The sequence below is a fragment of the Pseudomonas sp. TWI929 genome (assembly GCF_039673335.1).
GTDB lineage: Bacteria > Pseudomonadota > Gammaproteobacteria > Pseudomonadales > Pseudomonadaceae > Aquipseudomonas.
The window spans coordinates 1-54,959 of record NZ_JBDJLK010000037.1 but is presented as its reverse complement, the minus strand read 5'-3'; the positions used below and the strand labels follow the sequence as shown (position 1 = coordinate 54,959).

Here is a 54,959-nt window from a genome sequence, read left to right as displayed (position 1 = left end):
TCCCACAGGTACACCACCGCCCTCAAGGCCTGCGTTGTACCTGTGGGAGCTGGCTTGCCGACGATAGGGCCGGAACGGGCAACACAAGGCAAATTTTTTTGACCCGCAAGTCCGGTTCCACCGCCCGGCAGCCGTGGCGTAGAGCGGGTGCCGAAACCCTTCGAATTAGGCTAGAATGCACGGCCTCTAAGCACACCCCTTCCTGAGGCTGTCCCGACGATGTTGATCCTGCGCGGCGCTCCTGCCCTTTCTGCCTTTCGCCACGGTAAATTACTCGAGCAACTGAGCCAGAAAGTCCCCGCTGTTACTGGTTTGTATGCCGAATTCGCCCACTTCGCCGATGTTGACGGCGAGCTGACCGCCGACCAGCAGCAGGTGCTGGGCCGTCTGCTCAAATACGGCCCAAGCGTGCCGGTACAGGAGCCGACCGGCCGCCTGTTCCTGGTCGTGCCGCGGCTGGGCACCATTTCGCCATGGGCCAGCAAGGCCAGCGACATCGCCCACAACTGCGGCCTGCAGTCGATCCAGCGCCTGGAGCGCGGCATCGCCTACTACGTTGCCGGCACCCTGAGCGACGCTGACGCCGAGCTGATCGCCGCCGAACTGCACGACCGCATGACCCAGCGCGTGCTCGGCCAGCTGGAACAGGCAGCCGACCTGTTCAGCCATGCCCAGCCCAAGCCGATGACCTCGGTAGACATCCTGGCCGGCGGCCGTGACGCCCTGGCCAAGGCCAACATCGACCTGGGCCTGGCCCTGGCCGAAGACGAGATCGACTACCTGGTCAACGCTTTCCAGGGCCTCAAGCGCAACCCGAACGACATCGAACTGATGATGTTCGCCCAGGCCAACTCCGAGCACTGCCGCCACAAGATCTTCAACGCCAGTTGGGACATCGACGGCCAGGCTCAGGAAAAGAGCCTGTTCGGCATGATCAAGAACACCTACCAGATGCACAACGAAGGTGTGCTGTCTGCGTACAAGGACAACGCCTCGGTAATCGTCGGCAACGTTGCCGGCCGTTTCTTCCCGAACCCTGAAACCCGCCAGTACGGCGCGGTGCAGGAGCCGGTGCACATCCTGATGAAGGTGGAAACGCACAACCACCCGACCGCCATCGCCCCGTTCTCCGGCGCCTCCACCGGCTCCGGCGGCGAAATCCGCGACGAAGGTGCTACCGGCCGTGGCGCCAAGCCCAAGGCTGGCCTGACCGGCTTCACCGTGTCCAACCTGCGTATCCCTGGCTTCGAACAGCCATGGGAGCAGGCCTACGGCAAGCCAGAGCGCATCGTCGACGCCCTCGACATCATGATCGAAGGCCCGCTGGGCGGCGCCGCGTTCAACAACGAATTCGGTCGCCCGGCCCTGACCGGTTACTTCCGTACCTTCGAGCAGGCCATCAACACCCCGCATGGCGAAGAAGTACGCGGCTACCACAAGCCGATCATGCTTGCCGGCGGCATGGGCAACATCCGTGAAGACCACGTGCAGAAGGGCGAAATCACCGTCGGCGCCAAGCTGATCGTGCTCGGCGGCCCGGCCATGCTGATCGGCCTGGGTGGCGGCGCCGCTTCGTCGGTAGCCACCGGTGCCAGCTCCGCAGACCTGGACTTCGCTTCGGTACAGCGCGAAAACCCGGAAATGGAGCGCCGTTGCCAGGAGGTCATCGACCGTTGCTGGCAGCTGGGCGACGCCAACCCGATCGCCTTCATCCACGACGTCGGCGCCGGTGGTATCTCCAACGCCTTCCCTGAACTGGTCAACGACGGTGGCCGTGGTGGCCGCTTCGAGCTGCGCAACGTGCCCAACGACGAGCCGGGCATGGCCCCGCACGAAATCTGGAGCAACGAATCGCAGGAACGTTACGTGCTGGCCGTCAGCGCCGTCGACTTCGAGCGCTTCCAGGCCATCTGCGAGCGCGAGCGCTGCCCGTTCGCCGTGGTGGGTGAGGCAACCGAAGAGAAACACCTGACCGTAAGCGACAGCCACTTCGACAACACCCCGGTGGACATGCCACTGGACGTGCTGCTGGGCAAACCGCCACGCATGCACCGTTCGGTGACCCGCGAAGCCGAGCTGGGCGATGACTTCGACCCGAGCCAGCTGGACCTGGACAACGCCGTGCAGCGCGTGCTGAACCACCCGGCGGTGGCCAGCAAGAGCTTCCTGATCACCATCGGCGACCGCACCATCACCGGCCTGGTTGCCCGCGACCAGATGGTCGGCCCGTGGCAGGTCCCGGTAGCCGACTGCGCCGTTACCGCCACCAGCTTCGACGTCTACACCGGTGAAGCCATGGCCATGGGCGAGCGTACCCCGCTGGCACTGCTGGATGCCCCGGCGTCCGGCCGTATGGCCATCGGCGAAACCCTGACCAACCTGGCGGCTGCGCGCATCGAGAAACTGTCCGACATCAAACTGTCGGCCAACTGGATGTCCGCTGCCGGCCACCCGGGTGAAGACGCGCGCCTGTACGACACCGTCAAGGCTGTCGGCATGGAGCTGTGCCCGGAGCTGGGTATTACCATTCCGGTCGGCAAAGACTCGATGTCGATGAAGACCAAGTGGAGCGACGAGGGCGTCGAGAAGAGCGTTACCTCGCCAATGTCGCTGATCATCACCGGCTTTGCCCCGGTCACCGACATTCGCCAGACCCTCACCCCGCAACTGCGCATGGACAAGGGCGAGACCGACCTGATCCTGATCGACCTGGGCCGCGGCAAGAACCGCATGGGCGCCTCGATCCTGGCGCAGACCTACGGCAAGATCGCTGCCCAGGCACCGGACGTCGACGATGCTGAAGACCTCAAGGCCTTCTTCGCCGTGATCCAGGGCCTGAACGCCGACGGCCACCTGCTGGCCTACCACGACCGCTCCGACGGCGGCCTGGTCACCACCGTGCTGGAAATGGCCTTCGCCGGCCACTGCGGCCTCGACCTGCACCTCGACCCGCTGACCGACAGCAAGGGCGACGTGCCGGCCATCCTGTTCAACGAAGAGCTGGGTGCCGTCATCCAGGTTCGCCAGGATGCCACCCCGGACGTGCTGGCACAGTTCAGCGCTGCTGGCCTGGGTGAAGGTTGCGTCGCGGTGATCGGCAAACCGGTCAACAACGGTGAAGTGTCCATCAGCCTGAACGGCGAAGTGCTGTTCGACGACGACCGCCGCATGCTGCAGCGCCAGTGGGCCGAGACCAGCTACCAGATCCAGCGCCTGCGCGACAACGCCGACTGCGCCGATCAGGAATTCGACCTGCTGCTCGAGGAAGACAACCCGGGCCTGTCGGTGAAACTGGGCTTCGACGTCAACGACGACATCGCCGCGCCTTACATCAAGAAGGGCGTGCGCCCGCAAGTGGCCATCCTGCGCGAGCAGGGCGTCAACGGCCAGGTCGAGATGGCTGCCGCCTTCGACCGCGCCGGCTTCGCCGCCATCGACGTGCACATGAGCGACATCCTCGCTGGCCGTGTCGACTTCGAAGCCTTCAAGGGCCTGGTCGCCTGCGGTGGTTTCTCCTACGGTGACGTGCTGGGTGCTGGTGAAGGCTGGGCCAAGTCGGCACTGTTCAACAGCCGCGCCCGCGATGCCTTCCAGGCCTTCTTCGAGCGTACCGACAGCTTCGCCCTGGGCGTGTGCAACGGTTGCCAGATGATGTCCAACCTGCACGAGCTGATCCCGGGCACCGAGCACTGGCCGCACTTTGTGCGTAACCGCTCGGAGCAGTTCGAGGCGCGCGTGGCCATGGTCGAAGTGCAGAAGTCCAACTCGATCTTCCTGCAGGGTATGGCCGGTTCGCGTATGCCAATCGCCATTGCCCACGGTGAAGGCCATGCCGAGTTCGCCAGCGAAGAAGCACTGTTGGCGGCCGACCTGTCCGGTTGCGTGGCCCTGCGCTACGTCGACAACCACGGCAAGGTCACCGAAGCCTACCCGGCCAACCCGAACGGCTCGCCGCGTGGTATCACCGGCCTGACCAGCCGCGACGGCCGCGTGACCATCATGATGCCGCACCCGGAGCGTATGTTCCGCGCCGTGCAGAACTCGTGGCGCCCGGATGAGTGGCAGGAAGATGCCGCGCTGATGCGTATGTTCCGCAACGCACGGGTGTGGGTGAACTAAGGCGTGTACAAGCTCGCCTTCTTCGCCCCCGCCAGCCACGTTGAAGTGGTCAAGGCCGCTGTGTTCGCCGCAGGTGGCGGGCGTATCGGTGACTATGACCACTGCGCCTGGCAAACCCTGGGCCAGGGCCAGTTCCGCCCGTTGGACGGCAGCCAGCCGTTCCTCGGGCAAGCGGGCCAGGTCGAGGTAGTGGAGGAGTGGAAGGTGGAGCTGGTGGTGGCTGACGAGCTGATTGTTCAGGTCGTCGCTGCGCTCAAGCATAGCCACCCGTACGAGACGCCAGCCTACGAGGTCTGGCGGCTCGCCGAGTTCTAGACCGCATCAAGGCCATTCGCGGCGGTTCGACGCCTCGATGAACCCGCTCCCACAGGTATTTCACAGGTCCTGAACCTTGTGATATCCCTGTGGGAGCGGGTTTACCCGCGAAGGGGCCCTACATCCAGCCACAATCTCCTTGCCTGGCTCAGACCGCTTGAGCAACCCACAAGCCAGCAACCCCACCTCGAACAGCACCCACATCGGCACCGCCAGCATCGTCTGTGAAAACACATCCGGCGGCGTCAATATCATCCCCACCACAAAGCACCCGACGATCACGTAGGGCCTGCTGCGCCGCAACGTGGCCACATCGGCCAACCCCACCCAAACCACGATGAACGTCGCCACCGGGATCTCGAACGCCAGCCCGAACGCCAAAAACAGCGCCAGGATGAAGTCCAGGTACTGGCTGATGTCGGTCATCATCGCCACGCCCTCCGGCGTCACACTGGCAAAAAAGCCGAACATCATCGGGAACACCAGGAAGAACGCGAAGGCCATGCCGGCATAGAACAGCACAATGCTCGACACCAGCAGCGGCAGGGCAATGCGCCGCTCACGGCGGTACAGCCCCGGCGCCAGAAAGCCCCACGCCTGGTGCAGCAACAGCGGCATGGCGACGAACAGCGCGCACATCGCGGTCAGCTTGAACGGCGTCAGGAACGGCGAAGTGACGCTGGTGGCGATCATGCTCGCGCCTTCCGGCAGAAAGCGCCGAAGTGGTTCGGAAACAAGCGTGTACAGCGTCTGGGCGAAAGGGAACAGGCCGGCGAATACCACTGCCACCAGCGCCAGGCAACGCACCAGGCGCTTGCGCAGGTCACGCAGGTGTTCGATCAGCGGCATGCGCGCAGCCGGGTCCATGGCAATACTCATGAGGCGTTTTCCTTGGGCAGCGCGACCGTGGCCGCATCATTGGCCGGCTCCGCATTCAGGCTGATGCCCTGGCGGATCTCCTGTTCCAGGCGCTGCAACGGCGCGCTGTCGAGGTTAGGCGACTCGATCTCGCGCTCCACCTGCGTGCGCAGGGTGTGCATGGCCCGGCGTGCCTGGCCCAGGCCGCGCCCGAGGGTGCGTGCCGCAAGCGGCAGGCGCTCTGGCCCCAGCACCAGCAACGCGACGATGCCGACCAGCAGCAACTCGCTGAAGCCTACCTCGAACATCAGGCCTGACGGTCCGCTTGTGGCTGTTGCGTAGCCTGGCCGGTCAGCGGTGCCTGTTGCTGCACCTGCGCCTGGCTGGGGGCGTTGGCGTCATTGTCGCCACCCATGGATTTGCGAAAGCCCTGGATTGCCTCGCCCACATCGCTACCCAGGCCCTTGAGGCGTTTGGTACCAAACAGCAGGAACACGATCATCAGTACGATCACCAGTTGCCAGATTCCAATGCCACCCATTGCGACCACTCCTGTAAGGTCATGAAAAGGAAGGGCAATCCTGCCTCGCCCAGATGACGTACACATGACGAACGGGCATTGCCATCTACCTGCAACACGCCGCGTGTTGACTGGCGTTTTTATTCCGCGAGCGAGGCACGGATGGCTGGCAGGCAACAGCAAGGCGCGGCCCTGCTGATGGTGATGGTGGTACTGGCGATGCTGGCGGCAGGCATGGCCTGGCTGGTGGAAGATGGCCGGCGCCAGGTTGATGAGGTGCGTCTGTTGCAGCAGCGGGTGCAGGCGCGGGCGATGGAACAGGCCGGCCTGGCCTATGCCGAGCAAGCCCTGCGTGACCCTGCCTGGCGGCTTAGCCCGCTGTTCTGGCAAGCCTTGCGCGGGCAGCCATTGAACTACGACTTTGGCGCCGGCCAGGCGCAGTTGCGGGTACGCGACCAGCACACCTGCTTTAACGTCAATGCGCTGCTTGGTGCCGATGGCGAACGCGCCGAGCACCAGTTGCGCTACCTGTTGGGCGACGACATGGCTGCCGAACGCCTGGTCGATACCCTGGCCGACTGGCTCGACGCCGACAGCGATGCCCGCTTGCAGGGCGCCGAGAGCGCCCAGTACCTGCGCCAGCAACCACCACGCCTGGCGGCCAACCAGCCGATGCTCGACACCAGCGAGCTGAACCTGCTGCTGGAGCAGGATGCTGGCCGCCAGGCACGTTACCCGATGCTGTGCGCATTGCCACAGACCACTGGCTGGCGGCTGAACGCCAATGCCCTGGGGCTGGAGCATCTGCCGCTGCTGGAGGCGCTGTACGAAGGGCGTTACCCGCGTTCGTTGCTCAGCCGCATCATCAGTGGCCGGCCTGCGTCGGGGTACGTGGATGCGGCCTCACTGCGGCAGGCGCTGGGGGCGGTGGATGACGAGACCTTCGAGCGATTGAGTGAAGGTTTGCTGCTCAACAGCGGGCATTTTCTGTTGCAGCTGTCGTTTGCGCAGGAGGGGCGGGTGATACGCAGCGAGTATCAGTTGGAGGCACTGGGGGTGGTGCAATGGCATGCCCGGGTGCCGGCTCAGCAAGTGCGGGTCAGGAGCCGGGAGCCGGTGGCCTGGTAAAGTTCACTGGCCTCTTCGCGGGTGAACCCGCTCCCACAGGGATCGCACCATTTCAGAAGTTTGTGCAGTACCTGTGGGAGCGGGTTTACCCGCGAAGAGGCCAGTACATCCGACACAAGGTTTGAGACAGCCGGGGCTGCTTTGCAGCCCAATCGCGACACAAGGCCGCTCCCACAGAGGCCGCGCTACCTGCAGGTATTGCGCTGTCTCTGTGGGAGCGGCCTTGCGTCGCGATGGGCCGCAAAGCGGCCCCCGTGCGCCGGTCTATCAGGCGGTCCCGATCTCCCCACCATCATCGCGCTGAATCACCACCGTCGAAGCTCGCGGCCGTACCGTGGCCCCCGCCGGGGTAGCATCGGTAGCCTTGTCGGTATACGGCCAGTTCCCCGGGTGCTGGATGTTGACGAACAGCGTCTTGTTATCCGGGGTAAAGGCAATCCCGGTCACTTCGCACTCATTCGGGCCAACGAAGAAGCGTCGCAGGTCTACCTGGTTCTGTGCATTCACGGGCACTTGCTTGCCGCTGGCATCCACCAGGTCGGTAGGGATTACCGCCAGCAACTGGTCGTTGGTGTAGTCGGTCAAGGTGGTCTCGCCGTTGTCGGTCTCGAACCACAGCACGCCACGGCTATCGAAGCTCATGCCGTCAGGGCTGGCGAACTGGTTCAGTTCGGTCAGACCGGAGCGGTTGATATCGGCAGTGCCGGCAGCGTTGGCGCCAAACACGAAGATGTCCCAGGTGAAGCTCAGCTGGTCGTCGCTGTCGTGCCAGCGAATGATGTGGCCATGGCGGTTCGGGCCGCGCGGGTTGGCGGCATCGACCTTTTCCGGGGTACGCGCACTGTTGTTGGTCAGGGTCAGGTACACGTCACCGTTCAGCGGGTTGACCGTGGTCCATTCCGGGCGGTCCATCGGCGTGGCGCCCACGGCATCGCCAGCACCGCGGGTGTTGAGGATGATGCCCGGCAGGTCGCCGTACAGCGCACCCAGGGTGCTGCCACCCGTGGTGGCGGTGGCCACGTCCAGCAGCAGCCATACGCCAGTGCCGTCGGCATTGAAGCGAGCCACGTAGAGCTTGCCTTGGTCCAGGTACTTGGAGCCGGTGGCCAGGCGGTCGGCCGGGGTGGCGTCGGCAGCGTCCCACACGGCGGTGGACACCCACTTGTACAGGTACTCGTTGTTCGAGTCGTCACCCATGTACCACACCAGCGGCTTGCCTGGCACTGGCAGGCCAGGGGCGCAGCCTTCGTGGCGGAAGCGGCCCAGTGCGGTGCGCTTGGTGGCCAGGGTGCTGCTGTTGTACGGGTCAATCTCGACGATGTAGCCGTAGGTGCTGGCTTCGTTGCGGTAGTCGTCGGTGGCACTGGCGCCTTTGACGGTGACGTCGAAACGGGCGAATTCATCGGCCACTTCGGTGCTGTCACCTGCAGCGCTTTCCCACTTGTACTGGCCGCTGGAGGTGCCCACGCCAATGCGGCGCTGGTCTTCGGGGCGGGTGCCCTTGTTGACGAAGATGCCTGGCCAGTTCTCTTCGCAGGTCAGGTAAGTGCCCCACGGGGTGTAGCCGTTGCCGCAGTTGTTGTTGGTGCCACGGCAATGGGTGCCGTCGCTGGAGTACTTGGTCTTGACGTGGTCGGTGCCACGCAGTGGGCCAGTGATTTCCATGCGCGAGGCGGTGGTGAAGCGGCGGTTCAGCGGGTCGTTGTCGACTACCTGCCAGCGGCCGTTGATTTTTTGCAAGCGCACCACGCCGGCACCGTGGGCGTTGATTTCCTTGCGTACTTCTTCGACCGGGCGCTTGCCGTTGACGTCAGTGGTCGGGCCGGCCGGGTGCAGGGCGGCGGTGTCGATGTATTCGAAGTTGATCGCCAGCAGGCCGTCTTCCGAGCTGCCGTTGATGGGGAAGAAGTGCATGCCGTCATGGTGCATGCCCATGGCGTTGGCCTGGTCGGTCGAGGTGTTGCTGCCGTCGGATTTCCACGGGTTACCGTTGCTGTTCAGCGGCGTACCCCAAGGCGCCAGCACATAGGCGCTGTAGCCGGCGGCCACCACGCAGGCGTCGGTGCGCGAGCCCGGGATGGACTGGAAGCCCAGCGCCAGTTTCGGCACTTCCGGCTCGGTAACTGGCGGCTCGGTCACCGGCGGCTGGGTGACCGGATCATCGTGATCGGAACCACCACCGTCGAAGCAGCCTGTCAGGCCGGTACCGGCAATCATGGCGATGGCGGCGCCCAGGCTGCCGCGCATCACGCTGCGGCGGCTCAGGTAGGCGTCCATGACATTGGCCATCGGCAAGTTGCCGCTTTGGTTCCGGTCCAGGTTGTCGCCGGTATCTCGACTCATCAGGGTGTCCTTATGTTGGCTGAGTTAGAGGAAACCGCGACTTTAAGGCGCAAGTATGATGATTCATTGGCAGAAATGTTAACGAGGTTTTAAAACTGCCGGTTCTTAGAGTTGTGCTCTACAGATCAATTTGGAATTTCTGTCGGATTTTTGCCATCAAACTGTAATGCCAACGCCGCAACATCCGGGGCCCTGAATGAGCATGGATAAGGACGGCGGGTTCGATGGCAAGCAGTGTGCACAGGCGCGAAGTGATCGGCTGGATGGGTGTCGGGGCCCTGGCACCGCTGCTCGGTGCCTGCTCCGCCTTCCCTGGGCAGCAGGGCGGCAATGCCAGCCTCGACCTGCTCTACGTGGCCGATACCCTCGATGCCCGCCAGCCCGGCCTGGCTGTGGTGCCAGCGACTCGCCTGGGGCCGGTCAGCCACCTGGGCCGCGCACCGTGGATGACTGGCGCCAGCGCCAGTGTTGCCTACCCGCAATTGGCACCATTGCTCGATGCCAGCCAGGCTGCATCAGCCCAACTGGGTGGTTATGCGGTGCTGGCGGCGTTGCTTGAGCAATTGCGCGGCGAAGCCGGGGCGGGTAACAGCCTGACCCTGGAAAACGGCCAAGGCTGGAACGGCAGTGGCCTGGCCTACCTGACCCAAGGCGAAAGCGGCGTGCAAGGCAGCCAGCTACTGGGTAGCGAAGCAAGGGTCAGCAGCGACGAGCGCGTACTGTGGCCAAAACGCAGTCTGGCGCTTTATCGCCAGGCTCCCTCTATTACCCTGGGCGCCGGGCTGGCGGACGAACAACGTCAGGCGTTGGGCCTGGAAGCCTTGCACATCTTCGAACGTGGCGGCGCACGTATTGCCGTGGTCGGCGTAACCGACCCCTACGCCCAGGACCAGAAAGCCTCCCTCAAACAGTGGTACCAGTCGCTGCAACCGGTGTTCGAACAGGCTCGGCGTGAGGCCGACCTGGTGGTGGCCATGGCCGATGTCGGCACCGGCCCAGGCCTGTGGCTGGCCGAAAGGCTGCCGCAGCTCGACGTGCTGCTGTGCGCCCGTGGCCAGGACCTGTGGCCAGCGCCGGTCGAGGTAAGCCAGGCCAGCGGCCGCCGCGTGCCGGTGTTGTTCGCCGGTTGCCGAGGCAGCGGTGCCTTCCGCCTGCGTTGCCAGCGGGTGGCCGGGTTGTGGCAGTTCGACGGGCGTTTTTTCCCGGCCTTTGAACAACAGCTGGCACCTGCCGCGCAGTTGCGTGTCGGGCCATTGCAGGCAGAGCTGCGCCAGCAGCGCGCTGGCCACGCGGCCTGGCTCGACCAACCGCTGGCCCGCGCGCCACAAGCACTGTGGCGCCGCGATACCCGTGGCGGTAGTTGGGACCGCCTGCTGCATCAGGCCCTGGCCGACGACAGCAGCATGCCCGTGCTGCTGCCGGGCCTGCGCTATGACTACCCGCTGCCTGCGGGGGCCCCCATCACCCGCGAACACCTGATCAGCCTTACCGGTGGTTACCCGGCGCCGGTGGTCGAAGCGCCGGCCCGGCAGGTGGAGCAAGTGCTGGAGAACGCCGCAGAGCAACTGTTCGGCGACCCGCTGCTGCTGGACAACAGCCAGGACCTGCCGCGCTGGCAGGACCAGGCCTGGCATGTCAGCTACAGCCCGCAAGGCAAGCGCATCACCGGCCTGGAACCGGTGCAGGGCCTGTGCCGCACCTTTGGCCTGCAATTCGAAAGCCAGGCCGGCGAGCCACTGTGGCAGCGGGTCGAAGCCTGGCTCGCCCGCCAAGGGGCTGCTTGGCAACTGGCGTCGCTGCAACTGCCCGAAGTGCGTTACGTGCAGGGGCATCCAGGCTGGCACCCTCGGCAGTTGGCCTCGTGACGTTCGCCTCGCGCCTGTTCACTGGCGCTGGCCTGACCCTGGCCGGCTGGCTGGCAGCCCAGTGCGTGCTGCAACTGGGCCGCCAGCCGCAACCGGCGATGGCGCCGGCGGCGGTCGACAGCCCGCTGCCTGGGCTGATGGCTGGCCACTGGCAAGCACCGGTCGACGATGGCGCGATTGCCATCACCCGTCTGCCGCTGCACTACCTCGGCGGCCTCAAGGCCCAGCCGCTGACCGCCAGTGTGGTGGTGCTGCGCTATGGCGAGCAGGTGCGCACCCTGGCCCGCGGCCAGCGCCTGGCGCCGGGGATCGTGCTGCAGGACATCGACAGTGATGGCCTGATTTTCAACAACCAGGGGCGGCGTGAGCGCTTGCCCTGGCCGCCACGCCCCGCCGTGACCGGCTTAAAGCGGCAAGGATGAACGATGCCTGTTAGATACTGCGTGGCGGCTGCGTTGAGCCTGGCCTTGTCCATGGCCTGCGCTGAAGAGCCGGTGTTCGATGACAACGGTACGCCGATGTACGAGGTGAACTTCGTCGACACCGAACTGGGCGAATTCATCGACAGTGTGTCACGCATCACCGGCACCACCTTCATCGTCGACCCGCGAGTCAAGGGCAAGGTCACCGTGCGCACTGTCGACCTGCACGACGCCGATGCCATCTACGACATCTTCCTGGCGCAGCTGCGCGCTCAGGGCTATGCCGCCGTCGACCTGCCCAACGGCAGCGTGAAGATCGTCCCCGACCAGGCCGCACGGCTGGAGCCGGTGCCGGTGGAAACGGCTGGCCAGCAGGGCGAGGGCAGCGACAGTGTGGCAACCCGGGTATTCAACGTGCGCAATGCTGCCAGCGAGCAGGTGCTGGGCATACTCAAGCCACTGATCGACCCGCGTGTCGGCGTAATCACGCCCTATCCAGCAGCGCACCAACTGGTCGTCACGGACTGGCGCAGCAACCTTGAGCGTATTGCCAGTCTGCTGCGTCAGTTGGACCGTCCTAGTGAAGCTGCTGGCAGCAGTACCCAAGTCATTTATTTACGCCATGCCAATGCTGGCGAAGTGGTGAAAGTGCTGCGTGGTCTCAGCCAAGAAGGCGCGGTGCCGAGCGAAGGCGTGACCAACGCGGAGGCTGAAGGGCAGGGTAAGGACCAGCCGCTGCCGCTCGCCAGTGACTCGGGCATCCGCCTGGAATACGAAGAAGGCACCAACGCCGTGGTCATGGTCGGCCCCGATAGCGAGCTGGCTGCCTACCGCGCCATTGTCGAGCAGCTGGATATTCGCCGTGCCCAGGTAGTGGTCGAGGCGATCATCGCCGAGGTGTCCGACAGCAGTGCCCAGGAGCTGGGCGTGCAATGGCTGTTCGCCGACGAAAAGTTTGGTGCCGGCATCGTCAACTTCGGCAGCAATGGGGTGAACATCGCCAACATCGCCGGGGCCGCTGCCAGTGGTGACAACGAGGCCTTGGGCAAGCTGCTGTCCACCACCAGTGGCGCCACGGCGGGCATCGGCCATTTCGGCGGTGGCTTCAACTTCGCCATGCTGGTCAACGCATTGAAGGGCAAAAGCGGCTTCAACCTGCTGTCTACGCCCACCCTGCTGACCCTGGACAACGCCGAGGCGTCGATCCTGGTCGGCCAGGAAGTACCCTTCGTCACCGGCTCGGTAACGCAGAACAACGCCAACCCGTACCAGACCATCGAGCGCAAGGAAGTCGGGGTGAAGCTGCGCATCAAGCCGCAGATCAACATCGACAACAGCGTGCGCCTGGACATCGTCCAGGAGGTGTCGTCGATCGCCGACTCCCGCGCCGCCAGCGACGTGATCACCAACAAGCGCGAGATCAAGACCAAGGTCATGGTCGAGGACAACGGCCTGGTGATCCTGGGGGGCTTGATCAGCGACGAACTGAGCACCAGCGACCAGCGCGTGCCGTTGCTTGGTGATATCCCTTACCTGGGCCGGCTGTTCCGCTCCGATGCCACCAAGAACACCAAGCAGAACCTGATGGTGTTCATCCGCCCGCGCATCCTGCGCGACGGGCCGAGCCTGGCCGGGCTCAGCGAAGACAAGTACCGCACCTTGCAACAGACCACGCCGCTGCAACTGCCGGACCTGGCAGAAGGTACTCCGCTGTTGCAGGTATTCCCCTCCAGCCGTGCACGCCTGGAAGGCGGTAACTGGTGATGCTGCCGTATCGCCAGGCACGCCAGAGCGGGGTGGCCATGGCCCCGGCGGAGCAGGGCTGGCAGCTATGGCTGCGGGCCGACGCCGACAGCGCCCAGTTGCAGGAGCTACTGCGCGTGCATGGCCAGCCGAGCGCGCTGGAATACCTGGAGCCTGCGCTGTTCGACGAACGCCTCGGCCAGCTGTACCAGGCCGGTGATGCCGCCACCGAAGCGTTGATCGAAGGCATTGGCGACCAGGTCGACCTGGACAGCCTGATGAGCGAGATGCCGCGCATCGAAGACCTGCTGGAAAGTGACGACGAAGCTCCGGTAATCCGCCTGATCAATGGCCTGTTCGGCCAGGCCTTGCGCCTGCGTGCCTCGGACATCCATATCGAAACCTTCGAGCAGAGCCTGGTGGTGCGCCTGCGGGTCGATGGCCACCTGCGCGAAGTACTGCGCCCGCCGCGGGCGCTGTCGGCCATGCTGGTGTCGCGGATCAAGGTCATGGCCCGCCTGGATATCGCCGAAAAGCGTCAACCGCAGGACGGGCGCATCACTTTGCGCGCGGCCGGGCGCGAAGTGGATGTGCGGGTTTCGACCTTGCCCGGCATCCATGGCGAACGGGTGGTCATGCGCGTGCTCGACAAGCAGGCCAGCCTGCTGGCGCTGGCTAACCTGGGCATGCCGGCGGCGGTGTTGCAGGGCTTGCGCAGTTGCCTGGCGCGGCCTAATGGCATCGTGCTGTCTACCGGCCCGACCGGTTCCGGCAAGACCACCACCCTGTACGCCAGCCTCAACAGCCTCAACGACGGCAGCCGCAACATCCTCACCGTCGAGGACCCGGTGGAATACGCCATTGCCGGCATCGGCCAGACCGCCATCAACCCGCGCGCCGGGCTGACCTTCGCCAGCGGCCTGCGCGCCATCCTGCGCCAGGACCCGGATGTGATCATGCTCGGCGAAATCCGCGACCAGGAAACCGCGCAGATCGCCGTGCAGGCCAGCCTAACCGGCCACCTGGTGCTGTCCACCCTGCACACCAACAGCGCGGTGGGTGCGGTAACCCGCCTGCGCGACATGGGTATCGAACCGTTCCTGATCGCGTCCTGCCTGCGTGGCGTACTGGCCCAGCGCCTGGTGCGACGCTTGTGCAGCTGCGCCGTGTCGCACCCATTGCAACCCGCCGAGCGTGAATTGTGGCCCGAGCTGGCGGCGCTGGGCAGCAGTTACCATGCGGTCGGTTGCGAGCAGTGCCAGGGCAGCGGTTTCATCGGGCGGTTGGGCCTGTACGAGTTCATCGAGCTGGACGCCGGGCTGATCGGCCTGCTGTACGACGGCGCCAGTGAGCTGGCCATGCAGGACTACCTGGCCGAGCGCCGGCAGAGTCTGGTGGCGATGGCCAGCGATTGCCTGGCCCGTGGCGAGACCAGCCTGGCCGAAGTATTGCGCGTGGTGCAGGGCTGAGCCATGCCGACGTATCGCTACCAGGCCGTCGACCTCGCCGGCAAACCGCACAAAGCCAGCCTGCAGGCCGACAGCGAACGGCATGCCCGCCAGTTGTTGCGCGAACAGGGCCTGTTTGCCAGGCAATTGCAGCGGCATGAGGCCGGCACCCGGCAACCCCGGCGCCAGCGCCTGAGCCGCGCCCAGTTGTGCGAACTGACCCGCCAACTGGCCACCTTGACCGGTGCCGGCATCCCCTTGGTCGATGCTCTGGCCACCCTTGAGCGGCAACTGCGTCAGCCAGCCCTGCACAGTGTGCTGGTGGCCCTGCGCGGCTCGCTGGCCGAAGGCCTGGGCCTGGCCCGTAGCCTGGCGCGCCAGGGTGCGCCGTTCACTGGCTTGTATTGCGCGCTGGTCGAGGCCGGTGAGCGCTCCGGGCGCCTGGCCCAGGTGCTGACCCGCCTGGCCGATCACCTGGAACAGGTGCAACGCCAGCAGCACAAAGCCCGTACTGCACTGATCTACCCCACGGTACTGATGGGTGTGTCACTTGCCGTGGTGGTCGGCCTGATGACCTTCGTCGTGCCCAAACTCACCGAACAATTCGCCCACGCCGGGCAAAGCCTGCCGCTGATCACCTCGTTGCTGAGCGGCCTGAGCCAAGGGCTGGTGCACGCCGGGCCTTGGCTGTTGGGGCTGGCGCTGTTGTTCGGCGTGCTGGGTGGCTGGTTGCTGCGCAAGCCGCACTGGTGCCTGCGGCGCGACCGGCTGCTGCTGCGCCTGCCGCGCATTGGCAGCTTGCTGCAGGTGCTGGAAAGCGCGCGCCTGGCGCGCAGCCTGGCGATTCTCAGCGGCAGTGGCGTGGCCTTGCTCGAAGCCTTGCAAGTGGCCACCGAAACCGTTGGCAACCGGCGCATCCGCCTGGCCATGGAGCAGGTACGCCAGCAAGTGCAGGGCGGCACCAGCCTGCACCGCGCGCTGGATGCCAGCCAGCAATTCCCGCCGCTGCTGGTGAACATGGTCGGCAGCGGCGAAGCCAGCGGCACCCTGGCCGACATGCTTGAGCGCGTGGCTGACGACCAGGAGCGTGGCTTTGCCCGCCAGGTCGATACCGCCATGGCGCTGTTCGAACCCCTGATGATCCTGGTGATGGGCGCCGTGGTGCTGTTCATCGTGCTGGCGGTGCTGCTACCGATCATGCAACTCAACCAGGGCCTGCAACTGTGACGACAAGGAGTATTGCCATGCAGCATCGACGTAACCGCCAGCGCGGGTTCACCCTCATGGAAATCATGGTGGTGATCTTCATCATCGGCCTGCTGATCGCCGTGGTCGCGCCCAGCGTGCTGGGCAACCAGGACAAGGCCATGAAGCAGAAGGTGATGGCCGACCTGGCCACCCTGGAGCAGGCGCTGGACATGTACCGGCTAGACAACCTGCGTTTCCCCAGCAGCGAGCAGGGCCTGGCCGCGCTGGTGAAAAAGCCGGCCCAGGAACCGCTGCCGCGGGCCTGGCGCAGTGACGGTTACGTGCGCCGCCTGCCGGAAGACCCTTGGGGCACCCCGTACCAGTACCGCATGCCTGGCGAGCATGGCCGGGTCGATGTTTACTCGCTGGGCGCTGACGGCATGCCGGGTGGTGAAGGCCAGGATGCCGACCTGGGTAACTGGGAACTGTAAAGGGTGCGTCGTCAGCGCGGTTTCAGCCTGATCGAGTTGCTGGTGGTACTGGCCATTGCCGGGCTGATGACCGGGCTGGCGGTGGCCGGGCTTGGCGGTGGCCAGGCCAGTGTCGACCAGGCCTTGCAGCGGCTGGCGGCCGAAACCCGCGGGCAGGCTGCGCTGGCCCGGCATGCCGGGCAATTGCGTGGGCTGCGCTGGAATGGCCAGCACCCGGAGTTCGTGCGTCACGAGGGCAATGGTTGGGTGGTCGAAGCGGTCGCACTTGGCGCCTGGCCCAAGGGCCTGCGGCCCGACTGGCCTGCCAGCCCGCAGCCGCGCCTGCTGTTCACGCCGCATGGCTGGGCACAGCCGGGCAAGGTACGCTGGCACTGGGCCGATGGCAGCCAGCAATGGGCGTGGGGCCGTGATGGCCGCTTGCAGGTGGCGCCATGAGGCAGGGTCAGCGTGGTTTCACCTTGCTGGAAGTGACCGTGGCACTGGCGATTGCCGCTGTTTTGGCGGTTATCACCAGCCAGGTCCTGCGTCAGCGGTTGGCGGTGCAGGAAAACCTGCAACAGCATCGCCTTGGCCTGCTGTGCGCGCGCGAACTGCAAACCCGCTTCGCCGTCGAGCAGTACTGGCCTGCCGAAAACCAGGTGGACGGTGAGCTGAGCCAGGGCGGCCAGCGGTGCCATTGGCAACTGCAGCTGCGTCGCACCGGCGTACGTGACCTGCGCCGTGGCGAACTGCAACTGTTCGCCGACCGCGACCAGCGTCTGCCATTGGGCCAGTACACCGTGTTTCTGGAGCGCCCATGACTCACACAAACCGAGACGCTCACACGGTCCCTGTGGGAGCGGGTTCACCCGCGAAGAAGACCCCGCGGTGGATGGCACCGGCTTTGCCGATGTTCGCGGGTAAACCCGCTCCCACAGCAGTCAGCTTGGAGCTCAAGCTGTGAAGCACCGCCAAGTCGGCCTCACCCTGATCGAACTGATGGTCGCCCTGGCCCTGACCGCCATCCTCGGCATCATGCTCGCCGCCCTGGTCAACGGCTGGCTCAAGGTGCGCGAACGCCTGCAAGTCACCACCCAGCAAACCTCGGTACTGGACTTCTGCCTGGCCCTGGAACGCCGCTTCGACAGCCCGGTGCTACGCCGCGTCTACGACCAGCGGCTGCCGCTGGCTAGCCGCTGGCTGGACTGGCAACCCGCCAGTAACCAGTTGCTATGGGTCGCCAGTACCGGCCTGCCGGAGGCCGAAGGCGGTTCGCGCCTGCAACGCCAGCGCCTGCGCTTCGAGGCCCGCGAGCAGCGCCTGCTGCTGGAAAGCTCGGCCGACCTGTACGCCGCTGCTGCCCCACGCTGGGTGCAGCGCGAACGGCTCGACCGGGTCAGCGCGATGAATGTCCTGTATTACCAGGGTGGCCGCTGGCTGGCCTGGCCTTCCGACCAACCAGCGCACCCCGGCCGTGGCGTGCGCCTGGAACTGCAGCGTGATGGAGCACCCTATGTCTGCACCTTCGCCCTCCCGTGGGGGCGCTCATGAAGTTTGAATGGCGGCGGCATACACCGGCCCAGCCGTGGCTGTTGCTGCGACCGGGGCCGGTCTGGCACTGGGCGCTGGTCGAGGGCGGTACCGTGCAATGTGAAGGGCAGGGCGAGCCACCGGCCAACCTGCAGGCCCGTGTTGCGCTGATCCTGCCTGCCGAGGCCTGCAGCCATTTCCGCGTGCCGGCGCCGCCCGGGCTCAAGCGCGAGGAGTGGCCGTTACTGCTTGAAGACCGCTTGTTGCAGGCCACCGACGAGGTGGCTTGCGCCTGCCTGGCCCGTGAGCCCGGGTACCTTCGCTTGTTAGTGGTGGCCCGTAAGCAGCTGGACGAGTGGCGTGAGCAGTGTGCCGTATGGGGCGTGCAGGTTGAGCGCTGCTGGGCGGAGCTGCAGTTGCTGCCGGTGCCCGAGGCCGGCAGTGCCTGGCACTGGCAGCGCCCCCCAGGCATGTCTTTGCACAAGGGGTTGGCCGAAGACGGGGCTGAACATTGGCTGGCTTGGCCAGATGCACTGGGTGACATGCCGAAGCAGCCGTGGGCGGCGTTGCAAAGCGTGTCATTGCGCGGCGATTGGCCAAGCACGTTTGCGCCGCTTGATGCACTGCCCGGCCTGTTTGAGCGGGCCCGCAGAGTGCGGTCGTTACCGGTGGTGTCCCGCCAGCATCAGCGTCTGCTTGCGGCTTGCCTGGTACTGGCTGCCGTATGGGGCGGCCTTTGGTTGAGCCAGCAATGGCGCCAGGCGCAACTCTGGCGCAGCCAGGTCATCGCCGTGACCGGCGAGCAAGCCAGCCCCCGCCATGCCGCACAGGCTCTCAAGCGCCTGCGCGAAAGCGAACTGCAACAGCAACTGCGCACGCGTCAGCTGGAGGACCTGCAAACCCGCTTGCAGGCTTGGCTGCGTGACAATCCCGGCTGGCAGCTGCGGGCGGTGCGTTTCGATGGTCAACGTTGGCATTTGCGCCTGGAAGGCGAGGGCATTGCGCCGCCATGGCAGGACATGGCGGCTGCCGCTGGCGCCACGGTGCAGGTTCAAGCTGGCCAAGTGATCTTCGACCTGGGGGCTGCCTCATGAACCGCGATTGGCTGCTGCGTCATCGCCTGAAGTTCGCCTGGGCACTGATTGCCCTGTTGCTGGCCTTCCTGATCCTGCGCGCCGGTGTTGCGCAGTGGCGCGAGCTCAGCCAGTGGCGCGGGCTGGCCGAACAGGCCGCCAGCCTGCAAGGCGGCCCGGGGTTGAACCTGGAGCGGCTACGCCAGTCGGCCCAGGCGCGGCAGATCGAACTGGCCGAGGTCGATGCGCAGGCAAAGGCCTGGCAATTGCGTGGGCAGGTGGCTGATGAGCGCGTGCTGCAAGGCTGGTTGCAGAGCTTGCGAGCAGAAGGCGCACAGCCGCTGCAATGGGGGCTGGAGCTGGATGGCAAGGGCCTGCGCTTTGACCTGGTGGTACAGCCGTGAGCCGCAGAGGGGTGGTGTGGGTTGTGCTGGTATTCGTGCTGACGCTCTTGGTCGAGCTTCCGGCCAGCTGGGTGCTGCGGGCATTCGGCCTACCTGCGCGTGATGTCCGGGGCAGCTTTTGGCACGGTCAGGCACAACAGCTGGGCCCGGTCGGGCCTTTGCGCTGGACGCTGCAGCCTTGGCGCCTGCAGGCGGACGCACAACTGGGCTTGCAGGGCCAGGCCTGGCAGTTGCGTGCCGAAGGCTGGCCATGGCGTTGGCGGGTCGAGGCCTCTGCGGTGGGCGCGCAGGCGACAGTAGCTACGGATTACCGGCTGGCAGGTCAGTGGCAGGGGGTATTGCGGATTCAGGGGGCAGGGCGGCAATGCCGTGCCAGCGAAGGTCGCATAACGGTAACCGACTTAGCCTTGAGCGAGCCTTGGTCACTGGGCTTGGGGCAGGGCTGGCTGGAAATGGCCTGCCACAGCGGCTGGCGCCTGCGCGGGCAATTGGCACAGCAGGGGCAGCATCAGCTCGCCGTGGACGCCGATTTGCTCGCGCGGCGGGCGCAGGTGGTGTTCGAGTTGCAGTCTGAGGCGGAGCTGACGCCATTGCTTCGCGGGGCACAGTGGCTTGGGCCGCAGGCGTTGGCGGGGCAGCGGGAGTTGCGCTGGTAGACACGTGCTACTACCAACAAGTTTGCTGTCACAGATACTGAATGTGTCTATCAGGGGCGGCAGCAATTCTGTTGAGGCTAGCCTTTTCCTACAGAACCTTCTGTTTTTGGTCTCGGGTGAATGAATTCACTCCAGTTGAGTGTATTTTCATCGGCCCGACCAGGTGGCTAGCCTGTGCAAAGCAAGCCTGTACTGCCTGCCACATGACAGGACAACTCATGAAAAGAGATGAGCGTGAATACATAGAGCTAGAAAGGCTCTCAGTAGAAATCCGCAAATTTATGGCGGAGACCCGAAAGCTGAAAACCGAAGAGGAAAAAATGCGGCGTGAGTCGATGCTCTATCCATTCGCGGTTAGTGCAGGACTGGTCACTGCACTCGTCGCGTTGTTTACCTTTCTGAGTCGTTAGCCATGCTCAGGTCCAACCGTGGTCTGTCGCGGTAGACTTGAATTCTTGCTCAGGTCCACTCAGAGTTTGATCCAGCGGGCTGCTGCTTTTATGCGCCCTGATATTTGCAATCGAGGATGATCCATGCCGACACGCCGTCCTGTCTCTCCTTTCGACCCCGCTACTGAGTTGGAGCAGTTGCACGCCGACGTAGCAGCTTTTCATGCAGAAATGCGCCAGACGGTGCGTGCTAACCCGATAAAGCTTTGGTTGCCGTTCACCCTTGGGGCCGGGTTGGCGCTGATGGTGTTTGCTTTGGTCACCCTCTTGCCACGCCTGAGCTAATTGCCCGTAACGCCTACGGGCAACTGGGCCTGCAATATCTTTCTGTTACACCCTCAGGGCCGAATCTCGATCAGCGTCCCATCCCGTACCAAATCCCACACTTCCTGCATATCGCGGTTACGCATGGCAATACAACCATCCGTCCAGTCCAGGGTATGGAAGTACCACTCCGGGTATTCATCGTTGATCGGCGTGCCGTGGATCATGATCATGCTGCCGGCACTCACCCCTTCACGGGTAGCGCGTGCAGCATCGCTGATGTTCGGGTAGTTGATGTGCATGGCCAGGTTGAAGCGGTCGCTCTGCTTGCGCCAGTCCAGCCAGTACAGACCCTCAGGGGTTTTCTTGTCGCCCTCGCGCTCCTTGGCGCCTTTGGGCTGCTTGCCCAGCGAGATGCGGTAGGTCTTCAGCGGCTCGCCGCGGCTGATCAGCTGCAGGCGGCGCTGGGACTTGATTACCAGCACCTTGTCGATCAGCGGCTGCATGGCCTGCTGCGAAGGCGACAGGGTTTGCGCTGCCGGTTGGGGCGTGCGGATGATGGTCTCGGTGAAGGCCGCCTGGGACACCGAGGTAACGCAAAGGCAGAAAAGGGCAAACAACCAGCGCATGTAACGGTATCCCTGAAAGCTTCTAAGTAGTGGTCGAGACGTTCATCGGCGGCAGGTATTCATGGCCTATGGGGTAGTGCTGCCCGATGCGGTCGCGATAGTAGCATTCTAGTGTGCGTGTGACGGTGCGGAAAGCCAGCTCGCCCCACGGTATCTCATGTTCTTCGAACAGCCGCACCTCCAGGCTTTCGACACCAACAGCAAAATCAAGGTCCGCCAGCTCGGCGCGGAAGAACACATGCACCTGGTTGATGTGTGGCAAATCGAACAGCTGGTACAGGCTGGTCGGTCCGACCCGGGCACAGGCTTCCTCCACGGTTTCGCGACGGGCGGCCTGGTCGAGGGTTTCGCCGTTCTCCATGAACCCGGCAGGCAGTGTCCAGAAACCCCGGCGTGGTTCGATGGCGCGCCGGCACAGCAGCACCTGGCTGCCCCAGGTCGGCAACACGCCGGCAACGATGTTGGGGTTCTGGTAGTGGATGGCTTGGCAAGACTCGCAGACATACCGCAGGCGGCTGTCGCCCTCGGGGATCCGCTGAGTGACCGGTTGGCCGCACGCGCTGCAGAATTTCATGTGTGGTTCCCTTGTGTTCAGGGCTATCTTGGCGCGGCCACGGGGGCTGCCGCAAGCGTGCAGGGCTTGGGTGCTTCGCGGCTTTGGTGCATCATGCAAGACAGGCCTTGGATATGAGCGTGCGCAATGCTGGACGAGCTACTTCGCCGAATGAGCAACCACCAACCCGCGTCACTGGAAACCGACCGACGGTTCCCCGAAGCGGCGGTCCTTTTGCCCATTACCCGCAGCGAAGCGCCCGAACTGGTCTTGACCCTGCGCGCCAAGGGCCTGTCTACCCACGGTGGTGAGGTGGCCTTCCCCGGTGGCCGCCGCGACCCGGAGGACCCGGACCTGGTGTTTACCGCCCTGCGTGAGGCCGAGGAAGAAATCGGCCTGCCACCTGGCCTGGTGGAAGTGATCGGCCCGCTCAGCCCGCTTATTTCGCTGCATGGCCTGAAAGTGACGCCATTCGTCGGGGTTATCCCCGACTTCGTCGAATACCGCGCCAATGATGCCGAGATCGCGGCAGTATTCACCGTGCCGCTGGAATTCTTCCGCCAGGACCCGCGTGACCATACCCACCGTATCGATTACCAGGGGCGCAGCTGGTATGTGCCCAGCTATCGCTATGGTGAATACAAGATCTGGGGGTTGTCGGCGATCATGATCGTCGAATTGGTCAACCTGCTGTTCGATGCCGGCATCAGCCTGCACCAACCCCCAGAGCGCTACATCGAAAACTGAGCGGGGCCAACCCTGCCGTCTGTGTCCCAGCCTGAGGAGCATGCATGAAATACCGCCTGGGCGACCTGCGGGTCGAGAGCCACCCCACCAGTTGGGCCGCACCCAACGCCACGCTGATCGGCAACGTGCGCCTGCAGGCCAATGCCAGCGTGTGGTTTGGCGCGGTGCTGCGCGGCGATAACGAGCTGATCGACATCGGCGAAGGCAGCAACGTGCAGGATGGCACGGTGATGCACACCGACATGGGCTCGCCGCTGACCTTGGGCAAGGGCGTAACGGTTGGCCACAACGCCATGCTGCATGGCTGCACGGTGGGCGACTACAGCCTGGTCGGCATCAATGCGGTGATCCTCAATGGCGCACGCATCGGCAAGCACTGCATCATCGGCGCCAATGCGCTGATTGCCGAGGGCAAGGAAATCCCCGACGGTTCGCTGGTGATGGGCTCGCCGGGCAAGGTGGTGCGCGAGCTGACCGAGCAGCAGAAGCGCATGCTTGAAGCCAGCGCCGCACATTACGTGCACAATGCCCAGCGTTATGCGCAGGAGTTGGTGGTTGACGATGAGTAATGTTGTGGAACGGCCGGTGGCCTCGCCGTGCGTGAGCATATGCGCGCTGGACGAGCAGGATATCTGTACCGGCTGCCAGCGTACCGTAGCCGAGATTGGCCGCTGGGGGCGGATGGACAACGACGAGCGCCGGGCGGTACTCAAGCTTTGCCATGAAAGGGCACTGGAGGCTGGCCTCATCCTCTAGGCAGACGCGCGCCCTTGTAGGAGCGGGTTTACCCGCGAACACCGGCACAGCCGGTGCCATCCACCGAGTTGGATTCTTCGCGGGTGAACCCGCTCCCACAGGGATCGGGCAGGCTTCGAGCCTGATGCTGTACCTATAGGTTTACCCGCGAACGGCCCAGCGGTAATCTGTACGGCTTGCCCACAGACTACCCGCCATGTTCTATCTGATTGCCTACATCAGCAGCGTAGTGCTGATCAACTACGCCTTCTCCAGTGCCCCGCACCTGGACATCATCTGGTCCGCCTGGGGCGGCCTGGTGTTCATCCTGCGCGACATGGTGCAAACCCGCTTCGGCCATGGTGCCCTGGTTGCCATGCTGGTGGCGCTGGTGCTGTCCTATGTCACTTCCGAGCCGGCCATCGCCCTGGCCAGCGCCACTGCATTCTTCATCTCCGAGCTGATCGACTGGCTGGTATTCAGCATTACCCGTCGGCCGCTGCGCGACCGCCTGTGGCTCAGTTCGGCGCTGAGCATCCCGGTGGATACCTTCATCTTCTTCGGCATGATCGGTGCCCTGACGCCGGCCGTGATCGGCACCGCCATGGCCTCGAAATTCGCCGGTGTCACCGCCGTGTGGCTGGCCATGGCATTTCGCGCCCGGCGGGCCGCCGTGGCCGGCTGATGGTGTAGAATAGCGGTCCTTTTTCAGCGGGCGGCGCCAAGCCTGGTGCGGCCCCGGATGCCTTCGAGGACCTGAGATGACCCGTATCGGAACCCCCTTGTCGCCCACCGCGACCCGTGTACTGCTGTGCGGCTGTGGCGAGCTGGGCAAGGAAGTGGTGATCGAGCTGCAGCGCCTGGGCGTCGAAGTGATCGCCGTCGACCGCTACGCCAATGCCCCGGCCATGCAGGTGGCGCACCGCAGCCACGTGGTCAATATGCTTGATGGCGTGGCCCTGCGCGCGGTGATCGAGGCCGAGAAACCGCACTACATCGTTCCGGAAATCGAAGCCATCGCCACCGCCACCCTGGTCGAGCTGGAAAACGAAGGCTTCAACGTGGTGCCGACTGCCCGCGCCACCCAGCTGACCATGAACCGCGAAGGCATCCGCCGCCTGGCCGCCGAAGAGCTGGACCTGCCAACCTCGCCGTATCACTTTGCCGACACTTATGAAGACTTCGCCAAGGGCGTGGCCGATGTCGGCTACCCGTGCGTGGTCAAGCCAGTAATGAGCTCGTCGGGCAAGGGCCAGAGCCTGCTGCGCAGCGATGCCGACCTGCAGAAGGCATGGGACTACGCTCAGGAAGGCGGCCGCGCCGGCAAGGGCCGGGTGATCGTCGAGGGCTTTATCGACTTCGAATACGAAATCACCCTGCTGACCGTGCGTCACGTAGGCGGCACCACCTTCCTTGAACCGGTCGGCCACCGCCAGGAGAAGGGTGACTACCAGGAGTCCTGGCAGCCACAGGCCATGAGCCCCAAGGCTTTGGCCGAATCGCAGCGCGTGGCCAAGGCAGTCACCGATGCCCTGGGCGGTCGCGGCCTGTTTGGCGTGGAACTGTTCGTAAAGGGCGACCAAGTGTGGTTCAGCGAAGTGTCGCCACGCCCGCATGACACTGGCCTGGTAACCCTGATTTCCCAGGACCTGTCGCAGTTCGCCCTGCATGCCCGCGCCATTCTCGGCCTGCCGATTCCGGTGGTGCGCCAGTTTGGCCCGTCGGCCTCGGCGGTGATCTTGCCGGAAGGGCAGTCGCAGCAGACCAGCTTCGCCAACCTGGGCGCGGCGCTGAGCGAGCCGGATACTGCCATTCGCCTGTTCGGCAAGCCGGAAATCAACGGCACCCGCCGCATGGGCGTGTGCCTGGCGCGTGATGAATCGGTTGACGCGGCGCGGGCCAAGGCGACCCGTGCATCGCAGGCGGTCAAGGTCGAGTTCTGATCCGAGATTGCAGGGGGCTGCAAAGCAGCCCCAATTACTCAAAGCTGTGTATTGCGGGTCTCTTTCAGGCACAGCACAGCAATCAGGCTGATCACCGCCGCCGCCGACACATAACCCCCCACCCAGCTCAACCCGCCCATGCTCACCAGCTTCTGGGCAAAGAACGGTGCCGCCGAGGCGCCGACGATGCCGCCCAGGTTATACGCCGCCGAAGCGCCGGTATAACGCACATGAGTCGGGAACAGTTCAGGCAGCAAAGCCCCCATCGGCGCAAAGGTCACGCCCATCAGGAACAGCTCGATGGCCAGGAACAGCGCCACGCCTGCAGTCGACCCCGAGGTCAGCAGCGGTTCCATGGTAAAGCCCGAAGCCACTGCCAACAGGCCGCCGACGATCAGCACCGGCTTGCGCCCGTAGCGGTCGCTGAGCCAGGCCGACAGCGGCGTGGCCAGGGCCATGAACACCACCGCGAAGCACAGTAGGCCAAGGAACGTCTCGCGGCTGTAGCCCAGCGTGGTCACGCCATAGCTCAGCGAGAACACCGTGGAGATGTAGAACAGCGCGTAGCACACCACCATGGCTGCAGCACCCAGCAGGGTAGGCCGCCAGTGCCTGGCGAACAGGTCGACCACTGGCATTTTCACCCGCTCCTGGCGAGCAACGGCCTTGGCGAACACCGGGCTTTCTTCAAGTTTCAGGCGTACATACAGGCCCACCAGTACCAGCGCGGCACTGAGCAGGAACGGAATGCGCCAGCCCCACTCGCGGAACTGCTCGTCGCTCAGCGTAAGGGCCAGGGTCAGGAACAGGCCGTTGGCAGCCAGGAAGCCGATCGAAGGGCCCAGTTGTGGGAACATGCCGAACCAGGCGCGTTTGCCTTCCGGGGCGTTTTCGGTGGCTAGCAGCGCCGCACCACCCCATTCGCCGCCCAGGCCCAGGCCTTGGCCAAAGCGCAGCAGGCAGAGAATGATCGGCGCCCACACGCCGATGCTGTCATAGCCCGGCAGCACGCCAATGGCCGTGGTGGACACACCCATCAGCAGCAGCGAGGCGACCAGGGTGGACTTGCGGCCGATACGGTCGCCGAAGTGGCCGAACAGTGCCGAGCCCAGCGGGCGGGCGAGGAAGGCGATGCCGAAAGTGAGGAAGGCCGCCAGCATTTGCGCTGTGCCTGACCCGGACGGGAAAAACACCGGGCCGATCACCAGAGCAGCGGCGGTGGCGTAGACGTAGAAATCGTAGAACTCGATGGCGGTGCCGATGAAGCTGGCAGTGGCTACCCGCGCGGGCGAGTTGACCGGCGCGGCAGGCGCTTGGGCATAGGTGCTGCTGGTGGTCATTAAGTAGGTCCCTAACAGTCTGGTCCAGCTCCATGGGCTTTACCCGCGACGGCGTGCAATGCAAAAGGGCAGGCACGGTTGCGCGGACGCCGGAGCGTTTTGTTGTTGTGTGCGCCCGACTGACGATAGCCCAAGGGGGATAGGGGCGGGGGCGGGCACTGTTCGGGGTGTTGAAGCAGGACCGCGGGGCGTGTCAGTGGAGCGGACTGGCCGTGAAGCGCCGGGTGCGGGTAGCAGGCGTGACGGCGGGGCTGGGTAAGCGTGACCCGAGTATAGCTATCGGGTCACGGTCCACACCAGTACCTTGCTGGCACAATTGTCCTCTGTTTCGAGGATTTCCAGGCGATAGCGGCCGATCTTCAGGCAAACCGCGCTTTCCGGGATGCTTTCCAGCGCTTCGGTGACTAGCCCGTTGAGGGTTTTTGGCCCGCCGTCGCAGGGCAGGTGCCAGCCCAGGGTGCGGTTGATTTCGCGCAACGAGGCAGTGCCGTCGATGACGAAGGTGCCGTCGGGCTGCGGGTGCACATGTGGGTTGTCCAGGCTCTGCTCGTCCTCGAATTCACCGACGATCTCTTCGAGGATGTCTTCCAGGGTGACGATGCCCAGCACTTCGCCGTACTCGTCCACCACCACGCCCAGCCGGCGCTGCTGCTTGTGGAAGTTCAGCAGCTGCATTTGCAGGGGCGTGCTCTCTGGTACGAAATAGGGCTCGTAGCAGGCGCCGTGCAATGTCTCCAGGGTTAGCTCGGCCTTGGGCAGCAGGTGGCTGATCAGCTTGGTGTTGAGGATCGCTTCGACTTGGTTGATGTCGCTGTGGTAGACCGGCAGGCGGGTGTGGCGGCTGACGATCAGCTGTTCGATGATGCGCTCAAGCGGCTCATCGAGGTTGATGCCATCCACTTCGTTGCGCGGCACCAGGATGTCGTTGACGGTGATCTTGTCCAGTGACTGCAGGCCCTCGAGCAGGCCGTGGCGGGGCGCTTCGTGCTCTTCATCATCGTCAAGGTCGTCATCTTGCTGCGGGTGCAGGGCTACCGCTGCAGGCTGCGCGCGGAAGGGGCGCAAGATCAGCTTGGCGCAGCCGTCGAGCAGGCAGGCAAAGGGTTGCAGGAGTGCAAGGGGCGCCTTCAGCAAGCTCACGCCAAGGCTGACAAGGGCCTGTGGATTGCGCCGGGCCAGGCGCCGCGGCAGGAATTCGGCAAAAACCAGCAAGGCCAGGGCTGCAGCCAGGCCGGCCAGCCAGAAGCCGTGTTCACCGCTGTAGCGCTGCCCGATCAGGCACGCCAGGCCGAGCACCAGCAGCTTGCCGAGGCTGGCGCAAAGCACCAGCGCCTGGGCGGGCAGCGGTGGCTGCCCGTCATCGCCATTGCGCAGCGAGCCATTGAGTTGCAGGCGGGCAGCATCCACGGCGGTGAACAGCGCTGCCCAGAGCAGCGCCAGTGCCAGAGTGACTAATAGCGGTGCGTACGGCAGGGTGTCCATGGGCGGCCGTCAGATATGCAGGATGAATTCGCGAACCAGCTTGCTGCCGAAATAGGCCAGCATCAGCAGGCAGAAACCGGCCAGCGTCCAGCGGATGGCCTTGTGGCCACGCCAGCCCAGGCGGGTGCGGCCCCACAACAGCACGCTGAACACCACCCAGGCAACACAGGCCAGCAAGGTTTTGTGCACCAGGTGCTGGGCGAACAGGTTGTCGAGGAACAGCCAGCCAGAGATCAACGACAGCGACAGCAAGCACCAGCCGGCCCAGAGAAAGCCGAACAGCAGGCTTTCCATGGTTTGCAGCGGCGGGAAGTTGCGGATCAGCCCGGACGGGTGCTTGTTTTTCAGTTGGCGGTCCTGCAGCAGCAACAGCAGCGACTGGAACACCGCGATGGTGAACAGCCCGTAGGCCAGGATCGACAGCAGAATGTGCGCAAGGATGCCCGGTTCTTCATTGATCAGCGGCACGGTGCCAGGCGGCGCGAACTGGGCCAGCAGCGCGGTCACCGCCCCCAGCGGGAACAGCAGCACCAGCAGGTTTTCTACCGGTATGCGCAGGCAGGCCAGCAGGGTCAGGGCAATGACCGCCACGGCGATCAGGCTGGCAGCGCTGAAGAAGTCCAGGCTCAGGCCCAGCGGGGTGATCAGCTGGAAGAACAGCGCACCGGCCTGGGCAAGCACCGCGACGGCACCCAGCAGGGTGAGCAGGCGCTTGTCGGCCTTGCGGTTCTGGGCCAGGTATGAGCTCTGGTAGATGGCCGCAGCTATATATAGGCCGGCGGCGATCAGGTTGGGGATGAGGCTGGGTGAGGAGACCATAAGTCCTGGTTGGCGAGCCTTAAAGAGACGGAGTTTGGCATAGATCCCGCCGCTCTAGGAAGACTGGCGGACTGCGTTGGGCCATTCGCGGGTTAACCCGCTCCCACAGGTACGTGGAGATCCTGTAGGAGCGGGTTCACCCGCGAAGAGGCCGGTACAGCCACCGAATATCTACCAGGCTGCCGCCAAGGTGTGCGCCGCCGCCGCACTTCGCTATAATCGCCGCCTTGCTGTGCCCGGCGGGTGTGCATTCCCCCGCGGGCGCCTGACAAACCTCGGCTTTTACTGGGCCTGAAAGGATCACCATGTTCGAAAACCTGACCGACCGCCTGTCACAGACGCTGCGCCATGTCACCGGCAAGGCCAAGCTGACCGAAGACAACATCAAGGACACGCTGCGCGAAGTGCGCATGGCCCTGCTTGAGGCCGACGTTGCCCTGCCGGTGGTCAAGGATTTCGTCAACAGCGTCAAGGAGCGTGCGGTCGGCACCGAAGTGTCGCGCAGCCTCACCCCGGGCCAGGCGTTCGTGAAGATCGTCCAGGCCGAGCTGGAAAGCCTGATGGGCGCGGCCAACGAAGACCTCGCGCTGAACGCCGCCCCGCCCGCCGTGGTGCTGATGGCCGGCCTGCAGGGCGCCGGTAAGACCACCACCGCCGGCAAGCTGGCGCGCTTTCTTAAAGAGCGCAAGAAAAAGAGCGTGATGGTGGTGTCCGCCGACGTCTATCGCCCGGCGGCGATCAAGCAGCTGGAAACCCTGGCCAACGACATCGGCGTCACCTTCTTCCCGTCCGATATCAGCCAGAAGCCGGTGGCCATTGCCGAAGCAGCCATCCGCGAAGCCAAGCTGAAGTTCATCGACGTGGTCATCGTCGACACCGCCGGCCGTCTGCACATCGACGCCGACATGATGCACGAGATCAAGGCGCTGCACGCTGCGGTCAAGCCGATCGAGACCCTGTTCGTGGTCGACGCCATGACCGGCCAGGACGCCGCCAACACCGCCAAGGCGTTTGGCGAGGCGCTGCCGCTGACCGGCGTGGTGCTGACCAAGGTCGACGGTGACGCCCGTGGCGGTGCTGCGCTGTCGGTGCGTGCCATCACCGGCAAGCCGATCAAGTTCATCGGTATGGGCGAGAAGACCGAAGCCCTCGAGCCGTTCCACCCCGACCGTGTCGCTTCGCGCATCCTCGGCATGGGTGACGTGCTCAGCCTGATCGAGCAGGCCGAGCAGAACATCGACAAGGCCAAGGCCGACAAGCTGGCCAAGAAGCTGAAGAAGGGCAAGGGCTTCGACCTCGAAGACTTCCGCGACCAGCTGCAACAAATGAAGAACATGGGCGGCCTGGGTGGCCTGATGGACAAGCTGCCGAGCATCGGCGGGGTCAACCTGTCGCAGATGGGCAACGCCCAGGGCGCCGCCGAGAAGCAGTTCAAGCAGATGGAAGCGATCATCAACTCCATGACCCCGGCCGAGCGCCGCGACCCTGACCTGATCAGCGGTTCGCGCAAGCGCCGTATCGCCCTGGGTTCCGGTACCCAGGTGCAGGACATCGGCCGGCTGATCAAGCAGCACAAGCAGATGCAGAAGATGATGAAGAAATTCTCTGCCAAAGGTGGCATGGCCAAGATGATGCGCGGCCTGGGCGGGATGCTGCCTGGCGGCGGCATGCCGAAGCTGTAAACCCCTATTCCGGGTGCCTGCCTTTTGTCGGGCTGGCGCCCAGAACTCCCGCTGTGGCGGGGTAACGGCCGCGGATTTCGCGGCTTAACCGGCAAATCTGATCGGTAAGGCAAGGCCTTGCCGAAAAAGTCATTTGCAAATGTCCGTGTATTCCCCGAGAATATGCGGCCTTTTGGGCACCCGTGTGCCTATTTGGCATTCAGATTTGCAGTACCGACTATAGGAACAATGTTCACATGGTAACCATTCGTCTTGCCCGTGGCGGCTCGAAAAAGCGCCCATTCTACCACCTGACCGTGACCAACTCGCGTAACGCCCGTGACGGCCGTTTCGTTGAGCGCGTAGGCTTCTTCAACCCGATCGCATCGGGCGCCGAAGTCAAGCTGTCGGTCAACCAAGAGCGCGTTTCCTACTGGCTGAGCCAGGGCGCACAGCCGTCTGAGCGCGTTGCTCAGCTGCTGAAGGACGCTGCCAAGGCCGCTGCCTAAATAGTATGAACGCGACGCCAGAAAAGGCTGACGACCTCATCGTCGTTGGCAAGATTTTTTCGGTTCACGGCGTTCGCGGCGAGGTGAAGGTGTATTCCTTTACCGATCCGATTGAAAACCTGTTGGATTATCCGCGCTGGACGCTTCGGCACGAAGGCAAGGTAAAGCAGGTCGAGCTGGTCAGCGGTCGTGGCTCCCAAAAGGGCCTGGTCGTGAAACTGAAAGGCCTCGATGATCGTGATGAAGCCCGTCTTCTGAGCGGTTACGAAATCTGCATTGCGCGGAGCCTTTTGCCCAACCTGGCTGCCGACGAGTACTACTGGTACCAGTTGGTGGGTCTGAAGGTCATCAACCAGGACGAACAGCTGTTCGGCAAGGTCGATCACCTGTTGGAGACCGGTGCGAACGATGTAATGGTGGTCAAGCCCTGCGCAGGCAGCCTGGATGATCGCGAGCGTCTGTTGCCCTATACGGAGCAATGCGTGCTCAACATCGACCTGGAAGCGGGCGTGATGCGGGTTGAGTGGGACGCGGACTTCTAAACGATGGGTAACCTTCGCGTAGACGTCATCACGTTGTTCCCCGAGATGTTCTCGGCCATCACTGAGTACGGCATTACCAGCCGCGCGGTGAAACAGGGGTTGCTTCAGGTAACTTGCTGGAACCCGCGGGACTACACCACAGATCGTCACCACACGGTAGATGATCGGCCGTTTGGCGGTGGTCCGGGCATGGTGATGAAAATCAAGCCTCTGGAAGACGCCCTGGTTAGCGCCAGGCAAGCGACCGGAGCAGCGGCGAAGGTGATCTACCTTTCGCCACAAGGCCGCAAGCTGACTCAGCAGGCGGTCAAAGGCCTGGCCGAACAGGAATCGTTGATCCTGATCGCCGGTCGTTATGAAGGCATCGACGAGCGCTTTATCGAGGCTCATGTCGATGAGGAGTGGTCGATTGGCGACTATGTGCTTTCCGGTGGCGAGCTGCCGGCCATGGTACTGATCGATGCGGTTACGCGGCTGCTGCCCGGAGCTTTAGGGCATGTGGACTCGGCGGAAGAAGATTCCTTCACCGACGGTCTGCTCGATTGCCCGCACTACACCCGACCTGAGGTGTATGCGGATCAGCGTGTTCCCGACGTGTTGCTAAGTGGCAACCATGCACATATCCGGCGTTGGAGGATGAAGCAGTCCCTTGGTAGGACCTTCGAACGACGCGCCGATCTTCTGGAAAGTCGCTCGCTTTCTGGAGAAGAGAAGAAGCTGCTCGAGGAATATCTCCGCGAGCGGGACGATAGTTAAACGTATCGATGGTGGATCGCGTATCCATCTTAGGAGCACAGCATGACCAACAAGATCATCCAGCAGCTCGAAGCCGAGCAGATGAGCAAGGAAATCCCGACCTTCGCACCAGGCGACACCGTTGTCGTTCAGGTTAAAGTGAAGGAAGGTGAGCGTTCCCGTCTGCAGGCGTTCGAAGGCGTCGTTATCGCCAAGCGTAACCGCGGTCTGAACAGCGCCTTCACCGTGCGCAAGATCTCCAGCGGCGTTGGCGTAGAGCGTACCTTCCAGACCTACAGCCCGCAAATCGACAGCCTGGCCGTGAAACGTCGTGGTGACGTGCGTAAAGCCAAGCTGTACTACCTGCGCGACCTGTCCGGCAAAGCCGCTCGCATCAAGGAAAAACTGTCCTGAGTGCAGTTTGCCCGGTGGCCAAGGCCGCCTAGCGAGAAAAAAGCAGCCTTCGGGCTGCTTTTTTGCGTTTTGAAACCCGAAAATGTGATTGCCATGACTACCCGAGACCAGGAAATCCAGCGCCGCACCGAGCTGTCGGTAACCCGCGTGACCAAGGCGGTGTTCCCCAATACCACCAACCACCACAACACCTTGTTCGGCGGCACCGCCCTGGCCTGTATGGACGAAGTATCGTTCATTGCCGCCACGCGCTTCTGCCGCCTGCCGTTGGTGACCGTATCCACCGACCGCATCGACTTCAAGCACCCTATCCCGGCGGGCTCGATCGTCGAATTGGTGGGTTCGGTGGTCAAGGTCGGCAATACCAGCTTGCAGGTACAGGTGGATGTGTTTGTCGAGAACATGTACCTGGACGGCCGTGAGCGGGCGATCCACGGGGTGTTCAGTTTTGTCGCCATCGACGAAGACAAGCGCCCGGTGCCGGTACTGCCGGGCGCCTGAGTGTCAGGGCTCCAGGGCTGGCTCGATCAACGCCACCAGAGTCCATCCTGGTTGCGGCTGTAGTGGGTTGTCGGGACTGGCCACATGCACCCAGCCGTGCCCGTCTCTTGCGAACAGCAGGTGCGCACGCTCGTCATGCAGCGCCTTGTAGGCGTCCCAGTCAAAGCCTTCTGTCAGGTTGGTACTGTACAGCTCGGCGCCCTGATGCAAGCGGTTGGCCAGTTGCAGATACGTCATCGAACTGGCCCCCAGCAGGTGGCCGCGGTGTTCCTCAGCCGCTCGATGCTTGTCGCTGCGTTGTTTCTCCAGGCCGCTGGCCAGCACGAACAGCCGGCCATGACCGAAATCATGGCGGAACCTTGCGCAGGCCAGGGCATTGATTTCGCCGGCGGGGGAGAGCCCCAACAAGTGCCCGAGGCCGACCAGGTCCAGGTGTGCATCGGCATGCTGTGAGGCCGGGTTGCCAAAATAGGTGGGCAGCCCGTCCATGCGTGCGGCGCGAATGTTTTCCCAGCTAGAATCTGTCAGCAAAACTCGACAGCCCAACTGCTGCAGTGCTTTGGCGATGGCCCGGGCCGGCTCGTTTGCCCCGACGATGAGAAACCCGCTGGGCGCTGGCTCAGCGACCTTCAGCAGGCGTGCCAGGGGCCTGGCCGTGGCGCTTTGCAGTACCACCGTGCCGATGATTACGGCGAAGGTGAGCGGCACCAGCAGCAAGGCGTCCTGGTGGCCGGCCTGGTGCAGGCGAATGGCGAAGATCGCCGAAACGGCGGCGGCAACGATGCCGCGTGGCGCAATCCAGGCCAGCAATGCACGTTCCCGCCAGCTGAGTGTCGAGCCCAGTGTGGCCAGCCATACGTTGAGCGGTCGCGCCAGCAACTGGATCACCAGCAACAGTGCCAGTACCGCTGGGCCTAGGCCCAGCAGGGCATGCAGGTCGAGGCGCGCAGCCAGCAGGATGAACAGGCCGGAAATCAGCAGCACGCTGAGGTTTTCCTTGAAATGCAGGATCTGCCGCACATCAACTCCGCGCATGTTGGCCAGCCACATGCCCATTACGGTCACGGCCAGCAGCCCGGATTCGTGCACGATCTGGTTGGCGGCGATGAAAATACCCAGCACTGCCGCCAGCGATGCGAGGTTGTGCAGGTACTCCGGCAGCCACTGCTCGCGCATGATCTGCCCAAGCAGCCAGCCCCCGGCCGCGCCCAGGGAAGTACCGCAGAAAATGACCCCGGCGAAAGTAATGAGGCTCTGGACCAGGCCATTGCCGTCTGCACTGGCGATGATGAAGCTGTACACCACCACCGCGAGCAGTGCGCCGATCGGGTCGATCATGATCCCTTCCCAGCGCAGGATGTTGGCGATGGTCGACTTGGGGCGCACCACGCGCAGCATCGGCACGATCACGGTGGGGCCGGTGACCAGGGTCAGGGTGCCGAACAGAATCGCCAGCGGCCAGTCGAACCCCAGCAGCCAGTGGGTCGCCAGGGCGATGATCAGCCAGGTGACCAAGGCGCCCACAGTGACCAGGCGATGCACCACACTGCCGATTTCGCGCCATTGCGACAGGTGCAGCGTCAGGCTGCCTTCGAACAGAATCAGCGCCACTGCCAGCGACACCAGCGGCATCAGCAACGGGCCGAACAATGCCTCGGGGTCAAGCCAGCCCAGCGCCGGGCCGGCAATGATCCCGGCCAGCAGCAGAAACAGGATTGCCGGTAGCTTCAGGCGCCAGGCCAGCCATTGGCAGGCAAGCGCCGCGGCGCCTATGCCGCCGACGCTGAGAAGTATCTGCTCTTCGCGCATGTGGGCTCCCTATGGCTGCAGTGTTATGAAAGACTAAGCGTCAATCCGCCGTTTGCCACTGAGTTTTCATGCCTGCCCTCGACCACCCCCTGATCGACGAGTTTCTCGACGCCCTGTGGCTTGAGAAAGGCCTGTCCGACAACACCCGCGTGTCCTACCGCAGCGACCTGGCCCTGTTCAATGGCTGGCTGCAGGAGCGCTCGGTCAGCCTGCCCGACGCGGGGCGCGAGTTGATCCTCGACCACCTGGCCTGGCGCCTCGACCAGGGCTACAAGCCACGCTCCACGGCGCGCTTCCTCTCCGGCCTGCGCGGTTTCTTCCGTTACTTGCTGCGGGAAAAGCTGGTGGCCATCGACCCGACCCTGCAAGTCGACATGCCGCAACTGGGCAAACCACTGCCCAAGTCGCTTTCCGAAGCGGATGTCGAAGCCTTGCTGCAAGCCCCGGACCTGGGCGAAGCCATCGGCCAGCGCGACCGTGCCATGCTCGAAGTGCTTTACGCCTGCGGCCTGCGTGTCACCGAACTGGTCAGCCTGGCCCTCGACCAGGTCAACCTGCGCCAGGGTGTGCTGCGGGTGATGGGCAAGGGCAGCAAAGAGCGCCTGGTACCCATGGGCGAAGAGGCGGTGGTGTGGCTGGAACGTTACCTGCGCGACGGCCGCGCCGAGCTGCTGAACGGCCGCCCCAGCGACGTGCTGTTTCCCAGCCTGCGTGGCGAGCAGATGACCCGCCAGACCTTCTGGCACCGCATCAAGCACCACGCCCGGGTGGCCGGCATCGACAAACCGCTGTCGCCACACACCCTGCGCCATGCCTTCGCCACCCACCTGCTCAACCACGGTGCCGACTTGCGCGTGGTGCAGATGCTGCTGGGCCATAGCGACCTGTCGACCACGCAGATCTACACCCACGTCGCCAAGGCCCGCCTGCAGCAACTGCATGCCCAGCACCACCCGCGTGGATGAATGTTTTTCATGTTCCGCCGACCGGTCCTTGCAAGGCCCTTCACCGGCGGTGTGATGTGGTAGGCTTGGGCGGTTTGCACCAAGGGCCGCACGGCCACCGCGTATTTTCCGCAGGTGGCGCCCTCCGGCCCCTGTCCGCCTTCAGGAGTTTCCATGCGCGTGATCAAGATGTTCGCCGCCGCCGCGTTGGCGCTGGCCAGTACCTTTGCCGTTGCTGCGGCAGCCGATAGCAATGCCGGTGCCGAGCAGGCCATCCGTAAATCGCTGCAAAACCTTGAGCTGGAAGTACCCGTGGAAAGCGTGGCCAGCAGCCCGCTCAACGGCCTGTATGAAGTCAAGCTGCAGGGCGGCCGTGTGCTGTACGCCAGCGCCGACGGCCAGTTCGTGATGCAGGGCTACCTGTTCCAGATCCAGGACGGCAAGCCGGTCAACCTCACCGAAAAAACCGAGCGTCAGGGCATCGCCAAGCTCATCAACGGCATTCCAGCCGCCGAGATGGTGGTTTATCCTGCCAAGGGCGAGACCAAGTCGCACATCACCGTGTTTACTGATACCACCTGCCCGTACTGCCACAAGCTGCACGCCGAAGTGCCTGAGCTGAACCGTCGCGGTATCGAAGTGCGCTATGTCGCCTTCCCGCGCCAGGGCCTCGGCTCGGCGGGTGACCAGCAACTGCAGGCCGTGTGGTGCTCCAGCGACCGCCGTGCTGCGATGGACAAGATGGTCGAAGGTGAAGAAATCAAGGCTGCCAAGTGCGCCAACCCGGTCGGCAAGCAGTTCCAGCTGGGCCAGTCGATCGGCGTCAATGGCACGCCGGCCATCGTCCTTGAAAGCGGCCAGGTCATTCCGGGCTACCAGCCGGCGCCGCAGGTCGCCAAGCTGGCACTTGCCAAGTAATCCAATTCAATACGCCGTCGTCATGGGGTGACGGCATGTTTCACGGCCGGCATAGGTGTCGGCCGTTCAATGGGGAGTTCACAGTGAAACCGGTCAAAGTAGGCATCTGTGGGTTGGGGACCGTCGGTGGCGGAACCTTCAATGTACTTCAGCGCAACGCCGAGGAGATTGCCCGCCGTGCCGGGCGCGGTATTGAAGTGGCACAGATCGCCATGCGCTCGCAGAACCCGAACTGCCAGATTACCGGTACCCCCATTACCGCTGATGTGTTCGAAGTTGCGAGCAACCCGGAAATCGACATTGTCATCGAGCTGATCGGTGGCTACACCGTGGCCCGCGACCTGGTGCTCAAGGCCATCGAAAACGGCAAGCATGTGGTCACCGCCAACAAGGCGCTGATTGCCGTGCACGGTAACGAAATCTTCGCCAAGGCCCGCGAGAAGGGCGTGATCGTCGCCTTCGAAGCGGCCGTGGCCGGTGGTATCCCGGTGATCAAGGCCATCCGCGAGGGCCTGTCGGCCAACCGCATCAACTGGCTGGCCGGCATCATCAACGGCACTGGCAACTTCATCCTTACCGAAATGCGTGAGAAGGGCCGTGCCTTCCCGGACGTGCTGGCCGAAGCCCAGGCGCTGGGCTATGCCGAAGCCGACCCGACCTTCGATGTCGAAGGCATCGACGCCGCGCACAAGCTGACCATCCTGGCGTCGATCGCCTTTGGTATCCCGCTGCAGTTCGACAAAGCCTACACCGAAGGCATCACCCAGCTGACCACTGCTGACGTGAACTACGCCGAGGCCCTGGGCTACCGCATCAAGCACCTGGGTGTGGCCCGTCGCACCGCCGAAGGCATCGAGCTGCGCGTGCACCCGACGCTGATCCCGGCCGACCGCCTGATCGCCAACGTCAACGGCGTGATGAACGCGGTCATGGTCAATGGTGACGCCGCCGGTTCTACCCTGTACTACGGTGCAGGCGCCGGCATGGAGCCTACTGCTTCGTCGGTGGTCGGCGACCTGGTCGACGTGGTCCGTGCCATGACTTCCGACCCGGAAAACCGCGTGCCGCACCTGGCCTTCCAGCCGGATTCGCTGTCGGCCCACCCGATCCTGCCGATCGAAGCCTGCGAAAGCGCCTACTACCTGCGCATCCAGGCCAAGGATCACCCGGGCGTACTGGCCCAGGTGGCCAGCATCCTCTCGGAGCGTGGCATCAACATCGAGTCGATCATGCAGAAGGAAGCCGAGGAGCAGGACGGCCTGGTGCCGATGATCCTGCTGACCCATGGCGTGGTCGAGCAGCGCATCAACGACGCCATCGTCGCCCTGGAAGCCCTGCAGGACGTAGTCGGCAAGGTCGTGCGCATCCGCGTCGAGCAGCTCAACTAACAAAATTAGTGCCGTCGGGCCGCCAGCGCGGCCCGGGCCTCAGCATCGAAGGTTTGCACCCATGCGCTATATCAGTACCCGCGGCCAGGCACCGGCCCTGAATTTCGAAGACGTGCTGCTGGCTGGCCTGGCCAGCGATGGCGGCCTGTATGTGCCGGAAAACCTGCCACGCTTCACCCAGGAAGAAATCGCCTCGTGGGCCGGCCTGCCGTACCACGAACTGGCCTTCCGGGTGATGCGCCCGTTCGTCGAAGGCAGCATTGCCGACGCCGACTTCAAGAAGATCCTCGAAGAAACCTACGGCGAGTTCGCCCACGCCGCGGTGGCCCCGCTGCGTCAGCTGAACAGCAACGAGTGGGTGCTGGAGCTGTTCCACGGCCCGACCCTGGCGTTCAAGGACTTTGCCCTGCAATTGCTCGGCCGTCTGCTCGACCACGTACTGGCCAAGCGCAACGAGCGTGTGGTGATCATCGGCGCCACCAGTGGTGACACCGGCTCCGCCGCCATCGAAGGCTGCCGCCGTTGCGACAACGTCGACATCTTCATCCTGCACCCGCACCAGCGCGTGTCGGAAGTGCAGCGCCGGCAGATGACCACCATCTTCGGTGACAACATCCACAACATCGCCATCGAAGGCAACTTCGACGACTGCCAGGAAATGGTCAAGGCCAGCTTCGCTGACCAGTCGTTCCTCAAAGGCACGCGCCTGGTGGCCGTCAACTCGATCAACTGGGCGCGGATCATGGCCCAGATCGTCTACTACTTCCACGCTGCCCTGCAGTTGGGTGGCCCGGCGCGTTCCGTGGCGTTCTCGGTGCCGACCGGCAACTTCGGCGACATCTTCGCCGGTTACCTGGCGCGCAACATGGGCCTGCCGGTCAGCCAGCTGATCGTTGCCACCAACCGCAACGACATCCTGCACCGCTTCATGAGCGGCAACCAGTACGTCAAGGAAACCCTGCACGCGACCCTGTCGCCGTCGATGGACATCATGGTCTCGTCCAACTTCGAGCGCCTGCTGTTCGACCTGCATGGCCGCAACGGTGGCGCCATTGCCGAACTGATGGCCAACTTCAAGCAAGGTGGTGGCTTCAGCGTCGATCAAGACCGCTGGACCGAAGCGCGCAAGCTGTTCGACTCGCTGGCAGTAAGCGACGAGCAAACCTGCGAGACCATCGCTGATGTGTTCGCCGCCACCGGTGAAGTACTCGACCCGCACACCGCAATCGGCGTCAAGGCCGCCCGTGAGTGCCGCCGCAGCCTGGACACGCCGATGGTGGTGCTGGGTACCGCGCACCCGGTCAAGTTCCCGGAAGCAGTGGAGAAGGCCGGCGTGGGCAAGGCACTGGAGCTGCCAGCGCACCTCAGCGACCTGTTCAGCCGTGAAGAGCGTTGCACGGTACTGGCCAATGACCTGAAGGCTGTGCAGGGCTTTGTCAGCCAGCACGGTAACCGCGGCAAGCCGCTGTAACCGCGTTGCTTTCTGGGGCTGCTTTGCAGCCCTATCGCGACACAAGGCCGCTCCCACAGGAGGAACGCACTCTCTTGTGGGAGCGGCCTTGTGTCGCGAAAGGGCCGCAAAGCGGCCCCAAAATCTCGGACTTTTCCCTCAGTCCAATCAGAAGCGTCCTATTCAGGCGCACCCCGTGCAACGCCTAACTTAGCCGGTCCTCCCACCAGGAGCGGCTCATGCACCAGACCTCCGTGTTGATCCACCAGGCGCGCCCATCGCACCAGATCCTCCTGCACCAGGCCCTCAATGCCCAGGGCGTCTTCGACGTGCGCATCAGCGCAAACAGCACTGACCTCGACGCCTGCCTCGGCGCGGAGCGTCGCCCCGACTTGCTGATCCTCGACCACGCCATGCCAACCCAGGCCGGCCTTGCCTTGCTTGCCCGGCAGCACCGAGCGCGCGCACTGCTGTTTGTCGGCCAGCCCGGCACAAAGCTCCACAACCTTGCCCAGGAAGCCAGAAAACGTGGCCTGTGGGTGCTCGCCGAGCTGCCCTGGCCGCTGTCAATGCCGCGCCTGCAGCATGCCTTGCAAACGCTGCAGGTGCGCCCTTGGCGGCGTATTCAAACTGTCACATCAGCCCCGCATGCTCACTGAAGCAGGCGCACTAAAACGAAACTTTCCGCTGCGCCTGTTGGTCAGTCCCTCTATATCCCACCACGCAGCGAGTGATCCGGATGGAAAGAATCTGCAGACTGCTCAACGACGCCCTGACCCCCTATCAGACCCACCTCGGCACCGCCGATGCCTGCGGTAATCGGCAATTGACCGTTCACGACCACCTCGCCGGCATCACCTTGCGACGCACGGTCAGCGAGCGCCAGTTGCAGGAGCAACGCCTGTTGATTGATTTGGTGGACGGCCTGCACCGTGACCTGCAGATAGCCGAAGGGCGCTTGCAGCCTTGTGTGATCGCTGCACTGCAGCAGCGTCAGCAACCCAGGGGAACCTTTGCCTGAGTGGCCAATCAGAGCATGTAGGGGCAGCCAGCCAGTGCTTTGCTCCGGCGCTGGCGAGGCTGTCACGGGAAGTCCCCAAGGACTTTCGCTTGGCCCCGGGCGTCTTCCCCAGCGTCCGGGGTTTCTTTTTATGGTCAACACAGTTCCCTGTAGGAGCGCGTAGGTCGCCGCTATTGCTCTTCGAAGAAACGCCGGCTCTCTTCCAGGTAATCTTCTCGCAACGCCGGATCCAGCCAGTGAGCATAGAGCCCGGGCAGCACATCCCGGCGTAGCGCCGGCAACAGCTGGTCAATATGCGCCACCGCAGCACGCCCCAGTTCGCTGTCCGAGCACCCCACATGCAGAAACTGATAACGCTCCACCCCCTGCACTGGATGAAACTGGTAGTTAGCCAGTGACCCACCTTGCTGCTGTATGAGGTAGCGCACTTCGGGCCAATAGCCGAGCACCATGCGCAAGCGCCCCAGTTGCTGCATTTGCAGCAGGTTGGCGGTAGCGTCGCTACCGTAGTGGCGGCTGAGCGCGCTGTCGGGCAACAGGCGCAGAATACTGTCGATCTGCGTGCCGTAGCTGCGCTCGGCAACAATCCCCAGCTTCAGCGAGGCATTGCTCAGCAGGCCATGCAGGTCCACTTGCTGGCCATCCAGGTACGGCGCCACCAGCGCCTGGTTTTCCTTGCGCAACACCAGGCCGCCGCTAAGTACACCCAGCGATGGCAGGGAGAAACGCACGAATTCGGCACGTTCCGGTGTCCACAACAGGGTCGGGTCGCAGGTAAAGGTGTTGCGATCCTGCAGCATCTGGATACCGCGAGCGCGGGTGACTCGCAAGATGGTGTGGTCGTATTCGGGCATTTGCTCGATCAGCAGGGGCAACAGCTGGTCGATCACCCCTTGGCCTTTCTGCTGCCCTTCAAGAATGGTAAACGGTGGCAAGTCACGCACCAGCCAGAAGATGCGTTCCTTGGCGCTGGCAGGCTGCAGCAGCAATGCGGGCAACAACCCGCACAGCAGGAACAGCTGGCGTAAACAACGGGTAGCGTACATGGGCCAGAGCCGCGCCAGGGTCAGACCGTGCCTGCTTGGCGCAGGTTGGCGATGGCCGCGGCGTCGTAGCCCAGGCCGCCGAGCAGCGCCTCGGTGTGTTCGCCCAGCGCCGGGCCGACCCATTCGGTGGAACCTGGGGTGTCCGACAGCTTGGGCACGATGCCGGGCATCTTGAAAGGCTTGCCGTCCGGTAGCTTGGCCTGCAGGAACATTTCCCGCGCCAGGTATTGCGGGTCGCTGAACATGTCTTCGGCCGAATAGATGCGGCTGGCGGGCACCTCGGCGCTGGTCAGCACCTGCATCAGTTGCTCCAGCGGCAGGCTGTTGGCCCAGCGGTCGATTACCCCGTACAGCTCGTCGCGGCGCAGGTCCCGGCCATCGTTGGTGGCCAGCGTCGGGTCATTGGCCAGGTCGTCGCGGCCAATGGCTTGCATGAAGCGCTTGAAGATCGCATCGCCGTTGGCACCGATCTGCACATGCTTGCCGTCGGCGCTGGTATGGATGGAGGAGGGCGTGATGCCTGGCATGATGTTGCCGGTGCGTTCGCGAATAAAGCCGAACACATCGAACTCCGGGACCATGCTTTCCATCATGGCGAAGATTGCCTCGTACAGCGCCACGTCCACCACTTGGCCCTGGCCGCCATTGACTTCCCGGTGGCGCAGGGCCATCAGCGCGCCGATCACCCCCCATAGGGCGGCAATCGAGTCACCGATGGAAATACCCGTGCGCACCGGTGGGCGGTCGTGGAAACCGGTGATGTAGCGTAGGCCGCCCATCGACTCGCCTACCGCGCCGAAGCCCGGCTGGTCTTTCATCGGCCCGGTCTGGCCAAAGCCCGACAGGCGCACCATCACCAGGCGCGGGTTGAGCGCATGCAGCACGTCCCAGCCCAGACCGAGTTTTTCCAGCACGCCCGGGCGGAAGTTCTCGATCAGGATGTCGGCTTCGGCCAGCAGCTTCTTCAGAATCTCGCGGCCCTCGGGGTGCTTGAGGTTGAGGGTGAGCGACTGCTTGTTGCGCGCCTGCACGAACCACCACAGCGAGGTACCCTCGTACAGTTTGCGCCACTTGCGCAGCGGGTCGCCGCCATCGGGCGATTCGACCTTGACCACCTCGGCGCCAAATTCGGCGCAGATACGCGAGGCGAACGGCCCGGCGATCAGGGTGCCGAGTTCGACAACTTTGAGGCCGGCGAGGGGTTTGCTGGGCGTCGACATGTGGCATCCGTGGCAGCTGGGCAGAGCCGTGGTTTTATCATAGGTCCGCAGCGGCAGATACTGCTGCGGCGCAACGAAAGGCAGGATCGGTTAGACTGTGCCACTTTTCTTTGCCCAAGAAGCCCGTCGACCATGGCCCAGCCGTCCACCACCTACAAATTCGAACTGAACCTGACCGACCTCGACCGCGGCGTGTACGAAAACGTCCGTCAGACCATCGCCCGCCACCCTTCGGAAACCGAAGAGCGCATGGCCGTGCGCCTGCTGGCCTATGCCCTGTGGTACAACGAGAACCTGTCGTTCGGCCGCGGCCTGTCCGACGTCGACGAAGCGGCGCTGTGGGAAAAGAGCCTGGACGATCGTATCCTGCACTGGATCGAAGTGGGCCAGCCGGACGCCGACCGCCTGACCTGGTGCTCGCGCCGTACCGAGCGTACCAGCCTGCTGGCCTACGGCAGCCTGCGTGTATGGCAGAACAAGGTGGTAGACGCGGTCAAGGGCCTGAAGAACCTGAGCATCGCCGCGGTGCCACAGGAGGTGCTGGAAACCCTCGCTACCGACATGCCACGCACCATCAAGTGGGACGTGATGATCAGCGAAGGCACCTTGTTCGTCACCGATGACCGTGGCCAGCACGAAGTGCAGCTGGAATGGCTGATGGGTGAGCGTGGCTGAATGACCCATGCGTATTGAACCCCGCCCTCTGCCGTCGACCCTGCCATTTCTGGGTAACCTGCCACCCTTGCTGACCCGCCTGTACGCCGCGCGCGGCGTGCAGAGCGAGGCCGAGCTGGACAAAAGTCTGGCGCGCCTGCTGCCGTATCAGCAGCTCAAGGGCATCGAGGCCGGCGTGGACCTGCTGGTCGAGGCTCTCGACCAGCGCCAGCGTATTCTCATCGTCGGCGACTTCGATGCCGACGGCGCCACTGCCAGTACCGTCGGGGTGCTGGGCCTGCGCCTGCTGGGTGCGGCCCATGTCGATTACCTGGTGCCCAACCGCTTCGAATACGGCTACGGCCTGACCCCGGAAATCGTCGAGGTGGCCCTGCAGCGCCAGCCGCAGTTGCTGATCACCGTGGACAATGGCATTTCCAGTGTCGACGGGGTGGCCGCCGCCAAGGCTGCCGGGCTCAAGGTGCTGGTCACCGACCACCACCTGCCGGGCGCGGAGTTGCCCCATGCCGACGCCATCATCAACCCCAACCAGCCGGGTTGCAGCTTCCCGAGCAAGTCGCTGGCCGGGGTAGGGGTGATCTTCTACGTGCTGATGGCCCTGCGTGCACGCCTGCGCAGCCTGGGCCGCTACGAGACGCAGCCCCAGCCGAATATCGGCGAACTGCTCGACCTGGTGGCGCTGGGCAGCGTCGCCGACGTGGTGCCGCTGGACGCCAACAACCGTATCCTGGTGCACCAGGGCCTGGAGCGCATCCGCGCCGGTCGCGCCCGGCCGGGGCTGAAGGCCATTCTTGAAGTGGCGAGCCGTGATCATCGGCGTATTACATCGACGGACCTTGGTTTCATCCTCGGCCCACGCCTGAACGCTGCCGGGCGTTTGGACGACATGAGCCTGGGCATCGAATGCCTGCTGAGCGAAGACGCCGCCCTGGCCCAGGACATGGCCCAGCAGCTGGACGACCTGAACAAGGACCGCAAGAACATCGAACAGGGCATGCAGCGCGAGGCCCTGGCCCAGCTCAAGGACCTGCCGGTCGAGTCGATGCCGTATGGTTTGTGCCTGTTCGATGCCGACTGGCACCAGGGCGTGATCGGTATTCTGGCGTCGCGCCTGAAGGAGCGGTACCACCGGCCAACCATCGCTTTTGCTGACGCAGGCGAGGGCATGCTCAAAGGCTCGGCGCGTTCGGTGCCGGGGTTCCATATTCGTGATGCGCTGGATGCCGTGGCGGCGCGCCACCCGCAACTGATCAGCAAGTTCGGCGGCCACGCCATGGCTGCCGGGTTGTCGTTGCCCGAGGCCAATTTCCCGGCCTTTGCCGAGGCGTTCGACGAAGAGGTGCGGCGCCAGCTGCGTGAGGAAGACCTGACGGGCCGGTTGCTGTCCGATGGCAGCCTGGCAGTAGAGGAATTCCACCTCGAACTGGCCAAGGCCCTGCGCCACGCCGGGCCTTGGGGCCAGCACTTCCCTGAGCCGCTGTTCCATGGCGTGTTCCAGCTGGTGGAGCAACGTGTGGTCGGCGAGCGGCACCTGAAGGTGGTGCTCAAGAGCGAATGTGGCTCGGTGCGGCTGGACGGCATTGCCTTTGGCATCGACCGTGAAGTGTGGCCGAACCCGACGGTGCGCTGGGTGGAGCTGGCGTACAAGCTGGATGTGAACGAGTTTCGCGGTAATGAAAGTGTGCAGTTGATGATTGCCCACATGGAGCCGCGCTGATTGCAATTTCGGGGGCTGCTTTGCAGCCCATCGCCGGCAAGCCAAGCGCGACTCCTGTGGGAGCGGGCATGTCGAGGCGTCGAACCGCCGCGAACACCGGCAAAGCCGGTGCCATCCACCAAGTTGCCTGCTTCGCGGGTAAACCCGCTCCCACAGATACAATTGCTATTGGCTCATCTCGGATTGCCTTTTGCGCTTCCGGTTTTGCCAGTGCATTACGCCTGCTGCGATGAATGAAACCAGGCTCAGCAATGAGAAGAACACAATTCCCTCCAAAAGACCGCGGTTGTATTTTTCGATCACATACTCCTTGAGCGCGGGCTCGTACAGGACTCCGCTTCCGGTCGATAGCCGCCTGATAATAGGACCAGTCAAAGCATCTTCGATCTCGGCAAAGAGCGGTGTCTTCTCGTTGATGTTGGCAGCGTCATAACGCGCTTTATGTGTATATACCCGACGTTGGGTGACTTGTCCGCTTGGCTCTTTGTATGCAATACGAAAAGTGTAAAGCGACCTGTCGTAATCCCAGGTTTCAGGTGCGGATGCAAGCGCTGCTCTAACGCTTACCCAAGGAGCGGTTACAGGCTCTGCTGCTTCTTTCCACACTGTAAGGTGTGCGAGTGCAAGACAGGCAAAAAAAGTGCCTACGAATAACAGGGAGGTCACCCGTTTAGCCGGCTCCAAAGCACGCATCATTTGGAGCCACGACGACCAAGTCAGCATCGGAAAAAATCCATCGGTTCGCTTTGGTTAACGGTATTTATCTTGCTGCGGAGCGGAGCAACAGGCATATTTGTCTTGGCCTCCACCTATTATAGTGGTGATCGAGGGGATTGGTCCTGTCGGTACTTGCCCATTAACGCTTTCGATTCCTATTGTTATCGAAGCTCCCCCTCCATTTGCAGGAGGGTTAGGGGGTGCAATAGGTGGGTTGACACCTCCCGGCTGTATTATTGGCTGATTGATAGTGAATGATTCTAAAGTTCTGGTGTCCAGTTTGATCTCCAACGTGTCCGGGTTCCACGTGATAACTTGTATTAGTCCCCCGAAATGCTCATGTATAGATTGTGGGTCTGTTATTGTCAGATTTGGCGCCAGTATCGGATTTGCGGTCTCTTTCGTTATGTCGTGTTTAATGAGTGCTTCGACTATCGGAGTGATTGTTCTTTGGATTTTTTCTGCCAGTGCCGAATTGTAAGTTCCAATTAGGCTGGCTCCCAGTGATATGGCGGTGAAAGTGCCTGCGACCCAAGGTGCGGCTATTAGTATTGCGAAACCCGCTACGGCGCCTGCTACATTACCTACAAGGCTGACGTAGTCCCCTATATTCGGCTCGTCGTTAGGCTGGTACTCGGCAACAATTTTCAGAAAGGTTACCGTGCCCGCCAAGGTGTTGGTGACGATATTTATAAACGGAACTGCGCCTGCAGTCATTTGCGTAACTGACAGTACAGAAGCAATTGCGCTGGTTGTCTGGGCACCCTGTACTACAAGTGTGAAACCCTGCATGTCAGTGTTGAACTGATCGTGAACTGCGGCGGCTGCGCCTGCTTGGAACCCAGGCCTCCCCACCCTATCCACCATGGCGACGAATATCTCGACCCGTTTAGTCATATTTTAAAATCCTTGTTTATTGTCTTGAAAGCAATGGTGGTGCGCAGACGGTCGCAGTCTATGGTTGGTGATTTAGCTCGGTGCGGCATTTCACCGTCGAAGATTGCAATACGTCTTGGTTTGGGTAGTGCCGCAGCGATAACGTCAGTCTTGGCGTCATTGCAGAATAAAAGCTCACCTCCCCACGTCGTTGCCCAGTAGTCGTTACAGAAAAGGACTGCGGTATGCCCAGGCTCGCTTGGCAGGTTGTCTCGGTGAATTGGGCTGTCCTGCCCAGCGGTCTGGCCGTTTGCATACACGCCGATGAGTCTGGAGTTTTTCATGTGCTCAGCACATAAACGTTTCCAGATGTTGATGAGAAACCCCCAGCGCTCGTTTGCAGCCAGTTCTTGTTCACAACATTCCAGTAATTCACGCTTGCTCCCTGCAATGAAGAAATGCCAGCAGGGGCGAGCGAAGGGCGTAGAATTTACTGGCCAGTCATATCGCCAAAGGGTGTGTGAGAACGCGTTGTTAAGTCTGGCTTGTTCATCAAGTGTAATGGCATTATCTAGAATGCTTATGTCACTTGAAACGAATTGTCTTTGCATTGGCTATGTCTCAAATCTTGTACAATGCCTTGAAGGCTGTTAGCCAGGTAATGGTGGCTGGTGCAAGGAGACATTAGCCGCTTGGTATCCTAGGTTCGATAGGATATGAGAGTTACTGATTGAAAAGAATTTCCGAAGCAGATGTGGCTCTTGAGGCAATTGGCTGTGGGAAATATTCCGTTGCCCCGGTGTGCCGGGGCAAGAAGGTATACATGGGGGAGGTGACCCATTCATGTATGGAGTAATTACTGGCCCTTAGCCGAGTAACAGTGATGTCGACCTCAACGCGACATACCTAACTCGGCATCATCCATCAACGCCTTGGCCATCGCACTCAAGTAGTGCGCAGCCCAGATCATCATGGGTTTCTCATCCATCAGCCCGACGATGGTCAGTTCACGTACGTAGCCCATCAATTCGGATGCCTGATCACGGGCGTCCCGGCAGGGAATGCCTGCTTCGATGCGAAACAGTGGGTGGGTCTGGTTTTCACCTTGGAAGAAAGTGGTTTTGCCGACGGTGAACTGGGTGTCTTCTGTAGTCATTGTTATAGCAATTCCTTGAAGGTTAAAGGAGTTGCCACCGCCGTTTCCACACGAAGGGCGGCAACTGTATGCAGGGTGGAAAACCGGTCTTCAAGGACCCGGTAGGCCAAAAGGCCTCCCGCATACAGCTGCCATTACAACAGGCACTTGAAGATTGACCGGGTTTCCACACCCGCATCGCTAGATTTCAGCGACCTGGAAAGCCTAAGTGGCAGAGTTTCCAGGAACAATCAGACGCCAGTCGACAGGACTTGTAGGGTATTTCTTCAGGCTGGGAATCACCATATCTGGGTTGTAGGGGATATCTGAAATGCCTGTCAGGGTGTTTGGCTGTGGCGGCGGTTTGGGCTGCCAGGTGCCTGCCTTTAGTGTGATGTCGCCTATGAAATCGAGCGCCGCCCGCGCGGCGCATCGCGAGCAAGCTCGCTCCTACATCTGTTTCGGGCCAGTTACGCCTGAAGCAGAGGCGCGCCCCCCTTGGCCTCCACCTCGATTTTGTGTGGGGCAAACAAGGCGGTCGCGCGCGTTGGCACAGGAGGTACTGGCCCGAAACAGATGTAGGAGCGAGCTTGCTCGCGATGCGCCGCGCGGGCGGCGCTCGATTTCATAGGCGACATCACACTCAAGACGAACCCCCCGCACCCCCACCCAAAATCCCACGGTACCTTCCCCCCAACCATTCTGGTCTAGTCTGAAGAATGACCGGACCCGGGCCAGGGACGTGCAATTGAGTGTCCGGGCCGGATCACCATTGGAGTCCTTGGGAGGTGCCCTCATGAGCCTGCTGCTCGAGCCTTACACCCTGCGTCAGCTGACCCTGCCCAACCGCATCGCCGTGTCGCCGATGTGCCAGTATTCCGCCGTCGATGGCCTGGCCAACGACTGGCACCTTGTTCATTTAGGCAGCCGCGCCGTGGGTGGTGCGGGCCTGGTGATCACTGAAGCCGTGGCGGTCACCGCCGATGGCCGTATCACCGCCGAAGACCTCGGCCTGTGGGACGATGCGCAGATCGCCCCGCTGCAACGCATCACCCGCTTCATCACCGCCCAGGGCGCCGTGCCCGGCATTCAGCTGGCCCACGCAGGGCGCAAGGCCAGCACCTATCGCCCATGGCTGGGCAAGCCAGGCAGCGTCAAGCTGGAAGAGGGCGGTTGGCAGCCGGTGGGGCCGTCGAAGATCGCCTTCGACCCGCAGCACACACCGCCGCGCGAGCTGACCCAGGACGAGATCCAAGGCGTGATCGGCGCTTTTGTCGCCTCGACCGAACGCGCCTTGAAGGCTGGTTTCAAGGTGGTGGAAATCCACGCCGCCCATGGCTACTTGCTGCACCAGTTCCTCTCGCCGCTGAGCAACCAGCGCCGCGACGAATACGGTAGCTGCTTCGAAAACCGTATTCGCCTGACCCTGCAGGTGGTCGAGGCTGTGCGCAAGGTCTGGCCTGCCGAGCTACCACTGTTCGTGCGGGTGTCGGCGACCGATTGGGTGGAGGATGGCTGGAACCCGGATGAAACCGTCGAACTGGCCCGCCGCCTGCGCGGCTTGGGTGTCGACCTGATCGACGTGTCCTCCGGCGGCACCTCGGTCAACGCCGAAATCCCCACCGGCCCCGGCTACCAGACCCGCTTCGCCGAGCGCGTGCGCAAAGAGTCGGAAATCGCCACCGGCACCGTGGGCATGATCACCGAACCGGCCCAGGCCGAGCACATCCTGCGCACCGGCCAGGCCGACATCATCTTCCTCGCCCGCGAACTGCTGCGCGACCCGTACTGGCCGCTGCATGCCGACGACGACCTGGGTGGCAACAAGGCTACCTGGCCGGCGCAATACCAACGCGCCACCAGCCGGGCCAACCCGATTCACGAGTCGGACCTGAGGGATTGACCTGACATTTTACCGACGGCATGCGCGGATCCTGTGGGAGCGGGTTTACCCGCGAAGAAGGCGACTCGGTGTATGGCACCGGCTTTGCCGGTGTTCGCGGGTGAACCCGCTCCCACAGAGGTCGTGCAAAATCACGGTTTGGTATTTGCTCCTGTTTCCTTGATTACTTCCAGATAGTCATCCACTGCCTCTTTGAATGCGGCAGACAGTATCCTGCGTGACCGAGCATGAAACCCGACAATATCGGGAGTTACGCAAAGCTGACCGACCCATAAGCGGTCTTCCTTGCTGTATTTAACCTTTGCTCTTAGTCCTAGATATTCCATGTATCTGGCCCTCAACCTATTCTGATGACTGCAAGATAGAGGATTTAGCATTGGGAATGGGCTGAGCCAATTGTAGGAAAGCGCCTGGATTGAGGTGCCGGCCCCAATCCAGGCTTTACGCTCAATGCTTGATCATCACATGCCGCACACAGGTGTAATCCTCCAGCCCATACATCGACATGTCCTTGCCATACCCCGAATGCTTCTGCCCGCCATGGGGCATTTCGCTGACCAGCATGAAGTGGGTATTCACCCAGGTGCAGCCATACTGCAGGCGTGCGGCCAGGCGGTGGGCGCGGCCGGTGTCGCGGGTCCAGACCGATGAGGCCAGGCCGTAGTTGGAGTCATTGGCCCATTCCAGTGCCTGCGCTTCGTCGCTGAAGCGGGTGACCGACACTACCGGGCCGAACACCTCATTGCGCACGATTTCGTCGTCCTGCAGGGCGTCGGCCAGTACGGTTGGTTCGAAGAAGAAGCCATCACCGTCAAGCGCCTTGCCACCGGTCACCAGGCGAATGTGTGGCTGGGCGATGGCCCGTTGCACCAGGCCGGCCACCTTGTCGCGGTGCTGGGCACTGATCAGCGGCCCCAGCTCGGTGTCCTCGGCCTCCTGCAGGCCCGGCTTGAGGCTGGCGACTGCTTTACCCAGGCGTTCGACAAAGCGCTCGTAGATGCCGTCCTGCACGTACAGGCGACAGGCGGCGGTGCAGTCCTGGCCGGCGTTGTAGAAGCCGAAGGTGCGGATACCGTCGATGGCGGCGTCGATGTCGGCATCGTCGAACACCAGCACCGGTGCCTTGCCGCCCAGTTCCATGTGCATGCGTTTCACGCTGTCGGCGGTAGCGCTGATGATGTGCGCGCCGGTGGGGATCGAGCCGGTCAGCGACACCATGCGCACCTTGGGGTGGTTGACCAGCGGGTTGCCGACGGTCTGGCCACGGCCGAAGAGAATGTTCAGCACCCCCGGTGGCAGCAGGTCCTGGGCCAGTTCGCCCAGGCGTAGGGCTGTCAGCGGGGTCAGCTCGGAGGGCTTGATCACCACCGTGTTGCCGGCCGCCAGGGCCGGGGCGATCTTCCACGCCAGCATCATCAGCGGGTAGTTCCACGGCGCGATTGAGGCGACCACGCCCAGCGGGTCGCGGCGGATCATCGAGGTGTGGCCTGGCAGGTATTCGCCCGCCGCCGAACCGCCCAGGCAGCGCGCCGCCCCGGCAAAGTAGCGGAACACATCGGCAATCGCCGGGATCTCGTCATTCAGCGCGGCGCTCAAGGGCTTGCCGCAGTTCTGCGATTCCAGCCGGGCCAGTTCATCGCCATGCTCTTCGATGGCGTCGGCCAACGCCAGCAAGGCTTGCGAGCGGTCCTTGGGGCTGGTTTGCGACCAGCTGTCGAAGGCTTGGTCGGCGGCGCGTACGGCGCTGTCCACCTGGGCCTCGGTGGCTTCGTTGATCTGCGCCAGGGCAGTGCCCAGCGCCGGGTTGAGCACGGTCCAGGCCGGGCCTTCGCCAGCCACCAGGTGACCATTGATCAGCATCTGCGTTTGCATCGGGGACTCCTCCAGGGTCATTTGCCACTGCCCGCGACGCTTTCGCCGCCACGGGTCAGGTAATAGGCGCCAAGGATCGGCAGCATGGTCACCAGCATCACCAGCATGGCGACCACGTTGGTTACCGGCACGTCACGTGGGCGGCTGAGCTGGTTCAGTAGCCAGATCGGCAGGGTGCGCTCGTGGCCGGCGGTGAAGGTGGTGACGATGATTTCATCGAATGACAGGGCGAAGGCCAGCATGCCGCCGGCCAGCAGCGCCGAGCCAAGGTTGGGCAGGATGATGTAGCGGAAGGTTTGCCAGCCATCGGCGCCAAGGTCCATCGACGCTTCGATCAGGCTCTGCGAGGTGCGCCGCAGGCGTGCGATCACGTTGTTGTAGACGATCACCACGCAGAAGGTGGCGTGGCCGACCACGATGGTGAATATCCCCGGTTCTATGCCCAAGGTCTTGAACGCCGAGAGCAGGGCGATGCCGGTGATGATGCCGGGCAGGGCGATGGGCAGGATCAGCATCAGCGAAATGCTCTCCTTGCCGAAAAAGCTGCGCCGGTACAGCGCCGCCGAGGCCAGCGTACCGAGCACCAGGGCAATCAGCGTGGCCAGGCAGGCCACCTGCAGCGACAGCTTGATCGCTTCCAACACATCGGGCCGGGCGAAGGCCACGGCGAACCACTTCAGGGTAAAGCCCTTGGGCGGGAAGCTGAACGCCGCGTCTTCGGTGTTGAAGGCGTACAGGAAGATGATCAGGATCGGGAAGTGCAAGAACAGCAACCCGCCCCAGGCCGCCAGGCGCAGCCCGGTTGACGCTTTTTCAGAGTGCATCGAAGGCCCCCAGGCGCTTGACGATGGACAGGTACACTGCAATCAGCACGATCGGCACCAGGGTGAACGCGGCGGCCATCGGCATGTTGCCGATCGCCCCTTGCTGGGCATAAACCATGCTGCCAATGAAGTAACCGGGCGGGCCGACCAGTTGCGGCACGATGAAGTCGCCCAGGGTAAGCGAGAAGGTGAAGATCGAGCCGGCGGCAATACCCGGGATCGACAGCGGCAAAATCACCTGCACGAAGGTTTGCCCAGGCCGTGCGCCGAGGTCTGCCGAGGCCTGCAGCAGCGACGGTGGCAAGCGCTCCAGCGAGGCCTGGATGGGCAATATCATGAACGGCAGCCAGATGTACACGAACACCATGAAGCGCCCCAGGTGCGAGGTCGACAACGTGCTGCCACCCACGCCTGGCACCGCCAGCACGGCTTGCAGCAGGGCATCCAGGTGCAGCTGCTGGACGAACCACTGGGCTACGCCGCCCTTGGCCAGCAGCAGGGTCCAGGCGTAGGTCTTGACGATGTAGCTGGCCCACATCGGCATCATCACCGCGATGTAGAAAAACGCCTTGGTCTTGCCGCTGGTGTAGCGCGCCATGTAGTAGGCGATGGGGAAGGCCAGCACCGCGCTCGCCAGCGACACGGCCACCGCCATGCCCAGGGTACGCAGGATGATGTCGAAGTTCGACGGGTTGAACAGCGCGGCGAAATTGCCCAGGGTCAAGTCTGGGGTTACCGCCATGGTGAAGTCGTCGAAGGTATAGAAGCCCTGCCACAGCAGGTTCAGCAATGAGCCCAGGTAGATCGCGCCGAACCAGGTCAGCGGCGGTACCAGCAGCAATGCCAGGTACAGGTTAGGGCGCCGGTACAGCAGGTTGGACAGGCTGCGCAGCGTGCTCATGTCAACGGCCCTCGGTTTCCTGTAGCACCGTCATGGCCTCGCGGGGCCAGTGTGCCAGTATCCGTTGCCCGGGTTGCCAGGCTTGTGCCTGCGCTTGCCAGCGGTCGTTGGCCTGGCTTACCGCCAGCAGCTGGCCGTTGTCCAGCTGCAGCTCGTAGCGGGTGGCGCTGCCCTGATACTGGATATCGCGCAGCAGGCCACTGACCTGCACCTCGTGGCTGGTCACCACCGGGTCGCCCAGGCGGATGTGCTCGGGGCGGATGGAGAAGGGCGCCGGGTTGCCGTTGAGCGCCATGGCCAGCTCGCCACGCACCACGTTGGAGGTGCCGACGAATTCGGCAACGAAGGTGGTGGCCGGCTGCATGTACAGGTTGCGCGGTGTGTCGACCTGCTCGATACGGCCGCGGTTGAACACCGCCACCCGGTCGGACATCGACAGCGCCTCGGTCTGGTCGTGGGTGACGAAGATGAAGGTGATGCCCAGCTGACGCTGCAGCTTCTTCAATTCGCCCTGCATCTGTTCGCGCAGTTTCAGGTCCAGCGCACCGAGCGGTTCGTCCAGCAACAGCACCCGTGGCCGGTTGACCAGCGCCCTGGCCAAGGCCACGCGCTGGCGCTGGCCGCCAGACAGCTGCGCCGGCTTGCGAGCGCCGTAGCCGGCCAGGGCCACCATGGCCAGGGCTTCTTCGGCACGGCTTTGGCGTTCGGCCTTGGCCACGCCTTTTACCTTCAGGCCATAGGCGATGTTGTCCAGCACGTTCATGTGCGGGAACAGCGCGTAGTCCTGGAACACGGTGTTGACGTCACGCCGGTAGGGCGGCACGCCGGCGGCTTCCACCCCGTGGATGCGGATCGAGCCGCTGGAGGGTTGTTCGAAACCGGCGATCAGGCGCAGGCAGGTGGTCTTGCCCGAGCCGGACGGGCCGAGCATGGAGAAAAACTCGCCATCGATGATGTCGATACTGACCTGGTCGACGGCCTTGACCTCGCCGAAGGTGCGGGAAACCTGGGTGAACTGGACGGCTAGGGGCATGCTTAGGCTCCAGACAACTGACTTAATCCTGTGCTGGCCTCTTCGCGGGCACGCCCGCTCCCACAGGTATTACACAGCCATCAAGGCCGGTGCCCTACCTGTTGG

Annotated in this window: 57 protein-coding genes; 37 read left to right on the top strand and 20 right to left on the bottom strand. The window is 63.3% G+C overall.

The features are described 5' to 3' along the window. The first annotated feature begins 219 nt into the window (after window positions 1–219). Window positions 220–4,119 (top strand): phosphoribosylformylglycinamidine synthase, encoded by a 3,900-nt coding sequence (gene purL / locus ABE456_RS16440; RefSeq protein ID WP_346644858.1) that lies wholly within the window; start codon window positions 220–222, stop codon window positions 4,117–4,119. Between the two features lie 3 nt (window positions 4,120–4,122). Beyond that, complete coding sequence (locus ABE456_RS16435) at window positions 4,123–4,434, top strand: NGG1p interacting factor NIF3 (RefSeq protein ID WP_346644857.1); 312 nt, start codon at window positions 4,123–4,125, stop codon at window positions 4,432–4,434. Between the two features lie 60 nt (window positions 4,435–4,494). Here ABE456_RS16435 and tatC read toward each other — a convergent pair whose 3' ends face one another. Genes tatC through tatA form a run of 3 tightly spaced genes read right to left on the bottom strand, consistent with a single transcriptional unit; the run spans window position 4,495 to window position 5,833 of the window. Next, window positions 4,495–5,313, bottom strand: a complete 819-nt coding sequence (gene tatC, locus ABE456_RS16430) for a twin-arginine translocase subunit TatC (RefSeq protein ID WP_346644856.1) — start codon at window positions 5,311–5,313, stop codon at window positions 4,495–4,497. After that, window positions 5,310–5,600: a Sec-independent protein translocase protein TatB gene (gene tatB / locus ABE456_RS16425; protein WP_346644855.1), complete on the bottom strand. Its 291-nt coding sequence runs from the start codon at window positions 5,598–5,600 to the stop codon at window positions 5,310–5,312. The genes tatC and tatB overlap by 4 nt, the downstream gene beginning before the upstream one ends. Then, window positions 5,600–5,833, bottom strand: a complete 234-nt coding sequence (gene tatA, locus ABE456_RS16420; RefSeq protein WP_346644854.1) for a twin-arginine translocase TatA/TatE family subunit — start codon at window positions 5,831–5,833, stop codon at window positions 5,600–5,602. The genes tatB and tatA overlap by 1 nt, the downstream gene beginning before the upstream one ends. Before the next feature lie 141 nt (window positions 5,834–5,974). On the opposite strand from tatA, the gene gspK reads away from it, so the two are divergent. Beyond that, the gene (gene gspK, locus ABE456_RS16415) at window positions 5,975–6,940 is read left to right on the top strand and encodes a type II secretion system minor pseudopilin GspK (RefSeq protein ID WP_346644853.1); all 966 of its coding nucleotides are present in this window, start codon (window positions 5,975–5,977) and stop codon (window positions 6,938–6,940) included. A 267-nt stretch (window positions 6,941–7,207) separates the two neighbouring features. On the opposite strand, the gene ABE456_RS16410 is transcribed toward gspK, so the two are convergent. After that, window positions 7,208–9,283 carry a PhoX family phosphatase gene (locus tag ABE456_RS16410; RefSeq protein ID WP_346644852.1) on the bottom strand — a complete coding sequence of 692 codons (2,076 nt, stop codon included), beginning with the start codon at window positions 9,281–9,283 and terminating at the stop codon, window positions 7,208–7,210. 224 nt (window positions 9,284–9,507) lie between these two features. Between ABE456_RS16410 and ABE456_RS16405 the strand changes: the two genes are divergently transcribed. From ABE456_RS16405 to ABE456_RS16340, 14 genes are all read left to right on the top strand, one after another. Further along, the gene (locus ABE456_RS16405) at window positions 9,508–11,148 is read left to right on the top strand and encodes a lipoprotein UxpA (protein ID WP_346644851.1); all 1,641 of its coding nucleotides are present in this window, start codon (window positions 9,508–9,510) and stop codon (window positions 11,146–11,148) included. Beyond that, entirely contained in the window at window positions 11,145–11,570 is a 426-nt protein-coding gene (locus ABE456_RS16400; RefSeq protein WP_346644850.1) for a pilus assembly protein PilZ, read from the top strand. Before ABE456_RS16405 ends, ABE456_RS16400 begins: the two co-directional genes overlap by 4 nt. 3 nt (window positions 11,571–11,573) lie before the next feature. Then, entirely contained in the window at window positions 11,574–13,334 is a 1,761-nt protein-coding gene (gene gspD, locus ABE456_RS16395) for a type II secretion system secretin GspD (RefSeq protein ID WP_346644849.1), read from the top strand. Further along, window positions 13,334–14,782 carry an ATPase, T2SS/T4P/T4SS family gene (locus ABE456_RS16390; protein WP_346644848.1) on the top strand — a complete coding sequence of 483 codons (1,449 nt, stop codon included), beginning with the start codon at window positions 13,334–13,336 and terminating at the stop codon, window positions 14,780–14,782. The genes gspD and ABE456_RS16390 overlap by 1 nt, the downstream gene beginning before the upstream one ends. A gap of 3 nt (window positions 14,783–14,785) precedes the next feature. After that, window positions 14,786–15,988, top strand: coding sequence for a type II secretion system inner membrane protein GspF (gene gspF, locus ABE456_RS16385; RefSeq protein WP_346644847.1), 1,203 nt, complete (start codon window positions 14,786–14,788; stop codon window positions 15,986–15,988). A 17-nt stretch (window positions 15,989–16,005) separates the two neighbouring features. Beyond that, on the top strand, window positions 16,006–16,440 hold the full coding sequence (gene gspG / locus ABE456_RS16380) for a type II secretion system major pseudopilin GspG (protein WP_346644846.1): 435 nt from the start codon (window positions 16,006–16,008) through the stop codon (window positions 16,438–16,440). A 3-nt stretch (window positions 16,441–16,443) separates the two neighbouring features. Then, window positions 16,444–16,875: a type II secretion system minor pseudopilin GspH gene (gene gspH, locus ABE456_RS16375; RefSeq protein WP_346644845.1), complete on the top strand. Its 432-nt coding sequence runs from the start codon at window positions 16,444–16,446 to the stop codon at window positions 16,873–16,875. Further along, window positions 16,872–17,240, top strand: a complete 369-nt coding sequence (locus ABE456_RS16370; protein WP_346644844.1) for a type II secretion system protein GspI — start codon at window positions 16,872–16,874, stop codon at window positions 17,238–17,240. The genes gspH and ABE456_RS16370 overlap by 4 nt, the downstream gene beginning before the upstream one ends. Before the next feature lie 139 nt (window positions 17,241–17,379). Continuing rightward, window positions 17,380–17,970, top strand: a complete 591-nt coding sequence (locus ABE456_RS16365; protein ID WP_346644843.1) for a prepilin-type N-terminal cleavage/methylation domain-containing protein — start codon at window positions 17,380–17,382, stop codon at window positions 17,968–17,970. Next, a complete protein-coding gene (locus ABE456_RS16360; protein WP_346644842.1) occupies window positions 17,967–19,043 on the top strand; it encodes a type II secretion system protein GspL in 1,077 nt (358 codons plus the stop codon). The genes ABE456_RS16365 and ABE456_RS16360 overlap by 4 nt, the downstream gene beginning before the upstream one ends. Further along, on the top strand, window positions 19,040–19,426 hold the full coding sequence (gene gspM / locus ABE456_RS16355) for a type II secretion system protein GspM (RefSeq protein WP_346644841.1): 387 nt from the start codon (window positions 19,040–19,042) through the stop codon (window positions 19,424–19,426). Before ABE456_RS16360 ends, gspM begins: the two co-directional genes overlap by 4 nt. Beyond that, on the top strand, window positions 19,423–20,082 hold the full coding sequence (locus tag ABE456_RS16350) for a hypothetical protein (RefSeq protein WP_346644840.1): 660 nt from the start codon (window positions 19,423–19,425) through the stop codon (window positions 20,080–20,082). The genes gspM and ABE456_RS16350 overlap by 4 nt, the downstream gene beginning before the upstream one ends. A gap of 218 nt (window positions 20,083–20,300) precedes the next feature. After that, a complete protein-coding gene (locus ABE456_RS16345; RefSeq protein ID WP_346644839.1) occupies window positions 20,301–20,492 on the top strand; it encodes a hypothetical protein in 192 nt (63 codons plus the stop codon). Window positions 20,493–20,615: 123 nt separating this feature from the next. After that, entirely contained in the window at window positions 20,616–20,816 is a 201-nt protein-coding gene (locus tag ABE456_RS16340; protein ID WP_346644838.1) for a hypothetical protein, read from the top strand. 53 nt (window positions 20,817–20,869) lie between these two features. Here ABE456_RS16340 and ABE456_RS16335 read toward each other — a convergent pair whose 3' ends face one another. Both ABE456_RS16335 and ABE456_RS16330 read right to left on the bottom strand, forming a co-directional pair. Continuing rightward, window positions 20,870–21,424 (bottom strand): L,D-transpeptidase family protein, encoded by a 555-nt coding sequence (locus ABE456_RS16335; RefSeq protein WP_346644837.1) that lies wholly within the window; start codon window positions 21,422–21,424, stop codon window positions 20,870–20,872. A gap of 22 nt (window positions 21,425–21,446) precedes the next feature. After that, window positions 21,447–21,998 carry an NUDIX hydrolase gene (locus ABE456_RS16330; protein WP_346644836.1) on the bottom strand — a complete coding sequence of 184 codons (552 nt, stop codon included), beginning with the start codon at window positions 21,996–21,998 and terminating at the stop codon, window positions 21,447–21,449. A gap of 126 nt (window positions 21,999–22,124) precedes the next feature. On the opposite strand from ABE456_RS16330, the gene ABE456_RS16325 reads away from it, so the two are divergent. From ABE456_RS16325 to purT, 5 genes are all read left to right on the top strand, one after another. Next, complete coding sequence (locus ABE456_RS16325; RefSeq protein WP_019098705.1) at window positions 22,125–22,724, top strand: CoA pyrophosphatase; 600 nt, start codon at window positions 22,125–22,127, stop codon at window positions 22,722–22,724. Between the two features lie 44 nt (window positions 22,725–22,768). Continuing rightward, window positions 22,769–23,293, top strand: coding sequence for a gamma carbonic anhydrase family protein (locus tag ABE456_RS16320; protein WP_016485138.1), 525 nt, complete (start codon window positions 22,769–22,771; stop codon window positions 23,291–23,293). Continuing rightward, entirely contained in the window at window positions 23,286–23,480 is a 195-nt protein-coding gene (locus ABE456_RS16315) for a DUF1289 domain-containing protein (protein WP_201207894.1), read from the top strand. The genes ABE456_RS16320 and ABE456_RS16315 overlap by 8 nt, the downstream gene beginning before the upstream one ends. A gap of 196 nt (window positions 23,481–23,676) precedes the next feature. Beyond that, the gene (locus ABE456_RS16310) at window positions 23,677–24,144 is read left to right on the top strand and encodes a VUT family protein (protein WP_010952556.1); all 468 of its coding nucleotides are present in this window, start codon (window positions 23,677–23,679) and stop codon (window positions 24,142–24,144) included. Between the two features lie 76 nt (window positions 24,145–24,220). Further along, entirely contained in the window at window positions 24,221–25,402 is a 1,182-nt protein-coding gene (purT, locus tag ABE456_RS16305) for a formate-dependent phosphoribosylglycinamide formyltransferase (protein ID WP_346644835.1), read from the top strand. A gap of 38 nt (window positions 25,403–25,440) precedes the next feature. On the opposite strand, the gene ABE456_RS16300 is transcribed toward purT, so the two are convergent. The 3 genes from ABE456_RS16300 to ABE456_RS16290 all read right to left on the bottom strand — a co-directional run bounded on the left by ABE456_RS16300 (window position 25,441) and on the right by ABE456_RS16290 (window position 29,043). After that, window positions 25,441–26,742 (bottom strand): MFS transporter, encoded by a 1,302-nt coding sequence (locus ABE456_RS16300; RefSeq protein WP_346644834.1) that lies wholly within the window; start codon window positions 26,740–26,742, stop codon window positions 25,441–25,443. Between the two features lie 276 nt (window positions 26,743–27,018). Continuing rightward, on the bottom strand, window positions 27,019–28,224 hold the full coding sequence (locus ABE456_RS16295) for a transporter associated domain-containing protein (protein ID WP_346644833.1): 1,206 nt from the start codon (window positions 28,222–28,224) through the stop codon (window positions 27,019–27,021). A gap of 9 nt (window positions 28,225–28,233) precedes the next feature. Continuing rightward, window positions 28,234–29,043 (bottom strand): inner membrane protein YpjD, encoded by an 810-nt coding sequence (locus tag ABE456_RS16290; RefSeq protein WP_346644832.1) that lies wholly within the window; start codon window positions 29,041–29,043, stop codon window positions 28,234–28,236. Between the two features lie 305 nt (window positions 29,044–29,348). Here ABE456_RS16290 and ffh point away from each other — a divergent pair, with 305 nt between their 5' ends. From ffh to ABE456_RS16260, 6 genes are all read left to right on the top strand, one after another. Continuing rightward, window positions 29,349–30,725, top strand: a complete 1,377-nt coding sequence (gene ffh / locus ABE456_RS16285; protein WP_346644831.1) for a signal recognition particle protein — start codon at window positions 29,349–29,351, stop codon at window positions 30,723–30,725. A 236-nt stretch (window positions 30,726–30,961) separates the two neighbouring features. Continuing rightward, window positions 30,962–31,213 (top strand): 30S ribosomal protein S16, encoded by a 252-nt coding sequence (gene rpsP / locus ABE456_RS16280; protein ID WP_027920106.1) that lies wholly within the window; start codon window positions 30,962–30,964, stop codon window positions 31,211–31,213. Window positions 31,214–31,218: 5 nt separating this feature from the next. Beyond that, window positions 31,219–31,755: a ribosome maturation factor RimM gene (rimM, locus tag ABE456_RS16275; protein WP_346644830.1), complete on the top strand. Its 537-nt coding sequence runs from the start codon at window positions 31,219–31,221 to the stop codon at window positions 31,753–31,755. Between the two features lie 3 nt (window positions 31,756–31,758). Next, entirely contained in the window at window positions 31,759–32,511 is a 753-nt protein-coding gene (trmD, locus tag ABE456_RS16270) for a tRNA (guanosine(37)-N1)-methyltransferase TrmD (RefSeq protein WP_003252146.1), read from the top strand. A 42-nt stretch (window positions 32,512–32,553) separates the two neighbouring features. Then, entirely contained in the window at window positions 32,554–32,904 is a 351-nt protein-coding gene (gene rplS, locus ABE456_RS16265) for a 50S ribosomal protein L19 (RefSeq protein WP_003252148.1), read from the top strand. A 93-nt stretch (window positions 32,905–32,997) separates the two neighbouring features. Next, on the top strand, window positions 32,998–33,405 hold the full coding sequence (locus ABE456_RS16260) for an acyl-CoA thioesterase (protein ID WP_346644829.1): 408 nt from the start codon (window positions 32,998–33,000) through the stop codon (window positions 33,403–33,405). A gap of 3 nt (window positions 33,406–33,408) precedes the next feature. On the opposite strand, the gene ABE456_RS16255 is transcribed toward ABE456_RS16260, so the two are convergent. Then, window positions 33,409–35,214, bottom strand: a complete 1,806-nt coding sequence (locus tag ABE456_RS16255; protein ID WP_346644828.1) for a sodium:proton antiporter — start codon at window positions 35,212–35,214, stop codon at window positions 33,409–33,411. A 68-nt stretch (window positions 35,215–35,282) separates the two neighbouring features. On the opposite strand from ABE456_RS16255, the gene xerD reads away from it, so the two are divergent. The 6 genes from xerD (at window position 35,283) to ABE456_RS16225 (ending at window position 40,935) form a co-directional block, all read left to right on the top strand. Then, window positions 35,283–36,179 (top strand): site-specific tyrosine recombinase XerD, encoded by an 897-nt coding sequence (xerD, locus tag ABE456_RS16250; RefSeq protein WP_346644827.1) that lies wholly within the window; start codon window positions 35,283–35,285, stop codon window positions 36,177–36,179. 153 nt (window positions 36,180–36,332) lie between these two features. Further along, window positions 36,333–37,076 (top strand): DsbC family protein, encoded by a 744-nt coding sequence (locus ABE456_RS16245; protein WP_346644826.1) that lies wholly within the window; start codon window positions 36,333–36,335, stop codon window positions 37,074–37,076. Window positions 37,077–37,159: 83 nt separating this feature from the next. Next, window positions 37,160–38,464 (top strand): homoserine dehydrogenase, encoded by a 1,305-nt coding sequence (locus tag ABE456_RS16240; RefSeq protein WP_085673377.1) that lies wholly within the window; start codon window positions 37,160–37,162, stop codon window positions 38,462–38,464. Window positions 38,465–38,525: 61 nt separating this feature from the next. Beyond that, complete coding sequence (gene thrC, locus ABE456_RS16235; protein ID WP_346644825.1) at window positions 38,526–39,935, top strand: threonine synthase; 1,410 nt, start codon at window positions 38,526–38,528, stop codon at window positions 39,933–39,935. A 218-nt stretch (window positions 39,936–40,153) separates the two neighbouring features. Continuing rightward, window positions 40,154–40,573, top strand: coding sequence for a histidine kinase (locus tag ABE456_RS16230; protein ID WP_346644824.1), 420 nt, complete (start codon window positions 40,154–40,156; stop codon window positions 40,571–40,573). An 80-nt stretch (window positions 40,574–40,653) separates the two neighbouring features. Beyond that, window positions 40,654–40,935 carry a DUF3509 domain-containing protein gene (locus ABE456_RS16225; protein WP_346644823.1) on the top strand — a complete coding sequence of 94 codons (282 nt, stop codon included), beginning with the start codon at window positions 40,654–40,656 and terminating at the stop codon, window positions 40,933–40,935. A 170-nt stretch (window positions 40,936–41,105) separates the two neighbouring features. On the opposite strand, the gene ABE456_RS16220 is transcribed toward ABE456_RS16225, so the two are convergent. Next, window positions 41,106–41,981 carry a TIGR02285 family protein gene (locus ABE456_RS16220; protein ID WP_346644822.1) on the bottom strand — a complete coding sequence of 292 codons (876 nt, stop codon included), beginning with the start codon at window positions 41,979–41,981 and terminating at the stop codon, window positions 41,106–41,108. A gap of 20 nt (window positions 41,982–42,001) precedes the next feature. After that, window positions 42,002–43,201: a CaiB/BaiF CoA-transferase family protein gene (locus ABE456_RS16215; RefSeq protein ID WP_346644821.1), complete on the bottom strand. Its 1,200-nt coding sequence runs from the start codon at window positions 43,199–43,201 to the stop codon at window positions 42,002–42,004. A 132-nt stretch (window positions 43,202–43,333) separates the two neighbouring features. Here ABE456_RS16215 and ABE456_RS16210 point away from each other — a divergent pair, with 132 nt between their 5' ends. After that, on the top strand, window positions 43,334–43,876 hold the full coding sequence (locus tag ABE456_RS16210) for a YaeQ family protein (RefSeq protein ID WP_346644820.1): 543 nt from the start codon (window positions 43,334–43,336) through the stop codon (window positions 43,874–43,876). A gap of 7 nt (window positions 43,877–43,883) precedes the next feature. After that, on the top strand, window positions 43,884–45,593 hold the full coding sequence (recJ, locus tag ABE456_RS16205; protein WP_346644819.1) for a single-stranded-DNA-specific exonuclease RecJ: 1,710 nt from the start codon (window positions 43,884–43,886) through the stop codon (window positions 45,591–45,593). 165 nt (window positions 45,594–45,758) lie between these two features. Here the strand turns inward: recJ and ABE456_RS16200 are convergent, their stop codons facing one another. From ABE456_RS16200 to ABE456_RS16185, 4 genes are all read right to left on the bottom strand, one after another. Continuing rightward, window positions 45,759–46,316: a hypothetical protein gene (locus tag ABE456_RS16200; RefSeq protein WP_346644818.1), complete on the bottom strand. Its 558-nt coding sequence runs from the start codon at window positions 46,314–46,316 to the stop codon at window positions 45,759–45,761. A 27-nt stretch (window positions 46,317–46,343) separates the two neighbouring features. Then, complete coding sequence (locus tag ABE456_RS16195; protein ID WP_346644817.1) at window positions 46,344–47,207, bottom strand: hypothetical protein; 864 nt, start codon at window positions 47,205–47,207, stop codon at window positions 46,344–46,346. Further along, complete coding sequence (locus ABE456_RS16190; protein ID WP_346644816.1) at window positions 47,204–47,797, bottom strand: 2OG-Fe(II) oxygenase; 594 nt, start codon at window positions 47,795–47,797, stop codon at window positions 47,204–47,206. The genes ABE456_RS16195 and ABE456_RS16190 overlap by 4 nt, the downstream gene beginning before the upstream one ends. A gap of 281 nt (window positions 47,798–48,078) precedes the next feature. Next, the gene (locus ABE456_RS16185; protein WP_346644815.1) at window positions 48,079–48,342 is read right to left on the bottom strand and encodes a DUF3077 domain-containing protein; all 264 of its coding nucleotides are present in this window, start codon (window positions 48,340–48,342) and stop codon (window positions 48,079–48,081) included. 775 nt (window positions 48,343–49,117) lie between these two features. Between ABE456_RS16185 and ABE456_RS16180 the strand changes: the two genes are divergently transcribed. Next, window positions 49,118–50,224, top strand: coding sequence for an NADH:flavin oxidoreductase/NADH oxidase (locus ABE456_RS16180; RefSeq protein ID WP_346644814.1), 1,107 nt, complete (start codon window positions 49,118–49,120; stop codon window positions 50,222–50,224). A 447-nt stretch (window positions 50,225–50,671) separates the two neighbouring features. Here ABE456_RS16180 and ABE456_RS16175 read toward each other — a convergent pair whose 3' ends face one another. From ABE456_RS16175 to ABE456_RS16160, 4 genes are read right to left on the bottom strand one after another with little or no spacing between them, the layout of a single operon-like run. After that, a complete protein-coding gene (locus ABE456_RS16175) occupies window positions 50,672–52,096 on the bottom strand; it encodes a gamma-aminobutyraldehyde dehydrogenase (RefSeq protein ID WP_346644813.1) in 1,425 nt (474 codons plus the stop codon). Between the two features lie 17 nt (window positions 52,097–52,113). After that, the gene (locus ABE456_RS16170; protein WP_346644812.1) at window positions 52,114–52,920 is read right to left on the bottom strand and encodes an ABC transporter permease; all 807 of its coding nucleotides are present in this window, start codon (window positions 52,918–52,920) and stop codon (window positions 52,114–52,116) included. Beyond that, window positions 52,910–53,821 carry an ABC transporter permease gene (locus tag ABE456_RS16165; RefSeq protein ID WP_346644811.1) on the bottom strand — a complete coding sequence of 304 codons (912 nt, stop codon included), beginning with the start codon at window positions 53,819–53,821 and terminating at the stop codon, window positions 52,910–52,912. The genes ABE456_RS16170 and ABE456_RS16165 overlap by 11 nt, the downstream gene beginning before the upstream one ends. 1 nt (window position 53,822) lies before the next feature. Beyond that, window positions 53,823–54,854 carry an ABC transporter ATP-binding protein gene (locus ABE456_RS16160; protein ID WP_346644810.1) on the bottom strand — a complete coding sequence of 344 codons (1,032 nt, stop codon included), beginning with the start codon at window positions 54,852–54,854 and terminating at the stop codon, window positions 53,823–53,825. Window positions 54,855–54,959: the final 105 nt, after the last annotated feature.

What these genes read in the sequence shown, in the direction of transcription:
- ABE456_RS16325 (WP_019098705.1), top strand. Translation starts at nt 22,125, where the DNA reads ATGCTGGACGAGCTACTTCGCCGAATGAGCAACCACCAACCCGCGTCA.
- gspD (WP_346644849.1), top strand. Translation starts at nt 11,574, where the DNA reads ATGCCTGTTAGATACTGCGTGGCGGCTGCGTTGAGCCTGGCCTTGTCC.
- xerD (WP_346644827.1), top strand. Translation starts at nt 35,283, where the DNA reads ATGCCTGCCCTCGACCACCCCCTGATCGACGAGTTTCTCGACGCCCTG.
- ABE456_RS16190 (WP_346644816.1), bottom strand. Translation starts at nt 47,797, where the DNA reads ATGCAAAGACAATTCGTTTCAAGTGACATAAGCATTCTAGATAATGCC.
- ABE456_RS16345 (WP_346644839.1), top strand. Translation starts at nt 20,301, where the DNA reads ATGAAAAGAGATGAGCGTGAATACATAGAGCTAGAAAGGCTCTCAGTA.
- ABE456_RS16210 (WP_346644820.1), top strand. Translation starts at nt 43,334, where the DNA reads ATGGCCCAGCCGTCCACCACCTACAAATTCGAACTGAACCTGACCGAC.
- gspK (WP_346644853.1), top strand. Translation starts at nt 5,975, where the DNA reads ATGGCTGGCAGGCAACAGCAAGGCGCGGCCCTGCTGATGGTGATGGTG.
- ffh (WP_346644831.1), top strand. Translation starts at nt 29,349, where the DNA reads ATGTTCGAAAACCTGACCGACCGCCTGTCACAGACGCTGCGCCATGTC.
- purT (WP_346644835.1), top strand. Translation starts at nt 24,221, where the DNA reads ATGACCCGTATCGGAACCCCCTTGTCGCCCACCGCGACCCGTGTACTG.
- rplS (WP_003252148.1), top strand. Translation starts at nt 32,554, where the DNA reads ATGACCAACAAGATCATCCAGCAGCTCGAAGCCGAGCAGATGAGCAAG.
- ABE456_RS16245 (WP_346644826.1), top strand. Translation starts at nt 36,333, where the DNA reads ATGCGCGTGATCAAGATGTTCGCCGCCGCCGCGTTGGCGCTGGCCAGT.
- ABE456_RS16310 (WP_010952556.1), top strand. Translation starts at nt 23,677, where the DNA reads ATGTTCTATCTGATTGCCTACATCAGCAGCGTAGTGCTGATCAACTAC.
- ABE456_RS16410 (WP_346644852.1), bottom strand. Translation starts at nt 9,283, where the DNA reads ATGAGTCGAGATACCGGCGACAACCTGGACCGGAACCAAAGCGGCAAC.
- rimM (WP_346644830.1), top strand. Translation starts at nt 31,219, where the DNA reads ATGAACGCGACGCCAGAAAAGGCTGACGACCTCATCGTCGTTGGCAAG.
- tatC (WP_346644856.1), bottom strand. Translation starts at nt 5,313, where the DNA reads ATGAGTATTGCCATGGACCCGGCTGCGCGCATGCCGCTGATCGAACAC.
- ABE456_RS16315 (WP_201207894.1), top strand. Translation starts at nt 23,286, where the DNA reads ATGAGTAATGTTGTGGAACGGCCGGTGGCCTCGCCGTGCGTGAGCATA.
- gspG (WP_346644846.1), top strand. Translation starts at nt 16,006, where the DNA reads ATGCAGCATCGACGTAACCGCCAGCGCGGGTTCACCCTCATGGAAATC.
- ABE456_RS16175 (WP_346644813.1), bottom strand. Translation starts at nt 52,096, where the DNA reads ATGCAAACGCAGATGCTGATCAATGGTCACCTGGTGGCTGGCGAAGGC.
- ABE456_RS16200 (WP_346644818.1), bottom strand. Translation starts at nt 46,316, where the DNA reads ATGCTGACTTGGTCGTCGTGGCTCCAAATGATGCGTGCTTTGGAGCCG.
- ABE456_RS16340 (WP_346644838.1), top strand. Translation starts at nt 20,616, where the DNA reads ATGCCGACACGCCGTCCTGTCTCTCCTTTCGACCCCGCTACTGAGTTG.
- ABE456_RS16360 (WP_346644842.1), top strand. Translation starts at nt 17,967, where the DNA reads ATGAAGTTTGAATGGCGGCGGCATACACCGGCCCAGCCGTGGCTGTTG.
- ABE456_RS16300 (WP_346644834.1), bottom strand. Translation starts at nt 26,742, where the DNA reads ATGACCACCAGCAGCACCTATGCCCAAGCGCCTGCCGCGCCGGTCAAC.
- ABE456_RS16165 (WP_346644811.1), bottom strand. Translation starts at nt 53,821, where the DNA reads ATGAGCACGCTGCGCAGCCTGTCCAACCTGCTGTACCGGCGCCCTAAC.
- gspF (WP_346644847.1), top strand. Translation starts at nt 14,786, where the DNA reads ATGCCGACGTATCGCTACCAGGCCGTCGACCTCGCCGGCAAACCGCAC.
- ABE456_RS16170 (WP_346644812.1), bottom strand. Translation starts at nt 52,920, where the DNA reads ATGCACTCTGAAAAAGCGTCAACCGGGCTGCGCCTGGCGGCCTGGGGC.
- ABE456_RS16370 (WP_346644844.1), top strand. Translation starts at nt 16,872, where the DNA reads ATGAGGCAGGGTCAGCGTGGTTTCACCTTGCTGGAAGTGACCGTGGCA.
- ABE456_RS16160 (WP_346644810.1), bottom strand. Translation starts at nt 54,854, where the DNA reads ATGCCCCTAGCCGTCCAGTTCACCCAGGTTTCCCGCACCTTCGGCGAG.
- ABE456_RS16405 (WP_346644851.1), top strand. Translation starts at nt 9,508, where the DNA reads ATGGCAAGCAGTGTGCACAGGCGCGAAGTGATCGGCTGGATGGGTGTC.
- ABE456_RS16390 (WP_346644848.1), top strand. Translation starts at nt 13,334, where the DNA reads ATGCTGCCGTATCGCCAGGCACGCCAGAGCGGGGTGGCCATGGCCCCG.
- ABE456_RS16330 (WP_346644836.1), bottom strand. Translation starts at nt 21,998, where the DNA reads ATGAAATTCTGCAGCGCGTGCGGCCAACCGGTCACTCAGCGGATCCCC.
- ABE456_RS16225 (WP_346644823.1), top strand. Translation starts at nt 40,654, where the DNA reads ATGGAAAGAATCTGCAGACTGCTCAACGACGCCCTGACCCCCTATCAG.
- trmD (WP_003252146.1), top strand. Translation starts at nt 31,759, where the DNA reads ATGGGTAACCTTCGCGTAGACGTCATCACGTTGTTCCCCGAGATGTTC.
- ABE456_RS16320 (WP_016485138.1), top strand. Translation starts at nt 22,769, where the DNA reads ATGAAATACCGCCTGGGCGACCTGCGGGTCGAGAGCCACCCCACCAGT.
- ABE456_RS16195 (WP_346644817.1), bottom strand. Translation starts at nt 47,207, where the DNA reads ATGACTAAACGGGTCGAGATATTCGTCGCCATGGTGGATAGGGTGGGG.
- ABE456_RS16295 (WP_346644833.1), bottom strand. Translation starts at nt 28,224, where the DNA reads ATGGACACCCTGCCGTACGCACCGCTATTAGTCACTCTGGCACTGGCG.
- tatA (WP_346644854.1), bottom strand. Translation starts at nt 5,833, where the DNA reads ATGGGTGGCATTGGAATCTGGCAACTGGTGATCGTACTGATGATCGTG.
- ABE456_RS16230 (WP_346644824.1), top strand. Translation starts at nt 40,154, where the DNA reads ATGCACCAGACCTCCGTGTTGATCCACCAGGCGCGCCCATCGCACCAG.
- ABE456_RS16180 (WP_346644814.1), top strand. Translation starts at nt 49,118, where the DNA reads ATGAGCCTGCTGCTCGAGCCTTACACCCTGCGTCAGCTGACCCTGCCC.
- ABE456_RS16335 (WP_346644837.1), bottom strand. Translation starts at nt 21,424, where the DNA reads ATGCGCTGGTTGTTTGCCCTTTTCTGCCTTTGCGTTACCTCGGTGTCC.
- ABE456_RS16260 (WP_346644829.1), top strand. Translation starts at nt 32,998, where the DNA reads ATGACTACCCGAGACCAGGAAATCCAGCGCCGCACCGAGCTGTCGGTA.
- ABE456_RS16185 (WP_346644815.1), bottom strand. Translation starts at nt 48,342, where the DNA reads ATGACTACAGAAGACACCCAGTTCACCGTCGGCAAAACCACTTTCTTC.
- ABE456_RS16215 (WP_346644821.1), bottom strand. Translation starts at nt 43,201, where the DNA reads ATGTCGACGCCCAGCAAACCCCTCGCCGGCCTCAAAGTTGTCGAACTC.
- tatB (WP_346644855.1), bottom strand. Translation starts at nt 5,600, where the DNA reads ATGTTCGAGGTAGGCTTCAGCGAGTTGCTGCTGGTCGGCATCGTCGCG.
- ABE456_RS16290 (WP_346644832.1), bottom strand. Translation starts at nt 29,043, where the DNA reads ATGGTCTCCTCACCCAGCCTCATCCCCAACCTGATCGCCGCCGGCCTA.
- ABE456_RS16255 (WP_346644828.1), bottom strand. Translation starts at nt 35,214, where the DNA reads ATGCGCGAAGAGCAGATACTTCTCAGCGTCGGCGGCATAGGCGCCGCG.
- ABE456_RS16220 (WP_346644822.1), bottom strand. Translation starts at nt 41,981, where the DNA reads ATGTACGCTACCCGTTGTTTACGCCAGCTGTTCCTGCTGTGCGGGTTG.
- rpsP (WP_027920106.1), top strand. Translation starts at nt 30,962, where the DNA reads ATGGTAACCATTCGTCTTGCCCGTGGCGGCTCGAAAAAGCGCCCATTC.
- recJ (WP_346644819.1), top strand. Translation starts at nt 43,884, where the DNA reads ATGCGTATTGAACCCCGCCCTCTGCCGTCGACCCTGCCATTTCTGGGT.
- purL (WP_346644858.1), top strand. Translation starts at nt 220, where the DNA reads ATGTTGATCCTGCGCGGCGCTCCTGCCCTTTCTGCCTTTCGCCACGGT.
- thrC (WP_346644825.1), top strand. Translation starts at nt 38,526, where the DNA reads ATGCGCTATATCAGTACCCGCGGCCAGGCACCGGCCCTGAATTTCGAA.
- gspM (WP_346644841.1), top strand. Translation starts at nt 19,040, where the DNA reads ATGAACCGCGATTGGCTGCTGCGTCATCGCCTGAAGTTCGCCTGGGCA.